This window comes from Melioribacter sulfuriphilus (genome assembly GCF_051488685.1).
Lineage (GTDB): Bacteria > Bacteroidota > Ignavibacteria > Ignavibacteriales > Melioribacteraceae > Melioribacter.
The window spans coordinates 1-54070 of record NZ_JBPSEH010000012.1 but is presented as its reverse complement, the minus strand read 5'-3'; the positions used below and the strand labels follow the sequence as shown (position 1 = coordinate 54070).

General features: G+C 37.5%; 70 protein-coding genes and 3 tRNA genes (1 of these 73 cut by a window edge). 35 read left to right on the top strand and 38 right to left on the bottom strand.

Translation table 11 applies throughout. The features are described 5' to 3' along the window. From ACSSV9_RS13960 to ACSSV9_RS13950, 3 genes are all read left to right on the top strand, one after another. Positions 1 to 432: the final stretch of a PBECR2 nuclease fold domain-containing protein gene (locus tag ACSSV9_RS13960; RefSeq protein WP_437347878.1), read on the top strand. 810 nt of this gene lie to the left of the window's left edge; 432 of the gene's 1242 nt are visible here — the last part of the coding sequence; its start codon lies beyond the left edge, outside the window; it ends in the stop codon at positions 430 to 432. Positions 433 to 618: 186 nt separating this feature from the next. Continuing rightward, positions 619 to 1191 (top strand): phage virion morphogenesis protein, encoded by a 573-nt coding sequence (locus ACSSV9_RS13955; RefSeq protein WP_437347877.1) that lies wholly within the window; start codon positions 619 to 621, stop codon positions 1189 to 1191. Continuing rightward, entirely contained in the window at positions 1188 to 1454 is a 267-nt protein-coding gene (locus tag ACSSV9_RS13950; protein WP_437347876.1) for a hypothetical protein, read from the top strand. The genes ACSSV9_RS13955 and ACSSV9_RS13950 overlap by 4 nt, the downstream gene beginning before the upstream one ends. 44 nt (positions 1455 to 1498) lie before the next feature. Here the strand turns inward: ACSSV9_RS13950 and ACSSV9_RS13945 are convergent, their stop codons facing one another. The 6 genes from ACSSV9_RS13945 to ACSSV9_RS13920 form a co-directional block, all read right to left on the bottom strand. Continuing rightward, positions 1499 to 1735: a hypothetical protein gene (locus ACSSV9_RS13945; protein ID WP_437347875.1), complete on the bottom strand. Its 237-nt coding sequence runs from the start codon at positions 1733 to 1735 to the stop codon at positions 1499 to 1501. 1 nt (position 1736) lies between these two features. Next, the gene (locus ACSSV9_RS13940) at positions 1737 to 2222 is read right to left on the bottom strand and encodes a hypothetical protein (protein WP_437347874.1); all 486 of its coding nucleotides are present in this window, start codon (positions 2220 to 2222) and stop codon (positions 1737 to 1739) included. Beyond that, positions 2212 to 3060 (bottom strand): DUF4747 family protein, encoded by an 849-nt coding sequence (locus tag ACSSV9_RS13935; RefSeq protein WP_437347873.1) that lies wholly within the window; start codon positions 3058 to 3060, stop codon positions 2212 to 2214. The genes ACSSV9_RS13940 and ACSSV9_RS13935 overlap by 11 nt, the downstream gene beginning before the upstream one ends. 118 nt (positions 3061 to 3178) lie before the next feature. Then, positions 3179 to 3562, bottom strand: coding sequence for a hypothetical protein (locus tag ACSSV9_RS13930; protein ID WP_437347872.1), 384 nt, complete (start codon positions 3560 to 3562; stop codon positions 3179 to 3181). Between the two features lie 45 nt (positions 3563 to 3607). Next, a complete protein-coding gene (locus ACSSV9_RS13925; protein WP_437347871.1) occupies positions 3608 to 4147 on the bottom strand; it encodes a hypothetical protein in 540 nt (179 codons plus the stop codon). Positions 4148 to 4168: 21 nt separating this feature from the next. Then, complete coding sequence (locus tag ACSSV9_RS13920; protein ID WP_437347870.1) at positions 4169 to 4612, bottom strand: helix-turn-helix domain-containing protein; 444 nt, start codon at positions 4610 to 4612, stop codon at positions 4169 to 4171. A 301-nt stretch (positions 4613 to 4913) separates the two neighbouring features. Between ACSSV9_RS13920 and ACSSV9_RS13915 the strand changes: the two genes are divergently transcribed. From ACSSV9_RS13915 to ACSSV9_RS13805, 23 genes are all read left to right on the top strand, one after another. Next, positions 4914 to 5384 (top strand): phage regulatory CII family protein, encoded by a 471-nt coding sequence (locus ACSSV9_RS13915; protein ID WP_437347869.1) that lies wholly within the window; start codon positions 4914 to 4916, stop codon positions 5382 to 5384. Positions 5385 to 5452: 68 nt separating this feature from the next. After that, positions 5453 to 5656: a hypothetical protein gene (locus ACSSV9_RS13910; RefSeq protein ID WP_437347868.1), complete on the top strand. Its 204-nt coding sequence runs from the start codon at positions 5453 to 5455 to the stop codon at positions 5654 to 5656. A gap of 31 nt (positions 5657 to 5687) precedes the next feature. Further along, entirely contained in the window at positions 5688 to 6344 is a 657-nt protein-coding gene (locus ACSSV9_RS13905; RefSeq protein WP_437347867.1) for a hypothetical protein, read from the top strand. After that, positions 6341 to 8137, top strand: coding sequence for a Mu transposase C-terminal domain-containing protein (locus tag ACSSV9_RS13900; RefSeq protein WP_437347866.1), 1797 nt, complete (start codon positions 6341 to 6343; stop codon positions 8135 to 8137). The genes ACSSV9_RS13905 and ACSSV9_RS13900 overlap by 4 nt, the downstream gene beginning before the upstream one ends. A 2-nt stretch (positions 8138 to 8139) precedes the next feature. After that, positions 8140 to 8574 (top strand): hypothetical protein, encoded by a 435-nt coding sequence (locus tag ACSSV9_RS13895; RefSeq protein WP_437347865.1) that lies wholly within the window; start codon positions 8140 to 8142, stop codon positions 8572 to 8574. A gap of 89 nt (positions 8575 to 8663) precedes the next feature. Further along, positions 8664 to 9623 (top strand): AAA family ATPase, encoded by a 960-nt coding sequence (locus ACSSV9_RS13890; RefSeq protein ID WP_437347864.1) that lies wholly within the window; start codon positions 8664 to 8666, stop codon positions 9621 to 9623. A gap of 11 nt (positions 9624 to 9634) precedes the next feature. Next, positions 9635 to 9925: a hypothetical protein gene (locus ACSSV9_RS13885; protein ID WP_437347863.1), complete on the top strand. Its 291-nt coding sequence runs from the start codon at positions 9635 to 9637 to the stop codon at positions 9923 to 9925. Then, a complete protein-coding gene (locus tag ACSSV9_RS13880; protein WP_437347862.1) occupies positions 9898 to 10119 on the top strand; it encodes a hypothetical protein in 222 nt (73 codons plus the stop codon). The genes ACSSV9_RS13885 and ACSSV9_RS13880 overlap by 28 nt, the downstream gene beginning before the upstream one ends. Then, positions 10116 to 10334, top strand: coding sequence for a hypothetical protein (locus ACSSV9_RS13875; protein WP_437347861.1), 219 nt, complete (start codon positions 10116 to 10118; stop codon positions 10332 to 10334). The genes ACSSV9_RS13880 and ACSSV9_RS13875 overlap by 4 nt, the downstream gene beginning before the upstream one ends. Next, positions 10306 to 10548 carry a hypothetical protein gene (locus tag ACSSV9_RS13870; protein WP_437347860.1) on the top strand — a complete coding sequence of 81 codons (243 nt, stop codon included), beginning with the start codon at positions 10306 to 10308 and terminating at the stop codon, positions 10546 to 10548. The genes ACSSV9_RS13875 and ACSSV9_RS13870 overlap by 29 nt, the downstream gene beginning before the upstream one ends. A 1-nt stretch (position 10549) precedes the next feature. Beyond that, positions 10550 to 10966, top strand: a complete 417-nt coding sequence (locus tag ACSSV9_RS13865) for a hypothetical protein (RefSeq protein WP_437347859.1) — start codon at positions 10550 to 10552, stop codon at positions 10964 to 10966. Then, positions 10963 to 11136, top strand: a complete 174-nt coding sequence (locus ACSSV9_RS13860; protein ID WP_437347858.1) for a hypothetical protein — start codon at positions 10963 to 10965, stop codon at positions 11134 to 11136. Before ACSSV9_RS13865 ends, ACSSV9_RS13860 begins: the two co-directional genes overlap by 4 nt. Further along, on the top strand, positions 11117 to 11620 hold the full coding sequence (locus tag ACSSV9_RS13855) for a host-nuclease inhibitor Gam family protein (RefSeq protein WP_437347857.1): 504 nt from the start codon (positions 11117 to 11119) through the stop codon (positions 11618 to 11620). Before ACSSV9_RS13860 ends, ACSSV9_RS13855 begins: the two co-directional genes overlap by 20 nt. Beyond that, on the top strand, positions 11617 to 12069 hold the full coding sequence (locus tag ACSSV9_RS13850) for a regulatory protein GemA (RefSeq protein WP_437347856.1): 453 nt from the start codon (positions 11617 to 11619) through the stop codon (positions 12067 to 12069). Before ACSSV9_RS13855 ends, ACSSV9_RS13850 begins: the two co-directional genes overlap by 4 nt. After that, positions 12066 to 12242 (top strand): hypothetical protein, encoded by a 177-nt coding sequence (locus ACSSV9_RS13845; RefSeq protein ID WP_437347855.1) that lies wholly within the window; start codon positions 12066 to 12068, stop codon positions 12240 to 12242. The genes ACSSV9_RS13850 and ACSSV9_RS13845 overlap by 4 nt, the downstream gene beginning before the upstream one ends. Beyond that, positions 12235 to 12540: a helix-turn-helix domain-containing protein gene (locus tag ACSSV9_RS13840; protein WP_437347854.1), complete on the top strand. Its 306-nt coding sequence runs from the start codon at positions 12235 to 12237 to the stop codon at positions 12538 to 12540. The genes ACSSV9_RS13845 and ACSSV9_RS13840 overlap by 8 nt, the downstream gene beginning before the upstream one ends. An 8-nt stretch (positions 12541 to 12548) precedes the next feature. Then, positions 12549 to 12902 (top strand): hypothetical protein, encoded by a 354-nt coding sequence (locus ACSSV9_RS13835; protein ID WP_437347853.1) that lies wholly within the window; start codon positions 12549 to 12551, stop codon positions 12900 to 12902. A 186-nt stretch (positions 12903 to 13088) separates the two neighbouring features. After that, on the top strand, positions 13089 to 13310 hold the full coding sequence (locus ACSSV9_RS13830) for a hypothetical protein (RefSeq protein ID WP_437347852.1): 222 nt from the start codon (positions 13089 to 13091) through the stop codon (positions 13308 to 13310). Then, positions 13291 to 13836 (top strand): VVA0879 family protein, encoded by a 546-nt coding sequence (locus ACSSV9_RS13825; protein ID WP_437347851.1) that lies wholly within the window; start codon positions 13291 to 13293, stop codon positions 13834 to 13836. The genes ACSSV9_RS13830 and ACSSV9_RS13825 overlap by 20 nt, the downstream gene beginning before the upstream one ends. Before the next feature lie 578 nt (positions 13837 to 14414). Then, positions 14415 to 15044: a transcriptional repressor LexA gene (lexA, locus tag ACSSV9_RS13820; protein WP_437347850.1), complete on the top strand. Its 630-nt coding sequence runs from the start codon at positions 14415 to 14417 to the stop codon at positions 15042 to 15044. 16 nt (positions 15045 to 15060) lie between these two features. Then, entirely contained in the window at positions 15061 to 15309 is a 249-nt protein-coding gene (locus ACSSV9_RS13815) for a hypothetical protein (RefSeq protein WP_437347849.1), read from the top strand. A 16-nt stretch (positions 15310 to 15325) separates the two neighbouring features. After that, positions 15326 to 15685, top strand: a complete 360-nt coding sequence (locus ACSSV9_RS13810; RefSeq protein WP_437347848.1) for a hypothetical protein — start codon at positions 15326 to 15328, stop codon at positions 15683 to 15685. Positions 15686 to 15729: 44 nt separating this feature from the next. After that, positions 15730 to 17628 carry an SGNH/GDSL hydrolase family protein gene (locus tag ACSSV9_RS13805; protein ID WP_437347847.1) on the top strand — a complete coding sequence of 633 codons (1899 nt, stop codon included), beginning with the start codon at positions 15730 to 15732 and terminating at the stop codon, positions 17626 to 17628. Positions 17629 to 17645: 17 nt separating this feature from the next. Here the strand turns inward: ACSSV9_RS13805 and ACSSV9_RS13800 are convergent. Both ACSSV9_RS13800 and ACSSV9_RS13795 read right to left on the bottom strand, forming a co-directional pair. Then, positions 17646 to 17716 (bottom strand) — tRNA-Gln (locus tag ACSSV9_RS13800). Between the two features lie 76 nt (positions 17717 to 17792). Further along, positions 17793 to 21455 (bottom strand): Ser-Thr-rich GPI-anchored membrane family protein, encoded by a 3663-nt coding sequence (locus tag ACSSV9_RS13795; protein ID WP_437347846.1) that lies wholly within the window; start codon positions 21453 to 21455, stop codon positions 17793 to 17795. Positions 21456 to 21594: 139 nt separating this feature from the next. On the opposite strand from ACSSV9_RS13795, the gene ACSSV9_RS13790 reads away from it, so the two are divergent. Genes ACSSV9_RS13790 through ACSSV9_RS13775 form a run of 4 tightly spaced genes read left to right on the top strand, consistent with a single transcriptional unit; the run spans position 21595 to position 23657 of the window. Next, a complete protein-coding gene (locus ACSSV9_RS13790; protein ID WP_437347845.1) occupies positions 21595 to 22410 on the top strand; it encodes an NHL repeat-containing protein in 816 nt (271 codons plus the stop codon). A gap of 1 nt (position 22411) precedes the next feature. Continuing rightward, the gene (locus ACSSV9_RS13785) at positions 22412 to 22858 is read left to right on the top strand and encodes a DUF2085 domain-containing protein (protein ID WP_437347844.1); all 447 of its coding nucleotides are present in this window, start codon (positions 22412 to 22414) and stop codon (positions 22856 to 22858) included. Then, positions 22855 to 23364, top strand: coding sequence for a hypothetical protein (locus ACSSV9_RS13780; protein ID WP_437347843.1), 510 nt, complete (start codon positions 22855 to 22857; stop codon positions 23362 to 23364). Before ACSSV9_RS13785 ends, ACSSV9_RS13780 begins: the two co-directional genes overlap by 4 nt. Then, positions 23361 to 23657, top strand: coding sequence for a hypothetical protein (locus ACSSV9_RS13775; protein WP_437347842.1), 297 nt, complete (start codon positions 23361 to 23363; stop codon positions 23655 to 23657). The genes ACSSV9_RS13780 and ACSSV9_RS13775 overlap by 4 nt, the downstream gene beginning before the upstream one ends. Here ACSSV9_RS13775 and ACSSV9_RS13770 read toward each other — a convergent pair. From ACSSV9_RS13770 to ACSSV9_RS13720, 11 genes are all read right to left on the bottom strand, one after another. Continuing rightward, positions 23632 to 24306 (bottom strand): energy transducer TonB, encoded by a 675-nt coding sequence (locus tag ACSSV9_RS13770; RefSeq protein WP_437347841.1) that lies wholly within the window; start codon positions 24304 to 24306, stop codon positions 23632 to 23634. The genes ACSSV9_RS13775 and ACSSV9_RS13770 overlap by 26 nt on opposite strands. Then, a complete protein-coding gene (locus ACSSV9_RS13765) occupies positions 24299 to 24706 on the bottom strand; it encodes an ExbD/TolR family protein (RefSeq protein ID WP_437347840.1) in 408 nt (135 codons plus the stop codon). Before ACSSV9_RS13765 ends, ACSSV9_RS13770 begins: the two co-directional genes overlap by 8 nt. An 8-nt stretch (positions 24707 to 24714) precedes the next feature. After that, the gene (locus ACSSV9_RS13760) at positions 24715 to 25365 is read right to left on the bottom strand and encodes a MotA/TolQ/ExbB proton channel family protein (protein ID WP_437347839.1); all 651 of its coding nucleotides are present in this window, start codon (positions 25363 to 25365) and stop codon (positions 24715 to 24717) included. A gap of 17 nt (positions 25366 to 25382) precedes the next feature. Then, positions 25383 to 27416, bottom strand: a complete 2034-nt coding sequence (locus tag ACSSV9_RS13755; protein WP_437347838.1) for an SPOR domain-containing protein — start codon at positions 27414 to 27416, stop codon at positions 25383 to 25385. 13 nt (positions 27417 to 27429) lie between these two features. After that, positions 27430 to 29010: a TonB-dependent receptor gene (locus ACSSV9_RS13750; protein WP_437347837.1), complete on the bottom strand. Its 1581-nt coding sequence runs from the start codon at positions 29008 to 29010 to the stop codon at positions 27430 to 27432. Next, positions 29007 to 31979, bottom strand: coding sequence for a tetratricopeptide repeat protein (locus ACSSV9_RS13745; protein WP_437347836.1), 2973 nt, complete (start codon positions 31977 to 31979; stop codon positions 29007 to 29009). The genes ACSSV9_RS13750 and ACSSV9_RS13745 overlap by 4 nt, the downstream gene beginning before the upstream one ends. 183 nt (positions 31980 to 32162) lie before the next feature. Continuing rightward, positions 32163 to 32921: a tetratricopeptide repeat protein gene (locus tag ACSSV9_RS13740; protein WP_437347835.1), complete on the bottom strand. Its 759-nt coding sequence runs from the start codon at positions 32919 to 32921 to the stop codon at positions 32163 to 32165. 34 nt (positions 32922 to 32955) lie between these two features. Then, positions 32956 to 33039 (bottom strand) — tRNA-Leu (locus ACSSV9_RS13735). 70 nt (positions 33040 to 33109) lie between these two features. Beyond that, on the bottom strand, positions 33110 to 33565 hold the full coding sequence (locus ACSSV9_RS13730; protein WP_437347834.1) for a hypothetical protein: 456 nt from the start codon (positions 33563 to 33565) through the stop codon (positions 33110 to 33112). A gap of 19 nt (positions 33566 to 33584) precedes the next feature. After that, positions 33585 to 34115 (bottom strand): hypothetical protein, encoded by a 531-nt coding sequence (locus tag ACSSV9_RS13725; RefSeq protein ID WP_437347833.1) that lies wholly within the window; start codon positions 34113 to 34115, stop codon positions 33585 to 33587. Further along, positions 34102 to 34656, bottom strand: a complete 555-nt coding sequence (locus ACSSV9_RS13720) for an RNA polymerase sigma factor (RefSeq protein WP_437347832.1) — start codon at positions 34654 to 34656, stop codon at positions 34102 to 34104. Before ACSSV9_RS13720 ends, ACSSV9_RS13725 begins: the two co-directional genes overlap by 14 nt. Positions 34657 to 34772: 116 nt before the next feature. On the opposite strand from ACSSV9_RS13720, the gene ACSSV9_RS13715 reads away from it, so the two are divergent. Then, on the top strand, positions 34773 to 35231 hold the full coding sequence (locus ACSSV9_RS13715) for a Spy/CpxP family protein refolding chaperone (RefSeq protein WP_437347831.1): 459 nt from the start codon (positions 34773 to 34775) through the stop codon (positions 35229 to 35231). A gap of 42 nt (positions 35232 to 35273) precedes the next feature. On the opposite strand, the gene ACSSV9_RS13710 is transcribed toward ACSSV9_RS13715, so the two are convergent. The 13 genes from ACSSV9_RS13710 to ACSSV9_RS13650 form a co-directional block, all read right to left on the bottom strand. Continuing rightward, positions 35274 to 35984, bottom strand: a complete 711-nt coding sequence (locus tag ACSSV9_RS13710) for an SDR family oxidoreductase (RefSeq protein ID WP_437347830.1) — start codon at positions 35982 to 35984, stop codon at positions 35274 to 35276. Then, positions 35981 to 36688, bottom strand: a complete 708-nt coding sequence (locus ACSSV9_RS13705; protein WP_437347829.1) for an SDR family oxidoreductase — start codon at positions 36686 to 36688, stop codon at positions 35981 to 35983. Before ACSSV9_RS13705 ends, ACSSV9_RS13710 begins: the two co-directional genes overlap by 4 nt. Further along, a complete protein-coding gene (gene folE / locus ACSSV9_RS13700; RefSeq protein ID WP_437347828.1) occupies positions 36685 to 37293 on the bottom strand; it encodes a GTP cyclohydrolase I FolE in 609 nt (202 codons plus the stop codon). Before folE ends, ACSSV9_RS13705 begins: the two co-directional genes overlap by 4 nt. Next, a complete protein-coding gene (locus ACSSV9_RS13695; protein ID WP_437347827.1) occupies positions 37253 to 37660 on the bottom strand; it encodes a 6-carboxytetrahydropterin synthase in 408 nt (135 codons plus the stop codon). The genes folE and ACSSV9_RS13695 overlap by 41 nt, the downstream gene beginning before the upstream one ends. Next, a complete protein-coding gene (bcp, locus tag ACSSV9_RS13690; RefSeq protein ID WP_437347826.1) occupies positions 37657 to 38124 on the bottom strand; it encodes a thioredoxin-dependent thiol peroxidase in 468 nt (155 codons plus the stop codon). Before bcp ends, ACSSV9_RS13695 begins: the two co-directional genes overlap by 4 nt. A gap of 16 nt (positions 38125 to 38140) precedes the next feature. Beyond that, positions 38141 to 38620 (bottom strand): peroxiredoxin, encoded by a 480-nt coding sequence (locus ACSSV9_RS13685; RefSeq protein ID WP_437347825.1) that lies wholly within the window; start codon positions 38618 to 38620, stop codon positions 38141 to 38143. 16 nt (positions 38621 to 38636) lie between these two features. Beyond that, positions 38637 to 38834 carry a dodecin family protein gene (locus tag ACSSV9_RS13680; RefSeq protein WP_437347824.1) on the bottom strand — a complete coding sequence of 66 codons (198 nt, stop codon included), beginning with the start codon at positions 38832 to 38834 and terminating at the stop codon, positions 38637 to 38639. Positions 38835 to 38876: 42 nt separating this feature from the next. Next, positions 38877 to 40388, bottom strand: coding sequence for a leucyl aminopeptidase (locus ACSSV9_RS13675; protein ID WP_437347823.1), 1512 nt, complete (start codon positions 40386 to 40388; stop codon positions 38877 to 38879). Continuing rightward, positions 40389 to 41375 carry a DHH family phosphoesterase gene (locus tag ACSSV9_RS13670; RefSeq protein WP_437347822.1) on the bottom strand — a complete coding sequence of 329 codons (987 nt, stop codon included), beginning with the start codon at positions 41373 to 41375 and terminating at the stop codon, positions 40389 to 40391. A 93-nt stretch (positions 41376 to 41468) separates the two neighbouring features. Beyond that, positions 41469 to 42500 (bottom strand): 2-oxoacid:ferredoxin oxidoreductase subunit beta, encoded by a 1032-nt coding sequence (locus ACSSV9_RS13665; RefSeq protein ID WP_437347821.1) that lies wholly within the window; start codon positions 42498 to 42500, stop codon positions 41469 to 41471. Next, a complete protein-coding gene (locus ACSSV9_RS13660) occupies positions 42490 to 44331 on the bottom strand; it encodes a 2-oxoacid:acceptor oxidoreductase subunit alpha (RefSeq protein ID WP_437347820.1) in 1842 nt (613 codons plus the stop codon). Before ACSSV9_RS13660 ends, ACSSV9_RS13665 begins: the two co-directional genes overlap by 11 nt. An 83-nt stretch (positions 44332 to 44414) precedes the next feature. Then, entirely contained in the window at positions 44415 to 46166 is a 1752-nt protein-coding gene (locus ACSSV9_RS13655) for a protein-disulfide reductase DsbD family protein (RefSeq protein ID WP_437347819.1), read from the bottom strand. Between the two features lie 52 nt (positions 46167 to 46218). Beyond that, a complete protein-coding gene (locus tag ACSSV9_RS13650; RefSeq protein WP_437347818.1) occupies positions 46219 to 47859 on the bottom strand; it encodes an NAD+ synthase in 1641 nt (546 codons plus the stop codon). 106 nt (positions 47860 to 47965) lie between these two features. Between ACSSV9_RS13650 and ACSSV9_RS13645 the strand changes: the two genes are divergently transcribed. After that, positions 47966 to 48379 carry a PspC domain-containing protein gene (locus ACSSV9_RS13645; RefSeq protein ID WP_437347817.1) on the top strand — a complete coding sequence of 138 codons (414 nt, stop codon included), beginning with the start codon at positions 47966 to 47968 and terminating at the stop codon, positions 48377 to 48379. A gap of 12 nt (positions 48380 to 48391) precedes the next feature. After that, positions 48392 to 49291, top strand: a complete 900-nt coding sequence (locus ACSSV9_RS13640) for a toast rack family protein (protein WP_437347816.1) — start codon at positions 48392 to 48394, stop codon at positions 49289 to 49291. A gap of 2 nt (positions 49292 to 49293) precedes the next feature. On the opposite strand, the gene ACSSV9_RS13635 is transcribed toward ACSSV9_RS13640, so the two are convergent. The 6 genes from ACSSV9_RS13635 to ACSSV9_RS13610 all read right to left on the bottom strand — a co-directional run bounded on the left by ACSSV9_RS13635 (position 49294) and on the right by ACSSV9_RS13610 (position 53098). Continuing rightward, positions 49294 to 49620, bottom strand: coding sequence for an MGMT family protein (locus ACSSV9_RS13635; RefSeq protein ID WP_437347815.1), 327 nt, complete (start codon positions 49618 to 49620; stop codon positions 49294 to 49296). Positions 49621 to 49628: 8 nt separating this feature from the next. Next, positions 49629 to 50042, bottom strand: coding sequence for a secondary thiamine-phosphate synthase enzyme YjbQ (locus tag ACSSV9_RS13630; RefSeq protein ID WP_437347814.1), 414 nt, complete (start codon positions 50040 to 50042; stop codon positions 49629 to 49631). 19 nt (positions 50043 to 50061) lie between these two features. After that, on the bottom strand, positions 50062 to 50391 hold the full coding sequence (locus tag ACSSV9_RS13625; RefSeq protein WP_437347813.1) for a Crp/Fnr family transcriptional regulator: 330 nt from the start codon (positions 50389 to 50391) through the stop codon (positions 50062 to 50064). Continuing rightward, positions 50391 to 51492, bottom strand: a protein-coding gene (prfB, locus tag ACSSV9_RS13620) for a peptide chain release factor 2 (RefSeq protein ID WP_437347812.1) whose coding sequence is annotated in 2 segments (ribosomal slippage) — positions 50391 to 51434 and positions 51436 to 51492 — 1101 coding nt in all. Because the reading frame shifts where the segments join, the coding sequence is not laid out codon by codon here. Before prfB ends, ACSSV9_RS13625 begins: the two co-directional genes overlap by 1 nt. A gap of 59 nt (positions 51493 to 51551) precedes the next feature. After that, entirely contained in the window at positions 51552 to 52469 is a 918-nt protein-coding gene (gene miaA / locus ACSSV9_RS13615) for a tRNA (adenosine(37)-N6)-dimethylallyltransferase MiaA (RefSeq protein ID WP_437347811.1), read from the bottom strand. Further along, complete coding sequence (locus tag ACSSV9_RS13610; RefSeq protein ID WP_437347810.1) at positions 52454 to 53098, bottom strand: protein-L-isoaspartate(D-aspartate) O-methyltransferase; 645 nt, start codon at positions 53096 to 53098, stop codon at positions 52454 to 52456. Before ACSSV9_RS13610 ends, miaA begins: the two co-directional genes overlap by 16 nt. A 44-nt stretch (positions 53099 to 53142) precedes the next feature. On the opposite strand from ACSSV9_RS13610, the gene ACSSV9_RS13605 reads away from it, so the two are divergent. After that, positions 53143 to 53676: a DUF2179 domain-containing protein gene (locus tag ACSSV9_RS13605; RefSeq protein WP_437347809.1), complete on the top strand. Its 534-nt coding sequence runs from the start codon at positions 53143 to 53145 to the stop codon at positions 53674 to 53676. Between the two features lie 134 nt (positions 53677 to 53810). Then, positions 53811 to 53883: transfer RNA gene (locus ACSSV9_RS13600), tRNA-Gly, on the top strand. Positions 53884 to 54070: the final 187 nt, after the last annotated feature.

The window sequence follows — 54070 nt, the reverse complement described above, 5'->3', positions numbered from 1 at the left end:
AAATTTCCCGCTCTCGATGCTGTAGGGATGCAACAGATGATAAATTTAATTAAGCAAGAATTCGAGCTTAAGTTCCGCGACTGGAATCTGATAGATACTTACGATAACGACAAAGCATTGATTACTCTCGATAGGATGATGCATCTGCTCGAAAAAGCTGACGGACGCGAACGATATATTCCATACATAAAAGCAACTCTGCAAAATCCATATGAAATTTATTTAACCGAATATGTTGATAGGAATGATGACGCGAATAAAACATTGCGCAAAACTTATATCGGCTTGTTTAACGACGACGAAACGAAGGAAGATATATTCGTCGTATTGAATATGATGGACGATAGTACCGTTTTCTGGAATGCGTTCCAACGGAAAACTCCGCAAATAGATAAACTGAGAGTGGGCGAGCTGTTATATGGCAGGTTGTGATTAGCTTTCATATTTTTTCTTTGACATATTAAAATCAAGTATATGGCAGATAAAAAACATTGCGTAGCCCTTTTGCAAGTCCCGCGCCTTGGGCTACACCGCTTACGGTTAACGCCGCGGGGCGTGGCTTGAACGCCGCCGTAAGGTCGGTAAACAAAATTATAATTAATAAAAAATAAAATCAACATGGCAGATAACCTCGAACAAATAAATGCCTTAATCGACAGTATCAAAGAACGATTCCTTCCGAACCGCAAATTGATGACTGCAATTGCAGAAGAAATGTATGCCTCTGTTATAAATGAGTTTCGTACTCAAGGTGCTGGCAGCGGCGGCTGGAAAGCTCTCAAACCGGCAACTCTAAAACAGAAACGAAGAAAAGGTTTTGCCGAAGCAATTCTGCAGGCACGCGGCAATCTCTTGCGGTCAATTCAATCTTCAGCTACTGAGTCCACTGCTGTTGTATCAACAAATCTCCGTTATGCAGCTATTCATCACTTCGGAGGAACAATTTCAATTGCAGCAAGAACTCGTACTTTGTTCCATCGAACTGATAAAAAAGGAAATCTGCTTAAACAACAAACCAATAAAAATTTGCTAATCTTTGCTAAGAAAAGTCATAAACAAAAATCTGCTTATACATTTGGACAACATGCATACAACATCTCTATTCCTGCGCGTCCGTTCATGATTTTAACCGAGCCTTATAAAAACAATATTATCAACATAATAAAGAGGCATATAAACGGCGTTAAATGAGGATTAAACTGAATCATATATACCGCTGCAAGCGATGCGGCGCGCGATACGTTATAATGCGCGGACGCGGCTTTAGAAGTTATTTGCCCGTGGAGCTGAAAGACGGGTCGGAAATTTACGACAATCGATTCGACAGATATAAACACACGAGTCATTTAATAAATTGTCCGGGTCTCCAGGCGCAGTGGGAAGAAGTTAAATCGATGATATACGCCCAAGAGAAGGAAGAAGAAAAAAGATTGGCTAAAGAATCCTTAAGATAGCTATTTGGATTCATTATGATAATAGGATTCTGTAGGTTTACCGCTTATTCCCATTCCGGTCGCAGTTTTTCCATAAATTCGAATTCTTCGGCATATTTTTTCTGCTGTTCGATGTTAACGTAAGGATGTTTTGCGGCATGATCTTCCAGCATTTTTTTTGCATTTAAAAGGTCTTCCCGAATATGATTCATGGCGGTGCGATTGTCTCCCGTTGTTTTCTTTTTCTTATCCATGCAGGGTTCTCCCCCTTCCTTTTGTCTGTCAGGGAAATAATTTTGCATATTATCCGCCTTTCTTTTTAATTTTTAAGAACTTTGTTCTGTACTGCGCGTATTTTATGGCGTCGTATGTTGAATTCAAAGTGGCGAATAATCCGTATGAGAACAGCAGCGTGAACAACACAATAAATATTTTGCATTGGTCTTTATCCCCAAGGCTTAACATGTACGAAGTTGACGCCGATAATATAATTGAATAAATCAAAGCGACGAACAGAATCATCAATGAAAATTTGAAGGTTCCTATAATTGCGGTATAATCCCCTTCTTCATCAAGGAACCGGACGAAGTCGTCATCCGACGCGGATATTATTATTGCCATGGCGGCAAAGAATACAGAAAATACGATTGACAATACCGATATGCCTATATCATATAATTTAACGGCAAACTCGTTGGATATAGTCGAAGGGATAAGAGCAAATAATAATACCGACAGAGCTAAGGCGACAATTAAATCCCATGAAAATATTATATTTTTAATCTTCATGCTTAAACCTGCCGAATATTTCCTTTATTTTTGCCATCAATATCTCGAGCGCTTCAGCCGGCTTAAGATTGTCTCCCGGCGCTTTTGCCGTTACAGGATTGTCGCCTGTCTTGACGGTTTTTTTCTCTCCGTCCATTTCTCCTGTAACGGCAGCCTGGCCGTAACCGTCGTCCGCCATTGATATTTTACTGTTTATTTCCTCATCATCAGTTATGTTTAAGTTCCCATCTTCTTGCGCTTCGTAATATTCTTTATATTTTGACGCTCCTAATTTTTTAAGTCTATCGTCTGTTCTTTTCCATATATCGCGGTTATTGGGATTCGATGGATGAAGATATATTTGCAGCTTTAGTACCTTTTTGAATTTTTTAATCGCTTCGAATATTTTTTCTTCTTCATCTATCGATTGTATTTCGGCGCTGACGAACATACCTTCCAACGAATGTTCAAAAAGCTTACAAAAATTTTTCCTAAATATTTCTTTAGATATTATTACACCGACCGGATGATAAGTTATTAGCCCCGAGTTGATATGAAGAAAAAATCTGGATTTAGCAAGAACGTAATTATTTATTTGTTGTTCTTCTAAATTGTGAGTTTCCGGGTTGGCAACCTCTTCATTGTAATTTGGACTGTATTTTACCAAATAGCCGTGTATGAATGAACCATGTTCGCTGTCGATCTCCTCTATATCGAAAAAGCCCCAGTTAGTATCTTTATGTTTCCAGATAATATTAGACTTAAGCGCTTTTAGTAAGAATTCTCTTTTATTTTCATAATGGGCTATAAGGTTTAATCTTCCAAAATAATATGTTATATCTCTTATATTCGGAGGCATTGCCAAACCATAGAAGCTTTAATAATTTTGAAATAATATTCTCATACCCGGTGAGTTCATTGCGCCGCATTTTTATATGCGTTAATATACCGCTTATTCCCATTCCCGTCAACAGAAGTCAATCTTTTAACGCTCTGCCCGTTTGTTTGTACAAGCTTATATTCTGCTCTATCACGCGCGCTATGCCAAGGCATATCAGCAATACTATTACGCTCGTTATTACGGACGCAACGCCCATCGAGAATAGCGCCGGGTTCAATATCCGTTCGAAACGTTCGCCGTTGTAGACCCATTCGAACGCTCTGCCTATTAGAACGAATCCGCCAATGAAACTGAGCGCAAAATAGATCCATCCCATCGCTTTAAGCCAGATTGCAATCTCCGAGGAAAAAATTCTTTTTGCCGCCGTTATTTCCCGCCTTTCAGCCGCTCTTGCGCCTTCTAGGCTTTCGCCGCATTTTGCGCAGTCTTCCGCTTCCGCCGCATTTGCAGTTCTGCACACCGGGCATATTATTTTCTTGTCGGTCATGGATTTTAATATGTCCAATTATTTTACATAATCTCTAACAAACATCATAATATTATTAATATGTTTAGAGCTTAATTCCCTTTCTATTGATCTTGCAGCTCCTCTAATTTTTAATTTAACAACTTTTGCATTTGATATTTTCTCAAATAATTCTTTAGAGGCTTCATATATAGCAATCTCCTTTATAACAGGGCCAGTATAACCTTCGACTACCTCTCTATGATTGTTGCTGCCATATCCGTTTAGTTCCACTCTATCGCCGTCAATCAATAATATCAATGATGCTCCTTCGCGAATGAACAACCAATCTTTATCTGTGTATTCCGCATAGAATTGATATTTCTTATTACCATCCCTATCAATGAATATTTGCGGGTTAAACAATAAAGAGCTTGTAGGTATTATAGCATTATCCGGCAAATAATTCCCATGCATCCTTATTATCTTATATCCGTCAAATTCGTCTTCTATTGTATCCACGCCATAAGTGTAATAACTGCCAATCGACGCGCAGGCGCATATTATGATTGTAATGAATATAGATATTATACCCTTCATTTTCCCTCCATATAAATGATTTTATGTAGTCTTTGATTTTTTATAATCAAGAAAAGCGTCCAGTAACTTCTCAAGCTTTTCTATCTCTTCACGCAATTTGAGATTCTCTTCTTTTAATCTTTGATTTTCTTTTATTAGTTCTTTAATTCGTTTCATTATTGGATGGTCATCATTGCTATGGCGTGCTATTATCTTTACCATCTCCTGCGTCGTTTCTGCATATCTCCCAGTAAGTAACCATGAAAGGTCACATCCTAATTCATTCAATTTAAGTAATATATCCGCACCGGGTTTAGATTCATTTCTTAAATAATTATATAGACTTTGTGGCTTCATATTAAGTGATGCAGCTAATTCTTTTATTGCTCCTTTTTTACCCCATTTTTCTATTGCAAATATCCTCAAACGCTCTCCAATATTTTTATTTTCTGCATTCGGTAATTTATTTATTTTTTCTGTTGACATATATTATGAAATTTCCTACTTTTGTTTAGTCACTATATTATGATAAATAAAAATAAGCTTTTATAATGAATAAGCCTATTAAATATCACAACTTATATAACAAAGCTGAAATAGCACGTAGACTTAAAATAGATCGTGCTTTTGTATCACGCGTGATGCGCGGGAAACAGTATAATAAAGCTTTATTAGAGCGCATTAGAAAAATAATAAATGATGCTGCGAAACTATCTTAAATAAATTAACAAAAAATGTCTATTAAAATTTTAACCGGGCATGTAAAAATTTGACGAGGGAAATTATAATGTCAATCCCAAGGTCGTTAAAAGAAGCGCTTTACAACACAATACATCGTAACAAAAAATCCATTAATGAAATTGCAGAAGAATGCAGCTGCAGCGCGTCGGTTCTGTATCGCTATTGCGCAGACGAGGATACGACCAGCTACGCCGACTTTCCGCTGCGCCGGCTCATTCCGCTGCTCAACGCCACAAACGACGATTCAATCTTAGATTATCTCGAAGCCCGCCGCGGAAGAATAGCTTTCCGCATTCCCAAAGTTGCAATAAAAAAGATGGACGAAGGAGTAATTGTGGAAGAATACCAGAAAGCCACGATCGAAGCCGTTGCGGCATTGAGAAAGTTTTTGTCCGAACCAAATAAAAAAAATTTCGACATTGTCGAAGACGCATTGATTAACTGTATGAAGTCAACTGCGTCCTGCAAAAAATATTGCGACAAAAAAATGAGCGGTCAGCTCGAAATGAATTTGTGATATTTCACAAGGGACACAAATGAAAAATGTAAATATTTATTTACAAATGAAAAAAGGAGGATGATGCCATGAATACATTGCTTCCAAATTATTCCGACACACAGCTTTTTCTAGAAATAAATAGTACAAAAGCGGAAATTGATTCAATTGAAAAAGAGCTTTTGGTGTTATGTTCGCTTATTGGCACAAATATAGAAAGACTTAATCTCGCGAAATCAACATTGATCGATCTGGAATCAGAATTAGAACGACGATCTAAAAAGAAAAAATAACTAACAGATCGGGGATTTTTACAAAATGAATATGAATAGTAATATAACTTTAATAAGACGGGAAATGCCCGATAGAAAAGAACGCGCTCTGTCAATTATAAACGCAATCCGTCATAATATATACGATGCTTTTTATCAAATGCAGATCTTAAGGGATGAAGAATTATATAGAGATTTAGGATACAATTCTTTTCAGGAATGCCTTATAAACGAACTTAATGTAAAAAAGACGACATTTTATGATTATCAGAAAATAATCGATAAATTCTTGCCAGAAGCTACAAATTTAAACGATTCCGCCATAGCGGAATCTCATCGGGTACCGATAAAAAAGCTCATTCTTCTTTCCCGACTCCCAAAGCCTCAAACGTTACGTTTGTTTAAAGAAGGAAAAATAAGCATAAGAGGACGGGAATTTACCATAGCCGAAATAAATAAACTGCCGTATGAAAAATTAAAAGTTTTGGTAACGAAGAAACATAAATATATTGACGAACAAGAAGAAATTGCGGTTACGGTTGAAAGCATAAAAAAGATAGAAAAGAATTTAGAGAAGAAATTAAATTCTTTCTTGGCGGCCGTATATGCTTGCAATCTTATTTCAGAGGCATCCCAAGAAATGATACAAAATTTAGCAGACGAAATAAGCAAGATTATTACGAATAATCTTAACGCAAATAAACGATGAAAATTATTAAAAAATTTCCGGAATCAGTGAATTCTTTATTGCGCGCTAATAATAATTCGGTGCGCAGTTCACATTTCGAGGATGATATTAAATCTCACTCCCTTACAGACGAAGAAGAACTACAATGCAGCGCGTATGTGGGAGTAATTAAATTGTATCTTGAATACCTAAATAAAAACGGCAAAGGCAAGGAATCGAGGGAAAAGTTTGTTAATATCTACAACGGCGGGGCGTATCCGGAACTGATGAAATACACCGGAGCAATAGGCAGCTGGAAAACCATCGAACGCTGGAAAGTGGATTATAAACGCTCCGGAAACGACATGCGCATATTCATGAGAAGCAAACGCAAACGAGGGATGCAGGTTACTCCGGAACAATCGGCAATCCTTATCAAGTACGTCCTGAACCCAAACAAACCTATAATTTCCGAAGCGATACGAATGGCAATAGAAGAATTCAAAGCAAAAGATATTACTCCTATTCTGAGCTCCCAGACGTACAGGAGATATTTGGACAAATGGAAAGTTGAACATTACGCCGACTGGGTATTCTACCGCGAAGGCGAACAGGCTCTTGACGACAAAGTTTTGCCCTACCTGGAACGCGATTACGACAGGATAGAAGTCGGCGATATTATAGTAGCCGACGGTCATAAGCTGAATTTTGAGATTATAAATCCCTACACCGGCAAGCCCAAACGCATGATGCTTATACTCTACTTCGACATGAAAAGCTCGATGCCCCTCGGATGGGAAATAGACCCGAGCGAAAACACTCAGGCAATCAAATCCGCTCTGCGACGTTCGATTATACGGCTGGGCAAATATCCCAAAGTAGTTTATATGGACAACGGTCGCGCTTTCAATGCGGATTATTTTACAAAGCCTGTCGAGATGCTGAACATTGTAAGCACATTCGAACGTCTCGGTATAAAAACAATTACCGCGATTCCGTACCACGGGCAATCGAAAACAATCGAGAGATTTTTCCGTACGTTCGGGGAACTGGAACGCCTGGCGCCGACATACGTAGGAGCGTCGATAAGCTCTCAGCCGCCGAGGATGCACCGCGGCGAAAAACTGCACGTTAAGCTATACGAAAAATTAATGAGCGGCACGACCATCGACATCTTTGCGGCGCATAAAGCGATAGCGTGGTGGTTCGATCAATACGCCCACAGAGTTCAACAGAACGGACATCTTAAAGGATTGACGCCGGCGGAAGTGTTCGAAGCGGGCAAAGGACCCGGTGTGGACAAAGAAGAACTCGACTTTTTGATGATGAAAACCAGAATAACAACCGTATACCGGAACGGCATAAGGATGTTCAACGGTCACTACTGGAACGAAGCTTTATTCGGCAAAAAATGGGACGAAGTGCTCGTGCGCTACGACATTCAGAACACCGATTCGATTTACGTTTACGATAAAAACGATAATTTTATATGCAAAGCCGAACGCGTCGAAAAGGTTCATCCGGCGGCGGTAATACTCGGCGACGAAGAAGACGTACGTCGGTTCCGCGAACGAATTGAAATGAAAGCGCGGATGAAAAAACCGATTGTATCGGACGCTCGCGAATTTCTGAAACAAGAGGTTTACCCGGCGGTTAAAGAACAATTCGAAACGAACGTGCTTCAGATTGAAGCCGGCTCGGAACGGCAAAGCGCCGCGGATAACAAACCCGCAAAAATAAAAAAGAAAAAAAGAGATTTGATCGACAGCTGGTCGCTTCCGGAAGACGCAAAGATTAAAAACATAGATTTAATACCTAAAGCAGCGGAGGGCTGAGGATGAAGAAAAAATCCGGAATGGAAAAGTTTTTGGAGCGCGTTAAAAAACAAAAAGCGCTCGGCATCATCTACAACATTCCGAACGTGGACGCGGCGTTGCTGGTTAACCGTCTGCTCGACGAAAAGAAACACATTGTAATCAACGCCCGCGACGCTTACACGTCTGCAATGCTCAAATACCGTCTCGGTTCCAAACTTAAAGTGAAAGGGCTTTCGTTCAACATGCTGCCTGAACTCCTTCAGGGGAAAATTATTACGGTCAACAACGCGGATATGATTAAAGAAAGCTATGCGCGCGTGTTCGACGACTTCCGCCGCTACGGCGTTCCTCTTCTTCTTCTTATGCATTCGGATTCGGCAATGAAAGACTTGCGCAAATGGCCGTCTTATACGCGCGTGATGACCATAGAGGCGGACTTCAAACTGCTGAATTGAATTTTTTAATTAAGCCCGCGGCTGCTGAGCCGGCAAGCATAGCCAGCCGCGGGGATTAACCTCACTTCAGAGAAGGAGGACTTTAAAATATGTCAAATCTCTCAAACGAGCAAATCCGGGCAATCATCGACCGTCTGATTGAATTCCAGAAGAACAATCCCGCTTCAATCTCGTCGGACCGCGCAGTCGGAAACAACACCGGCTACAGCGCGACAACTATTAATCAATTCAAAAACGGGAAATATCCAGCAAGCGGATCGCTCAGCGAAATTGCGCTTAAAGTTGCAAATTATCTCGATAACGTTTCTGCGTCGCAGCAGGATTACCTCAATCGCGGCACGTTAAAATTTGCAATGACCACAGCCGCTTCCCACATTTTCAAAGCGGCTCATTATGCATTAACCCAGGGAACTATTTCCGTAATAACCGGCGTGCCGGGATGCGGCAAAACTCACGCAGTCAAGGAATTCAAACGACGCAACCCGACATCGGTTCTTATCGAAGTTACGCCGTTGGTAACAAGACGCAGTTTAATCGAAGACATCTGCAACGAAATCCGTATTCCCGTTTTCAATTACAAAGGGGACAGACCGGTTCCTGTTTCTTCGAACGAACTTTTCCGTTCGATAGTAAACGTGCTGGGCGGCACGAAACGTCTTCTTATAATTGACGAAGGCGAAAACCTTACGGTTCAATGCCTTGAAGTAATACGCCGCATTCAAGACTTTACAGAAATCGGTATGCTGCTGTCCGGAACAGGCAGACTGCTGGACCGTCTGCGCGGCACGCGCAAGGAATTGCAGCAGCTCTTCAGCCGCGTCGGTTATCAGAAAGAAATAAAAACTCTTGAACTCGACGACGTGCGCGCAATAATTGACGTTAATTATCCGGAAGCAAAAAAATTCGCCGCAACTTTCCTGTCGCTCTCAAAACATAACGGACGCTATTTACAACATCTTATTTCGCTCGTTAAGAAGACCTCTTACGAAACCGGCGAGCCTTTGAGCGACGATCTTATAGACAGCGCGGCAAGTTCGTTATTAACATAAGCGAGAATAAAATGAACATTGAATTCACAGAGCACAGCTGCCAGAGATTCTGCGAAAGGATTAATCCGAATCTGTTAAGTATAACGGATTATAATCAGCGATTAAGAGCGGCTAAACGCTCTCTTAAAACAATATTGAAAACGGCATATTATATAAGCGACAACGAACGCGGAGTTCTTTTGCGCAGCAATCTTTTCGGGTGTGACATTATTATTAAACATAAAAAACTTATTACCGTCTACGCTACTTACAAAAACGGAAAAAGGAGAAAAAAATGTCAGAATTATATGCGGCAGCGTTAAAGCGGCTGCACAATGACATAGAAGAACTACTTTCGCAGCTGAAAAAAGTGAAGAACGATAATTACATGCAGTTATACAAAAGCTTGCAGCTGCAGAGACTAACCGAAGCCGAATACGATCTTATCCGCTGCTCGATAAAGATAAAAGACCTTATAGACCTTGAAGAAAACGAACTGAACGGTGATGCATTATGATGCGCGTCAGCCCGGAAACAATAGAACGCGATTTGAAAGAGCTGCAGGAAGCTCACGGCAGCGATTTTATAAGGACCCTTTGCGCCGCGGTAATATACGAATATTGCTGGTGGAACTGGCGGCAGATGAAAGACGGCATTACTAACGATCCGGATTTCATTGAATTAATTAATAAGAGGAACGGTCATGAAAAAGAACAATCAATTGAAAGTTGAAATAAACGTTTCTGACATTCTAGACGCGGTCTCGCCGGTCGATCTGATAGACAGACTTGCTCAGGCTGTATACAAAAAAATGTATGACGTCCCGTGCGAGAGCGAACGCAAGGAAATAATAGCCGCATACTGCACGCTCAAAAAGCTGCACGGCAAATTGCTCGAAGGCTGCGTTTATAACGACAGACGTATGAGAACAATATCGGTGAATTGAGATGTCTTTTAAGCAAAACATGAGAAAGCTGGAACGCATACAGAGATTCGGCGTAACAGTAGATCTTCCTCTGTTCAATCAGAAGGACGTTCCGGAAAAGAAGAAGCTGCCGGCATGGATATGGGACGGCAAGGGAATAAGCCGCCGCGCTTACGACGCATTCAAATCGCAGTTTGCTCAAAAAGAAATAGAATACCTCCGCGCCGTTCTGGAACTCGGCGGCGAAGCTACTGATAACGAAATTGTAGAGATCCTCGGATGGCCGCCCGGATACGTAAGCGCCAGACGAAACGCTCTTAAAGAGCTCGGAGTTATAGTTTCTTATGGCAAAACAAAACTTGGACCAAGCGGAGTGCGGAACACCGTCTGGTCGATTAACTTTCAAAAACTTTATCTGATAATAGAGGAGGCGGAATGATAATAGCGGCAGCTTTTGCGTTGGGCTCTCTATTCGGTCTCATAATAGGCGGAATGCTCGCATCCGGGAAAGCCGAAGACCTGGTCAGAGAAAATTATATGCTTAAAAGGGAAATAGAAGAATTACATCATAAAAACAAAGAGGAATGCGATGCAACTGAGAAACTTTGACGACGTAAACAACGCTCTGCGAGAAATAGCCGAGTGCGATTCGTTCATTGCCGACCGCGAAATTAAGATGAACGAAAAAATTAACGAGCTGAAAAGCGCATACGAAGAAGAAACCTCCGAAGCGCGCGCGCGCAAACTTGCGCTCGAAAAAGAACTCGAAAAATTCTGCATCAAAAACAAAAACGAGTTCGGAAGCGCGCGAACCAAGAATCTCCTCTTCGGTAAAATATTCTTCCGCACCACGCCGCCTAAAGTGAGTTTTCTTAACCGCAAATACACTGTAGCAACGGCTGTAGAGCTCGCTTCAAAACTCTTTAAGAACAAATACGTGCGCATCAAGAAAGAGCTCGACAAAGACGCAATACTGGCTTCGTATGCCGCTAAGGAAATCGACGACGAACGACTCGCTGCCATAGGCTTGAAGATAGACCAGCAGGAAAAATTCGGGTACGAAATTAATTGGGAAAATCTGAAAGAGTCATGACGGCGGCAGGCAGAAATATCGAACCGGTTACCAGGACGCAAATAATCAAAATTCATATTGCGGCAAAACAATTGAATCTTTCGCGTCAGCAGTACGAAGACATTCTTTCCGGCTTCATCAAGCCGGACGGTTCGCCCTGCACGAGTTCGAAGGATTTGGACCGCAACCAGGCGGAATATCTTCTAAGGATATTCCGCAAACTCGGGTTCAAGGAAACGAAACGCGGCAGAGTTCTTAAATACGAAGAATATTCGCGCCGCGACTATCGCTTTGCCGAGCCGCGCCAAATGCGGCTTATAGACGCGCTCTGGCATACGTCGCCGAAGGTGCGTAACAAAACCGACGCCGCGCTTAATCACTTTATTAAACGAATAGCCGGAGTGGATCACATCGGTTTTCTGCTTAAGAAAGACGTTCAAAAAGTAATTAAAGCCATACGGGAACTATGACAAGAACGATATTAATATCATTCGTATTATCGATATTCTATATGATAATAACGCTTGCGGTAATGCTTGTTATGTTGATGTTTGCAAACGCGCTCAAGACAATAATCTCGAAGCTATACGAATCGATATGCAATGAGATATATAGATTCATTAGCGGAGCCGGCGATGAATAAATACGACTGGATCAAAGAAATCGAAAATTACAAAGACTACTTTACTCCCGATCAGCGCGATCTGATTGATCTGATCGGATTCGATAACTACATGAAAATCCATGAGCATTTTGAAAAGACTAGCATACACATATCTTCCGCGCCGATAATGATGTTGAAAAAAATCTATGCGCAAAAAAAACATTCCATCCCGTATAATATAATTGCTCGAATTCTCGGCGTATCCGAAAAAACCATCTACAACTGGCGCGAAGAAAAAAATTACGACAATTACGATCTGTTCGAAGACAAAGAATAGGAGCCGCGATGCTGTATCTTTTTTGGAAAACATTATGGAATTTATTCGCCAAAGACAAATTTATCGTAAACAAAGGCGGATTGACAATATATCTGTCGTCCAATCTGCCTTTCGGCGCACAGGGAGTTTTTACAGGGTTGAAGGGCGCTTTCGTAAAATTTGTATTCTACAAAAACACAAACATAATAGCCTCGGAATATACCGAGCGCGTAATTAAGCATGAATATACTCATTATCTTCAGCGCAAGCGGCTGGGCTTTGTCGGTTTCTGGGCTACGATTATCTGGGCATACATTTGTTTTTGGAAAACTCACGACGAAAAACCGCTGGAGCGCGAAGCCGAAGAAAACGAATTTAAATAGAGCCGCTAAGATGAGATTTGACAAATACGACATACAGTTAATAATAGCCTTATTCTTCTACGTTTTATATTGTTTCCTTCTGTTCATAGGGATATTATAAAGTTAACCGCGAGGGGCAAAGCGGTCCGCCTTAGCCGCAATGGGACATCCGCCGTCCCCGCCCCTCAATTAAATAAAGGAGTTATTATGAATGATATAAAAGGCATACATGAGAATGACGAAAAGCGATTAAATAAACTGCATAAGATAGATAATTACGAGGGGCTCTTGAATTTTATAATCGAGTATGTGTTTGAAAATCAAATTCACTTGAACGAATATGACGAAGTTACTATCCATTTCTATAAAGAGATAATAAATCAATATTATAGAATCAAGGAGAGTATCAATGAAACAGATGAAAATTAAAGAATATATCGATTTACTGCGCGCGAGGCACGGCGAAAAAATAGAAGATTGGAAAGTAATATGTCCAATATGCAAATGCGAGCAAACAGTTCAGGATTTCCTCGACGCCGGCATAGATATAAAAGACGTATTCAATTACTTCGGGTTCAGCTGCATCGGCAGATTTACCGAAGCGAAAGGATGCGACTATATCTGTAGAGCAGATAGAGTATTCTTAGCCGTAAAACATATTAACGACCATTTTTTTGAAACGCCATGGCAAAAACTACATAATGGTAATAAGCCCGTCCTTGATATTGATACAAATATCTATGGCGGAGGTTATGATGTCGGGAATGCATGGCTAAGAAGTGTTATATATTCAAACATCCTAGGCAAATATATAATGGCTTATGTAGGCGATAGTAATTATTGCTGCATAACAATAACATCCCGATTTGGGATCGTAAACGAGCGAAGAAAAGAGCCCGGAAGGAGAATAATTACGATAAATTTTTCTCCTGGGAACAGATTAATAATAACATAATGAGTCGTTATAACTCTGATTAAAAGCCTTTCCTAAGCATATCCCTACATTAATAAACTGCCATATTGACATAATCACACCGCTAATAATCGCAAATAATTACAAATTTCTGATGGATATGAGAATTTTCATAACTTATTGAAATCCAATTGGTTACATAGATACAATAAAAAATTCAATTTTGTGTGATTTGATTCGATGAAAAACTGTGATAAAACTGCCCTATAAAAGCCTTAGAACCACTTCAGAGAGCCTATTAAACGCGATTATAAGCCATTAAACGCTATTTTTAAATTGTTTTTATAAGCCGTATAATAGCTGATCATTTCTCATTTTATGTGCAAAAAAAGCCTTTTTTGTTGTAAAAAGTGTAGTTTTTCTCATTTTGTAATTTTTAGCGTTTATTTCTGTATCTTGTTTAATTATATGCACTTACATTTATTTTTTCTATCATTTCTATTTCTCATTTTACACTAAACTTTATAATTAGCCGGACTCTTTTTTAAAAGAAAATAAATTTTCTTCTTGACACCTGCACATTTGTTCACTATATTTGAAGTGTACAAACGAGCACTATAATGAAAAAAGAAAATATAACAGAGAGGCAAAAAGAGATTCTCGATTTCATCCAGGATTATGTTGATTTTAACGGATATCCGCCCACATACAGAGAAATCGGGAAACATTTCAACATCGCCAGTACATTTGGGGTCAAACGTCATATCGATGCTTTAATTAAAAAGGGATATTTGAGCAATGAAAGCGGTGCCAGCCGAACGCTATCAATTATAGTAGATAACACACGAGAAAAATTAAATTCGATAATTGATATACCAATTGTGGGTCGTGTAGCTGCCGGAGCCCCGATTCTTGCCGAGGAAAATATCGAGGGCAATTTATCCCTGGATAAGAATCTCGTAGGCAACCGAACTGAATGTTTCGGATTGAAAGTCCGGGGCGACAGTATGATTAATGCCGGAATTCTGGAGGGCGATCTGGTTATAATTCAACCACAGCGAGAAGCTCAAAACGGCGATATTATTGTCGCCTTGCTACACGACGAAGCAACGATGAAACGCTTTCACGTTGAAAACAATAAAATCTACCTGATACCAGAAAACGACAATTATGAACCTATTGTAGTCGATAACCCAGAAGAATTTACAATAATTGGAAAGGTAGTGGGCGTATTTCGCAGCTACCATTAAAAGAGGAGAATTTGATATGAAAACTTTATTGTTTTCTACTGCAATTTACAACAGAAACAAAATTTCATTTTTGTATGGACTTACTCCTTTCACCGTTGAACCGTATTATATTACTCGAAACCGTCGTGGTAAAAAAGTGCTCTACGGAAGGATTAATGGCACAAATGAAATAAGAAGTTTTGAATACGAAAAGATTTCGAATATAAAAATATTGGGCATGCAAAAATTTTCACCCATAATTCCAATAATTCCTCTGTGCAATTAATATGATAAAGCGAAATATGCATAGGGAACTGGTCGAACTCCTCGTAGACCAGATAAGAAGTCAAGGGTATATGATGATAAGCCGCAAATACGGCAAATACCTACCACCACCCTCTCCTATCGATCATCTTGAAATCGATGCAGTTGCCCGCTATAAAAAGAAAATTGCCATCGGAATTACTTTGACAGATGAAGAACTCGACAGTAAATCGCTGGAATCTAGAATTTCAACTCTTTTAAGAGGCAAAAGGTCGGCTGCACAAATTACACTTTTTATCGGTGTCCCAAAACTTTCGCTACCAAAAGCAAAGATTGCATTCTCAGCTTTGCCCGAAGAAATTAGAAAAAGAATTAGAGTGGTTCCGTTATCCGATTAATTTTTTTATTTTCCTTTCATTCATAATTTTTTTATAGCACCTGTATGAAAAAGAAGAAAGAACCCACAATCAAAAAAGCTCCTTTCTATTTCTGGATAATCATGCTTTCGATACCTATTATCTTTATTCTGCTACTTGAATATACACTTAGAATAACTGACTACGGCTACTCAACCGATATGTGGAGTGAAGTAGAAAAAGACTACTACACACTAAATCCCAACGTAGGCAGAAGGTATTTCACCAATATCAAGATTATACCTACTTCAATAGGAGACGTCTTCAAAAAAGAAAAATCCGATAATTCTTTAAGAATATTCGTACTTGGAGGCAGCAGTGCGGCAGGTTATCCTTACATGCCGATGGGCTCTTTTTCAAGGTATTTGAAACGCAGACTCGAACTGAATTATCCCAACAGCGACATTGAAGTAATAAATCTCAGCTTAACTGCAGTTAATTCGTATACAATCAAAGATTTTATCGAGGGAGTCCTGGAACAGAAGCCCGACTTAATTTTAATCTATGCCGGTCATAATGAATATTACGGAGCACTTGGCGTTGGCTCAGTAGAAAGTATTGGCAGTTCGACAACAGGCGCCGATATAATAATTTTTTTAAACAAATTAAAGATCACTCAGTTAATTCGGAATATTATTCAATACGTTTCAGAATTATTTATCGATAGCAAACCTAAAAGTAGTGGTACACTAATGTCACAAATTGCCAGAGAAAAAGTAATCCCATATAATTCGGACAAATACAAAGCGGGTTTATTGCAGTTTCATAAAAATCTTGAAAGAATAATAAAAGTTGTAAAAGCTAATAAAACTCCTCTTATTTTATCTACCGTAGTTTCGAATCTGAAGGATCAACCACCTTTCATATCAACTGACGAGCAAGGATTACCGAGAGCAGACAGTATTTATAATATTGCTTTTAATTTATTCAAAGAATCAAAATTCGATGAAGCCGATTCTTTATTCAGATTTGCAAAGGATCTGGATGCACTCCGCTTCAGGGCACCCGAGGAAATAAACCGAATCATTAAAAAACTTGCGAAAAAAAATAACGTTCCTTGTGTCGATTCGGATTCATTACTTGCTTCCCTGTCGCCCGGTAAAATAATTGGCAATAATTTAATGACAGACCATCTCCATCCTACTCTTGAAGGACAACAATTAATCGGTAATTTATTTTATGAACGAATAGCTAACTTAAAACTACTCCCAAAAATTCCTCCTAAATATCCCTTTGAAAAGCAGGATAGTATTACACGCTCTAATTTCTTTTTTTCAGAGCTCGATTCAGTAATTGCGAATTACAGAATCAAAATACTCAAAAACGATTGGCCATATAAAAAGACAAAAAAGAAATTGAACTATAAAGAAATATTAAGACCACTTACATTTATTGATTCTATGGCATATCGAGTAGTTGCTAACAAACTTACATGGGCTGAGGCTCAAGATATAACTGCCAGACATTTTTTAAGTACTGGTGATATAAAAAAATTTATCAATCATATTGGTTCTTTAATTTATCAATATCCATACATAAACGACAATTATAAATTACTTGAGGCACTAACAATCGATTTTCTTAAAACAAATCGGTTTGATGATGCTTTAAAAATATTGACTCTTCATTATAATCTGAAACCAAATGCATTTTGCACTAAATGGATTGGGCAAATAAAATTAAGCAATGGAGATATAAAAGAGTCAATTAAATACCTTGAAGAATCGTTTTCGTACGATGCAAACGATCAACAGGTAATTTATAACCTCTCTGGTGCCTATGCATTAAATAAGGAATATAAGAAGGCAATTAAATATGCAGAGATGCTTCTTCGAATTAATCCTGAGTATCCTGGCCTACAAAACTTATATTTCCAATTGATGAACAATCGAAAGTACCTTAAGGCATCATTAAGGAGTGGTTAATTATTGGTTGGAATTTGCTGCCCCGCAAGGATTCGAACCTTGAATTCTTGATCCAGAGTCAAGCGTGTTCCCATTACACCACGGGGCAAAATTAGCATGTCAAATTTATTAATTCGGAGTCTTCTATACAAATAAAATCCCCCGAATAACGGGGGATTTTTATTTTAATTTCCCTGTCCCTGTCGCTTATTCAGCCAGAATGGGACATCACCTACATCCCAAATAGTCTCATCCTCGTGATCTACTATCTTTATCCGACCTAAAGTTGAGAACGGTCCATTAACAGGGTCATATGGATAAAACCATTCGTAAGCTCCAGTTGATTTATAATCTCTTATAAGATTCGTCCACGAGTAACCGTTATCAAGACTGTAGTAGATATCAACAGAAGATACAGCGTAAGACGTCCATCTTATATCCATTGGGTAACGGTCGGGATTGTCCGTTGTAAAGTATTCTGTTTTATCGCTCGGGAATTCAACTCTTATCATTTTATTTTCTCTAATCGAGAAATAACCATCTGTAATATCACTTGCCGTAACGCCTGCATCGGCAGATGAAATCTTTATTTTGCAATTATCCGAACTGTCGGGTCGAGTAGAATCGAGTCTGCCCGGTGCCCAGATAAAACTTCCATCGTTTTCTGTGCTCTCGGCTCCTGGAACCGTATGCCAGGTACCTCCACCATTCGTTGACCATTCAATTCTGACTTTGTTAATATTATTCGCATTCCACCTAATTTCATAAGGATGATAATGCTGAACATCGGTAGTACTTACATGATACTTACTAACAAGCCACTGTTCTCCACCATTGGGCACAAGTACCTTTATTGTCGGTGGTTCTTTTACTTTGAATACACCATCGCAGTAATCAAGCGGCGATCCATCCACTGCATCGCTGATTCTGATAACATAATTATCTGATACAATCGAAAAACTTGCCTCATATGAACGGATACCACCACCTTCATCATATCCTGAGACACTGTCAACAAGAACTTTCCAGTCGAGCTCACTCGTAGTGTTATAAGGATTAAATTCTATCTTCACATATTCAATTCCCTGCGACTTCCATTGTATCTTAAATTTTTGTCCTGATAATATTTCTACTCCAGAAGTTGGATAAATCACTTCGATACTCTGGCTTGGTTGAATAGAAAATGTCCCATTGCTTTCATCGGCAGGAATTCCATCCTGACTATCTTTTATTCTTATTTTACACTGAGTAGAATTTACATTGACTACTGGATTCCATTCATATGAGCCCGAACTGGGATAATTACTTACAATGGTATGCCAGGTTAGTCCATTATTTATTGTATATTCAATGTCTACATTATTTACAGCTTTCGAGTCCCACTGAATATTTTGTGACGTTCCGGCCTGCCATTTTTCCCCGCCATTTGGCAAAATCACACGCATCGTTTGCTCAACTTGATTTGAAATCTGGAAATTATTGTCAGAGATATCAAATGGTACTCCATCCGACGCATCGCTTATTTTAATTCTGCACTGTAACGAATTTGTATTCGGAATACTGTTCCATACATAAGAGCCGATACTTTCGACTGAATTGGCTATCGTTACCCAATCTGCGCCTCCATTTAGCGTATACTGAATTTTAACATATTTTACATTTTCGGATGACCATCTTATTTCTACTGGAGTTCCGTAGAAAAGGCTCTCGCCACCGTTAGGTTCAAGAACTGTTATATTTGGTTCCGGCTCAATATTAAAGAAAGCGTCGCTTTCATCGCTTGGACTGCCGTCAGACGCATCGCTTATACGTATTTTGCAATTTGTGGATGCTGTGTTAGGTATTTTACTCCAGTTAAAAAATCCTGTACTTGGCGTACTTTCCACAATTGTATTCCAGCTTATTCCGTTATTAAACGTATATTCAATTTTTACGTTTTCAATTCCAGCAGCATTCCAGTGGATATTGTAACTGCCACCTGCAGTCAACGATTCGCCGCCATTTGGACTTGTAACCTTAATTAACTGATTTCCTCTATTCGTAATTGAAAATACTTCATCCGAGACATCTGATGGAATTCCATCGTTAGCATCGCTTATTCTGACTTTACACAATAATGAGTTTACATCAGGAATATTTTTCCATGCATAGAATCCCGTACTTGGAGTGCTTTCGACTATCGTCTTCCATGAGGCACCATTGTTAATCGAATATTCGATTTTAACATTTTCGATATTAGTCGATTTCCATAATATATTATCACTTGAACCGGTATACCACTGTTCTCCTCCGTTTGGAGTTAAAACAGTTACACTTGGTTCGGTCAGCACAATAAAAGTACCGTCGCTTTCGTCAATAGGCGAACCTCGGTCGTAATCGAATATTCTAATTTTATATTGATTCGATGGGACCGTAAAACTTGCCGGATATTTACCGCTTGAAGGTGTTTTTTCAACAAGTTTATCCCAGCTAATCCCATTATTAGAGCTATACATAATCGTTACATTTTCAACTCCAATTGAATTCCAGCGAATTGTATCGAGCACCCCGGCAGTCCATGCTTCGCCACCATTTGGATAAACTACTTCGATCTTGGGTTTAGGAACAATTTTAAATACTTTATTACTCTGGTCAACAGGGTTGCCGTCTTCAGCGTCTTTAATCCTAACAAGGCATTGTGTGGAAAGTCTATCAGGTACATTCCATTCGTATGCTCCTGAATTTGGAACATTCTCCGCAATTACATCCCACGTAAGTCCATTATTTGCCGAGAATTCAAGGCTTACTTTTTTAATGCCAACAGAAGACCACGTGATATTCTGAGCTGTTCCAGCCTGCCAGCTTTCACCACCGTTGGGACTTGTAATTTCAATTGCCTGACTGATTTGATTTGTTATCTGGAAGGTACTATCGGATACATCCCACGGTTCTCCATCGAGAGCATCATAAATTCTAATTTTGCATAATTTTGAATTCAGGTCCGGTATATTCTTCCATTCATAAAATCCCGTACTGGGAAGTGAATCCTCAATAGTAATCCATTCATAACCATTATTTACTGTATAAGCAATCTTTACATTCTTAATATTTTCAGAGAGCCATTCGATTTTTTGAGTTGAACCGGCAAGCCATATTTCACCACCATTTGGCTCCAGTACTTTAATTTGAGGTTCGGGTAAAATTGAAAATACATTATCGCTTTCGACGTAAGGAATTCCATCTTCAGCATCTTTAATACGTATTCTCGCTAATGTAGATGGTGTATTCGGCACAGGTTCCCAGAAATAAATTCCAGTATTTTTTCTATCTGTAGAAATATAATTCCAGTGATTTCCGTTATCGGTAGTATATTCGATAATAACCGAATCGATTCCTGTGCTGTACCATTTAATTTCCTTCGAAGTGCCTGCCTCCCATTCTTCGCCACCCACAGGACTAATAAGTTTAAGACTTTCGTTGCTGCTTCTAATTATACTAAAAGTAGTATCGCTTTCATCAAAAGCCGTTTCTTCTATATTTGTAATGCGAACTTTACATTGACTTGATACCAGACCTGGTACAGGAAACCAGATGTAGATGCCCGTATTCTGAATACTGTCGGCAATCATAGTCCATTTGTTGCCGTTATCTATTGAATAATAGAGGCTAATCAATGAAGAAGTAGTTCCGCTCCATTTGATTTCGTACGATGTACCCTCTACAATGACTTCCCCTCCGTTTGGGGCAATGATTTTCAAATTTTCTGAAACACTGCCTCCACCGGGACCTGTAATGTCAGATTCTTCTTTTAATTTACATGAGGAAAACACCAATAAAATTACAATTAAAATAAAAAATGATTTTTGCATTTTTTCCTCGGTAAGATAAATAATTATTACTGGTTTAATTTACTAAATTCATTTATTTTTATTAAGTAAAAACTCACATAATCCGTGCCTTTAAAAAATGTTAAATTCGGGCTTAAAAAATTGTTTAGTACATTTTTACATGTCATTTTTACTTTTCAATATTACCTTTATAAAAGCCCAGACCCCAGTTTTCAGTCATACAATTGGAAATTTTACATCTGCACGTTCATTTTCAATTGACCATGCCGGTTCAATTTACGTTGTAGACATTTCAACAAATGAATTGCTTAAAATCGATTCTGTCGGTACAATAATAAAAGTTGTCGGTGGATACGGCTGGGACAATTATACATTCGATTTCCCCGCAGATGTACATTCGACTCTATTGAACGTGTATGTTGCCGATAAATACAACGACAGGATTCAAATTTTCGATAAGGATTTGAATTACATCACAACTTTATCAACATATTCATCCGAGCCTTTCAGGCATCCAATCTCAGTAAGTGTATCGAATCAAGGTGATGTATTTCTCATCGATTCCGACAATAGTCGTCTCCTTAAATTTACATCCGACGGCCAGTACCTTCTGGAAGTTGGTGGAATTTTAGCAGGAAATTCAGTACTCGAAAATCCGGAAGCCTTCTCGATTATCGACAATAAAATCTTTGTACTCGATACACAAAGCCTTTTTATATTCGACCTGTGGGGAAATAACATCGCCCGAAAGGACTTCGACTTCGACCCGATAAATATTAATGCTACCCCAACCGGATTAACAATTAACACCTCAAAGAACATTTATTATGCTTTTAACAACCGGGATTTACTAAATCTAGAATTCAAAAATTTTTCCCCTAATATAAGTGAGCCCATTACCGACTCGATATTATTTGACCAAAAATTATATATTCTCACACCGAAAACAATTTATGTCTATAAGTTAGTAAAATAGCGTGAAATTAATCTATCGTTTAATATTAACTCTCAGCCTTTTTATCTGGTTTCTCTTATTATTATCGGAATTTTGGATTTATAATTTACCTGAGTTTATATACCTATTACCTTTCGTAAAAAAAACATTTTCGGTTGTTTGTCACCAAAATCCTGATAGAACTATAATCTTTGAAGGTCATTCTATATTGGTCTGCGCTCGATGCAGTGGTATTTATGCAGGAGCTTTAATTTCCTCGCTTGCGACTCTTTTATACGGAAAGATCTTACTAAAATCAAATAAACCGTTATATATTTTTTCTCTCCCAATTATAATTGACTGGTTACTGGTATTACTTGGCGTAAAAGCATACTCCAGAACTGTGGCGGTCATTACCGGCTTTCTTTTTGGTTCGGTAATATTTTTATATTTTTACAGCTCATTAAACAAGAAAAACAGTGATACATGAGAAAACATCTACCCGCAATAGTCAGCGGATTTGGCGCCGGGGTGCTTTCGATAGTTCCTCTTGCCAAAGGATTGACATGCTGTGTTATAATTCCTGTTGCGTCATACTTAGCACTCGTTCTTGACAGAAAATCCACCAGAGATAGAGGTAGGATACCAGCTTCAAGAGGATTTATAATCGGAATTATGACTGGAGTTTTTGCTGCCATTTTTGGTTCAGCATTCGACTTAATGATTACATTTATTACACGTAGTAACGATATTGTAGCCTCGTTTCCTGAATTTCAAAAAATGATCAATTCTTTTCCTGTGAGTGAAGACATACGAAAAGAGATTACTCGGATGTTTCAAAATTTACGCAATGATATAGTTACAACCGGCTTCTCATTTGTTTATACTATTTCGGTTCTTATAAATAATTTTGTGATAAATACATTGTTCGGAGCTATAGGTGGACTTACCGGAGCACAAATTATCAACAACAGAATAGGGAATATAGAGGAATGATAGCTGCATTATTAATGACACTCCATTTAATTTTTGTAACCTATATTTTCGTAATGAAATATCAGGAGGAGTCTCTCGGCTCGGCTTTTCTGAATGTTGCTTTGATAATCATATTATTTACTGTTGGCTGGTCGATATCTAGTAGCATTGTCAAAATATTTTTTAATAGTGAAGGGATAAGTCTGGAATTAAATGCCGACACACTCTCGTTAATTTTATTGACAATAGGTGAATACTTTTTTTATCGATTTTACTACGGCCATAAGTCTACTGCAACCGATAGGGAAATGTAATTATTGCCGTTTGTTCTGTTTGTTTTGCATTCTGGGGTAGGGGTTCAAAACGCCACTGACGGAGGGAGTTGATTGCCGCCATTTCAAGTTTAGCATCGGCTTTTATAAGTGGAATAATTTTACCAACAGTACCGTCGGGCAAAATTGTAAATTTCAGTTTCACGTCGATTTCTTTTGAAACGCCTTCGGGATAATCTGGTAAAATGTAGCTATAAATTTTCCTGATTCCTTTGCCGCCGAAGTCGAGTTCAAAACCAAAGCCTCCTACTCCCTCGCCCGTAACTTCGGTTCCACTGTATTTATTTTCCTCTGTAACTTTGCCATCGTTCTCAATCTCTTTCGTTTTTTCTTCGTTCTTTTTATCCGCTCGTTTCACAATATTATCTTTATCTTCAGTGCTCGATTTGGGCAGCTCAACTTTCTTCTCATCTTTTTTTGATTCTACCTTCTGCTCTTTTGACTCTTCATTGACTTCGTTTTTTGTAACTGGACCTCTGCTACCTGCAAAAGTACCCGTACCAAATCCAACTGTTATGTAATCTTCCTCTTCAAGATTAACAGGCAAATGAATAAAAGCAAAGAGAACAATTAAAACTACATGGAGCAAAAAGGAAGCTAAAAAGGAATTTTGACGTAATTTATCATTCATACTCTGCTTTCTCTGTCTCGATTGTAAATTTATCGATGCCAACACCTTTAGCTGCATCGATTATACTAATAATAATGTCAATATTTACTGATTTATCGGCTCTTATAATAAGATTACTTTCGTTAGTTTCTCTTCTCAGAATATCAAGACGACCTGCAATTCTTTCAATTGAAATTTCTTCGTTTCCGAGAAATATTTGATTACCTTCCGTGATGGTAACAATTAATTTGGCCGGGGCAACCTGTTCGTTATTTTTTGCTGATGGTAATTTAATTTTCACTCCGGTTTGAATGACGAACTGCGAGGTCAACAGGAAGAATATCAAAAGAAGCATAACAATATCTGTAAGCGAGGAATAGGCAAATATACTCAACGGTTTATTATTGGTTTCGAATTTCATGGTTAGCCTCAGAGATTAATTTCTTCGTCGTCATCAACAATTCCTTTTCCAGTATCTTCGAGAATATCGATGACGTCAGTAGTAACGAGTTCAATGTCCATAACTAATTTGCTAATAGCGCTTACGAAATAGTTATAAAAAGCGAGTGCCGGAATGCCCACAATAAGACCAAAAGCTGTTGTGATTAACGCTTCCCAGATACCGCCTGCAAGGTCGGCAGGATTAGCTGAACCCTGCAATTCCTGAATCTTCATAAATGCTGTAATCATACCGGTAACCGTACCCAAAAATCCGAGTAAAGGCGCAATGCCCGATATCGACGCCAATATCGGTAATCCTTTTTCAAGTTTAGCTATCTCCTGCCTTCCAGCGCTTTCGATTGCTTCGACAACACGTTGATGACCGTGTCTGTACTTTTTTAATCCTTTTTTGACGATATTCGACACCGGAGTTCTTTCCGCAATACAAATTGCTATTGCACCTTCTATATCTTTCTTTTTTAACATCGTCCTTATTTTAACCAAGAATGCCGGGACATTTACTTTAGCTTTTTTTAGGACGATAAATTTTTCAATTATAATTGCAACTGCAATCAACGAGCAAGCTAGGATTAAATACATTACCCAGCCACCTTTTAGAAAAATTGAGAGTAAATCCATAATTTCCTTCCGTTATATTATTGAAAATTTTGCTCGTAAAATTTACGCGCTTCGGCTTCACTATTAAAAGGGCCGACTCGCACCCGAAACCATAACCCTCCCTTTTCTGGAATATTTACTTTCATAATAAAGGAACTATATCCTTTGCGCTTCCAATTTCCTACTTCGTCTATTGCTTTAGATTCGTTCCTCCAGGAAGAGGTCTGAACATAATATTTTGCTCCATCCGAGAAAATAGTTTTATATACATGGATATCATTTTCAGGACTTATATATAAAGCATCATCATCTACAGTCTGGCTTGTTGGGGTACTTGTTTTTTTGTTTAATTTATCTTCCAGTTTAGCAACCCGCGGAAAATCGTCCTCAACTACAGACAGATTTTCATCGCTTATATTTTCGTTCTGTTCTTTTTCAAGCGATGCAATTTCATTTTTATCCTGATTTTGCGTAATCGAAGCACTCTGTTGTTCGACAGGAGTTTCCAGATTTGATTCCTTGTTACCTTGAAAAAATAAATAAACTACACCGACAAACATTACCAAAATAAACAAACCAAGTATTCCATATTTAAAATATCCATGTTTCTCTTCATCCTCAATTTCCTGTTCGTGATCATACGTATCCTTAGCTGGAGTGCTTTTGTAACTTTCTTCTTTTTGCTCAATGAATTCATACTTTGTAGAAACTTTTGCTTCCTGCAGTTCCTCTTTAATTGTTGTTTCGAGTTTTTTAAACAGATCTTCAGAAACTGGCCGAGTCGATTTCAGGATATCTTCCTCCTTAACATCTTCCATTTCTTCATCAAATTTAGAGTCGTCGTAATTTTCCAATTCGTCTCTTAGCTCATCTCCCCAGTTCCATTCTGTATTTTCCTGAATTCTTTTTCTAAGCCCAAGAAATTCTTCCTCTTCTTCATCGACCTCTACATCAAGTATCTCCTCAGTGTTTTCAATTTCAATTCGTTCTTCCAGATTTTTATAACGATGTTTACCCAATTCAATTTCAATTTCGGTCGTAGAATCTTTCTCGTCATTTTCCGTCGACTCAATTTCTAATTCATCTTTCGATTCTTGCTCTTCGTTGTCCTCTTCCTGTTTTTCTTTCTCATCCTCTGGATTTATTCCCTCATCCTCTTCTTCCAGCTGATTACCAACTATTTTCTCCAGTTCTATATTATCATCAATCTGTTTTTTTTCGCCCTCAATCAATTCTTCTAAGTTTTTGGTAGTATCATCAATTTTGTCCTTTCCATTTAGTTGCGACTCGCTTTCTGGTTCAATATTTCCTTCAGGTATTTCAGTACTTAGATTTTCGAGCAGATATTCCAGACCGAACGCATCTTCTTTTTCATCGTCGGTTTCAGTCGAAATATTATTTTCTGAAACGTTAAATGAATCATAGTCTTCCAGTAATTTGCTCGGTGTTAAATCGCTATCTTCAAAATTTTCGGGGTTTGTATCCTTATCTTTATAATCGATAATGTTATTAACTACTTCTTGTGTAAAATGTTCTTCATCAAAATTAAGGTCGGCAGTAAGTTCCGATAATTCAGTTTTGATATCGCTATTTGTTCCAGATATTTCACTTTTGTAATATTCATCCCAAATATTTATATCAGGTATACGTTCCGATTCAGATAGGAGATCGTTGATGCGCTCTCCTATTAATTTTTTGAATACGATATATGAAGCATCGGCATCCTGCCCCGCATCTTCACCAATTGGGATTATTGGCTTGCCTACACCAATGCTAAACGTTTCCGTATCCTCGTTTGATTCATCGTAAAAATCCATAGGGATATCGATAGAAAGAAATATAACTTTATCTGAAATACTTTCTCTCAATGGGGAAAATAGAATTTCCTCAAATTTATCGACCGTTTCGTTATTCTTCAGCTGGAAGAATCCCAAACCGGGTATTTTAATGGTTAATCCGGGTGCAAGCTGCTCACCAAGTTTCTTGATAAAAATCGTAAAAGCAAGTTCTCTTTCACTCGAGGAAACACCAAGCAAAGTAGATATTTTCTTTTTCAGTTCGTCAATTGTCATAATAAATTCGTTCTTACCATCTATAAGTTGCACCCCCGATCAAATCAAACGGCTTTTCACGATAATTCGGATACACAAAATTACTTTTATTCAGGATGTTTTGAAAATCGATCCAGAGATATAAATTATCAAACAATTCGTAATCTATCTTAATTGACAAATTATGATAATCGGGAAGAATATTATTATTGTCAATATCAGTAAAAGCTCCCTTCATAAATAGATATGACAGAAAAATATTTAAATTGCCGATAATTTCTTTGATGTATGTGGCGCTTAATTTTAGCTTTGGCTGGAATGGAATTTCCATATCGGCTGAATTGGTAATTTTATAGTAACCCACTTTAAGATTGATATATCCAGGGAGCCTGGAATTTAAGATAAATTCGGCTCCTCCTGAAAAAGTATTAACGTCGTTCTCGGTTATAAGATCATAAAAGCCAGTTTGCGTTCTATCGAGAAAGTAATAGAAATTATCTGACGACTTAAATTCCGTCCAAAGACCCGCCGTAAAAATATTCTCGATCCCATAATTGAGTCCGGCCTTAAATGCAAACTTGTTGTCAAGAAAGATATTATTGGTTGAGATATTCTTTAAATACGGATTCTGTTTATAAAGGGAGTGAAGATCAATAAATTCGGCTTGCGGTTTATATTCGGCAAATGCTGACATTCTTTCATTCAGTTTGTAATTCAAAATCACAAACGGATAGAGTACAGAATTATCTTTATCGGATGTGTATGTAATTCCTCCTGTTAAAATCAGGTTGGAAAGAGAATATAATTTTATAAAACCTGTAAAGGAATAAAAATTTTCGCGATAATTTAGATTTGTATGGTCTGCCAGTTGTCTCTTTAGAACGGCACTACCACCTAAAGAAAAAAGGGAAAAGTTAACAGACATTTCAGCTTTGCCAGAAAATAACTTTTCGTTCAGGTCGTAATTGTTATGTCTGAATTGTTGACCATTAAAATCAAAGTCGAAATTAATATTTCGAATAAATTTGTTTTTAATGCTCAAGTCGAATTTTATTAAATCGTTTTTGCTTAAAGAATCTGGCGTAACGGCTCCGAAATATTTATACGAAAATCGTTCATATAATCCACCGAGTCTGAGAGATGTTCCTGGTAAAAATTCGGAATTCGGACTCACGAAGAAATCATTTTTCAGAGAGATGCCGGAAGTATTGTAATATGCATAATCAGTATATTCTTTGATATTTTTACCCCACACGTCGAGTCCAAACAAATAATTGTCAAAAGGAGCCGACAAATTCAATTCACCGGTTGGATAAGTATACAAACCCAGACCTACTTTCAATCTTCCGATATAATAATTATTGGTGTTTATTTGGGGTACTTTTTTAACAGGAACGGTTTCAATAAGTACGGGTATAAATTCGGGTGAATAATTAGGCAATAGAAAATCTTTAGTGATAATTGGAATTAATTCCGGTTTGGCTTTTTCAGCTTTTGGTATTTGAATTGATTGACTTCCGGTAATTACAAAGTCTGGCAATTCGATACTCTTTTGCTCTTCCTGAGCCATTAAAAAAGTCGATATAACAAATAATAAGAAAATAATACGTTTCATAGCAGCTTCAATTTTTTATTTGCTTCGTCCGCATAATCTCCGGAGTTGTGTCTTCTTAAAACCGCTCTGTACATTTCTCTGGCTAATTTTTTATCGTTTAATTTGAGATAGCAGTCCCCAAGTCGGAGCAAAGACTTTGTAAACCACTCGTCATAAGCAGCAAACACAGACCTGATGCGAACAAAAGCAGTTATTGCCTCATTAAACTCTCCTTGCTCCATATAAGCTAATCCCAGCTGATATTGAGCTTCAGCCCCAATATCGTCTAATCGTTTTTCCGCAACCTCCTTTAATAAAGGTATTGCGTTTGCATATCTTTTTTGTTTCAGTTCCAGCTTTGCCACTTCTACTTTAGCTTTGTCAGCAAAGAGCGTACCATCATAATAATTTATCACCTTCTCAAATGTCTGGTACGCTTTATCCAGAGAATTGCTCTTTGCTTCGATTAATGCTAGAGTAAAAAGCAATTCGGGCATTCTTTTCGATTCGCCAGCATTAGTAATTACTTTGTTCAACACTTCAATAGCTTTATTGAATTGATTCCGTGTTGAATAAAGGTTCGACAATTCTAAAGCTGCCGAGATTGAAATGTCCGATGTCAGAGATAAGTTAAGCACCTGGTTGAAAGCGTCTATGGCGAGTGTATCATTTTTTGTATTAACAGCGCTTTTACCCAGCCAGTAATATGCGTTTTTTAAAATGTTGCTCTTCTGGTATTTATTTATAAAGTCGTAGTATGCATTAATGGCTTTGTTGTAATCGCCTATGCTGTAATAAATATCACCCTTCTTCAAATAAAACTGGTCGCTATATTTTTGATCCGGGTATTGTTTTATAAAATCATCAATTACTTTTATGGCTTTTTCTATTTCGTTTTTGGCGATGTAAGCATATTGTATGCCATTGACTGCGTCGATTATGTATGACGTATTGGGGTACTTGTTGAGTACTTTGCCATAATAAACCAGTGCCGAGTCATACTGCCCCATATTGTAGTACGAGTCGCCTATTGAATAATAAGCAATCGGGATCAGTGTTGAGTTTGGATATTCCTTAATAAGCCTCAAATAATTATCGATTGCCCAGTCGTACTGGTTCTGCTGGAAATAAATCCATCCGATAACATATTGAGCGTCGTCGTTATAATTTGAATGTGGAAATAATTTTTGCAGGTTGGAAAATTCGATTATAGCTTGAGCTGTTTTGCCCGCCTTATAGAGTGCCTGGCAATATTGATAATAATTTTGAGCATTAGTAATGACATTTTCTTTTTTGAATAAGTCCTCGTATATCTCACTGGCTTTTGTAAAATTCTTCATACCGAAATAGCTATCGGCCAGTCTCAGTTTAACTTCTCTGCTTATTTTTTCGTTGCCGTATCTTTTTAAATAGTTATTAAAATAATAGACAGAATTGGGAAAATCCTTTTTGTTGAAATAAGCGTAGGCTTTACCTATCATTACTTGCTTATGTAACAATGGATCGTCGCTTGATACAAGATTATAATGTTTGATAGCTTGTTCGTAATCACCCAGAGACATATAAATTTCGGCTATGTAAAAGTTTACTTTGTCCTTCTCGAAATCTCTAAATTTATTATACAAAAAAATGATGTCGTCAAGGGCTTCGCGGTATTTATTTAAATAAAATTCAGAAATGCCTTTTCCCAGTTTAGCGCGTTTATATGAATCGTTGTGGTTATTGTTAATTCTCAATGTCTCGCTGAAATAATTTCTTGCATCGTTATATTTTTTTTCATTCAACTTAAGTTCGCCGAGCATAGTTAGCGCGCGGCTTTTAGTTTCGATGTCGTTTGACGCTGCCGCATTTATTAATACCGATTCGGCATCTTTTTGTGTTGCGAATTCAAATAATAAAGCTCCTTTACTCAAATTTACTTTTGAAGCCAGAGGATGATTCGGATAATTTTCAATAAACTCTCGATAGAGCTGTTCGGCTGATTCCCTGTCGTTCATATATCTTTTAGATTCGGCACTCCAGAACAAGGAAAAAACGGAAATTGTATCATTGCCTGTTTTATTTAAATTGTTGAATATCTCATAGGCGCCTTTATAGTCTTTGGTTTGAAATTTTATCCATCCGATGTTATAAAAAATTTTTCGTTTTGTCTCTTCCGAAATATCAGTAGCAATTAAGCTCGACATTATTTTTTCTGCTTTATCGTATTCACCCAATCTCATAAAAGCATTGGAGAGATAATAATCTTTTTCAACTTTCAATTGGTCGCTTAAATTACCGAGGAGAGGATTAGTCAATTCGAGAGTGGCGGTGGAATAATCGCCTATCTTAAAATAACAGATACCGATACGTAATTGTGCCAGTGGAGCCAGTTCGCTATTATTGTAGTACGACAATAGTTCGTCGTAATTGGAAATGGCTTCCTGATAATCGCCCAATTTTTCGTAGACTGTGCCCAACGAATAGATGGCATTCACGAGATGTTTGTTTGTCTGGGCATTCGATATGCTTAAGTTGAAGTGCTCTACTGCTTCATAGAATTTATTTTCTGCAGCATATGATTCGCCAAGCCAGAAATAGGCTGTACCCTTATGACTGCTTTCAGGATACTTTTCGATGAAATAAAAAAGTCGTTCCCTGCATTTTCGATAGGCTCCAGTATGATAGTAGATTTCACCAAGACGTAGAAGTGAGAGTTCATGATAATTTGAGAATGGGTAATCGGAAATAAGAGTTTCAAATTGAGTTGCAGCCGCCGCGTAATCAGATGTTTTTATTAAACTTTCTCCAGCATAGTATAAAGCTACCGCTTTTAATCTGTCGTTTGCTCCTTCAGAATGGATGATTAATGAGTAGTAGCGATATGAGTCGGAATAATTTTTTTGATTGTAAAGCTCTGTTGCTCTATCAAGAATTTCTTCTAACGACTGTGCCTTAACAGTTGCGAGGCAAAACGTCAATAAAGATAATAATATTATTTTTTGTTTCATTTAATCCGAACTTTTTATAAGAACTATTAAATATGCCTCGAGAAAATTAATCACAATTGTATAAAAAATAATGATAATATGCTTATAATTTAGTTTCTTATACAAACTCCTGTTAGCTACGTTCCTGATTTAAATAAAAAAAAGCCGGCTCAAGGAGCCGACTTTTTATTAGTTTATTTTCAATTATCTCAGGAACTTCAATTCGTATTCGGCGAGTTTTTTGTATTGCGGGTCTTTTTTAGCTAGTTCAAAATATTCTTTAGCTTTTTCTGTATCCTGCTTTTGTTTTAAGGCAAGACCTTTGTAGTAATAAGCTGCGCCTTTGAGTTTGGAATTCATTGAAATTACTTTATCGGCAGCTTTGATTGCCTCGTCGTAATCACCGTTTTCGTATAATGTATTAGCCAGTAATACGTAAGCAGCATCGAATTCATTAAACTTAATTGCTTCTCGAAGCTGCTCGATAGCTTTCTGATAATTACCGTCTTTTTTGGATGTTTCGGCTAATTTTACATATGCTCTTGCAATATTTTCATTAGCCTGATCCTTAAGAGATTTTTTATTTGTAAGTTCTGCAAACTTTTTGAATGCTTCGACGGCTTCCTGATATTTTCCTTCGAGAAAATATGTACCGCCTAATCCGTTATAAGCGAGATTGAATTCGGAATTACTTTTGATGGAATTTTTGAATGCCTCTTCTGCTTCGGATAATTTATTTTGTTTTTTATAAGCAACTCCTAACTGATAGAATATTCTGTAATCTTTAGAGAATTGAAGAGCTTCATGGTATTTTTTTATAGCATTTTCGTAATTGCCGGCTTTAAGAAATTGATTTCCTTCGTTGTAAGCCTTAGCTGCTTCCTTTGGCATCTCCTGAGCATAAAGTGAAAAAGCAATTAAAACTAATGCCAGTGACAAAACAAAAGAGCGGGTTTTTTTCATGATGTCATCCTCATCTTATTATAAAAAGAGCTTGTGCGGAAGGCGGGACTCGAACCCGCACGCCCTAACGGGCACTACCCCCTCAAAGTAGCGTGTATACCAATTTCACCACTTCCGCATATTAACGGGTCAAAAAATAATTTCATATTATCAAAAATGCAACCCAATTTTAAAAGAACTGGAAATTTTTATCTACCCCGCTTCATCAGTTTTCGAGCCATATCTCGCCGAAACGTGTATTCAAAAACAATCAATCTGGCAATTTCTTCTGCGTCAAGAATTTCTTCCAGACTACGGTAAAATTTTTGTTTTTCCTCGTTGATTTTCACATCAATAGAATTAATTTCGGCGACAGCTTTTTTGTAATAGTTTTTATCCTGATTCTTTTTTTCGAGATTAGTTTCCAAATCCTGAACCAAGTCGTTTCTTTTTTCCAGTAGTTTTCTAACCTCATTTCTATATTCATTCCTCTTTGCAAAAAATCGGACAGACTCTTCCTCGTTCAGATCGAGAATTTCGATGATCTTAGCTTTTTCGAACTGATCAAATTTTTTATACTCTTCCCACCCTTTGCGCTGTTGCCATTCGTCTTGTGCATATAAAGCAAAGCTTGTAAGTATGATAAGCATAATGATTTTTTTCATGATTTCACCTTTTGTTTTATCATTGTTCATTAAGCAGCAAATCAGTATCAATATAAAGTTCTGTAATCAAATTATCGTCCGACAAAAGATAATCAACCAGCTGGTTGTCTTCAACATCTACTGTTTGAATATCTATCGTATAATCATCTGTAAAATTATCTACAGTTAGATAATCAGTTACCAAGTTTCTTATGATTTCTTCCTGCTCTAAAGAATAGTTCATTTCAGTGTTCAATGGGGCGTTGAGAAATGAAATAATTAATGTGAATGCTACAAATACGGAGATAGAAAGAGCATATGCAATTTTTTCGAAAACAACTCGCCCCTTACGTATATTAAGCCTTTCTCTTACCCTGGGAAGAAGATTAATAAAATAGCTTTCGTCCACCTCAATATTGGAGCAATCCCTTAAGCGTTCTATTAATTTTCCGGCTTTATCGAACTCCTCTTTCATACTGGGGAGATCGGATATTTTTTTCTCCAGCAATTTCTTTTCTTCTTCGGTCATTAAATCCGAATAATACCTTAATATTTCTTCACTTATTTTCATTGTTCATCAGCTCCATTATTTTTTTTATTGCATGGAAATATGTTGCTTTCAGTCCACCTACGCTCGTTCCTGTTATCTGTGAAATTTCTTCATAAGAAAGTTCATCAAAATTGCGCATAACAAAAACCTGCTTTTGTTTTGGTGGTAATTTTTTTATTACTTTTTGAAGACGTTCCAATTTTTGTTTATTGTCGACATCTTTAACAATATCAACCTCCGATTTTAAATCGAAATCTATGTTGTCGTCATCTATCGAGAAAAATCTTTTTATATTTTTTCTTTTCAAAAGATTGAGACTTCTTGTAGTAACAATTCTGTATATCCACGTAAAGAGCGACGATTGAAAGTTGAAAGTATTTAACTTTTCATATATCACAATCAGCACTTGTTGTGTCACTTCGTCGGCATCGAGATGATCTCCCAGCATTTGTCGTGCATGCCAGTAAATCCTTTTCTGGTACTTTCTGACAATTTCATTGAAAGCAGTTTCATCCCCTGCCTTAAATCTATTTACCAGTTCAAAATCGTTATCTTTATTCATAGCATAAGTATTGACTATTTAATAGACATTTTAGCCGTCATTAAGGTTTAATTAAACCTACCGAAAGAAGCTGATGTCAAATGATCGAATTCAAAATTAATCAAGGAGACAACAAAATGAAAAAATTATTTTCACTCGTATTGGTACTTTTGCTTGTAGTGCCGGCCTTAAACATTGCCCAGCCTTTTGATGGAAAAGGTCGAATGCCCCTTTGCGATAAATTGAATCTGACAGAAGAACAACAAAAACGGATTGACGAATTAAGATACGAATTAAGAGAAAAACTAATCGATCTTAAAGCCGAACTCCAAAAGAATCGTCTTGAATTGAGAAAAATGAAATCTCAAAGTCAGATTGACGAAAAACAATATATGCAGCTTGTCGAAAAGTCCAATACTTTACGTTCAAATATAAGAACCGAAACCGCAAAGCACTGGCTGGCTGTTTATAATTTACTCGACGACAACCAGAAAGAATTATGGGCAAAATACAGAAACGATTATTACGGGTTTGGTAAAAGATTCAACAATAATTATTGCGAAGGCCAACCGCGCTTCAATAGATGGCGCAGATAATCGTGAGCATAAAAGGTACCCTTTAAGAGAAGGGTACCTTTTTCATTTCAGTTTAGTGGGTCTAATTTCAATTTCACTTACGAGAGCATTTCCAGGTAAGTTGATAATCAAAGCTACTGTTTCTGCCACTTCTTCGGGTTTTAAAGCTCTAAAAATCTCCTTAGGCGCAACAGGCGTATCAATAATCATATCTGTCTGTACAGAGCCTGGACATACAGCAGCAACGCGTATATTAAATTCTCTCAATTCGAGCATTAAGGATTTTGTAAAACCCATTAAGGCATGTTTTGTAGCCGAGTAAGTAGTGCCGTAGACAAATGGATTCTTTCCCGCTAAAGAAGAAATATTAACGATGGTTCCCCTTTTATTCTCTATCATAAAAGGAACTACGAGTTTAGTAAAATTGAAAACTGCATACATATTAACATTCATCTGGAGCATAAAGTCGTCAAAAGAAGTGTCGACAAATTTTTTAAATATTGCTACACCTGCATTATTAATCAAATTGTCCACTTTACCGAATTTATCGATAACGTCTTTCACAGTATATTCAATAAAACTTTTATTCGAAACATCTCCCACATAAGAAACAGCTACTGCTCCCTGATCCGACACAATTTTTACTGTTTCCTCAAGTTTATTTTTATCCCTGCCAATTAAGACCAGTTTACCGCCGTCTTTTGCCAACCTAATTGCAATTGCTCTACCAATTCCCCTTGAGGCACCAGTTACAATAGTAACTTCATCTTTCATTCCAGATCGCCTTCCTTAGGTCTGAGAATTATTTCTTCTGTTACAATATTACTTTTTAATATAGATAGGTCATAAATAAGATTTGCAATTTCCCGGGGAGGCATCATTCTGTGCGAATATTTTTCAAGAATTGAACTGTCCCATATTGGCGTTTTTGTTGCACCCGGAATTACATTAATAATCCTGATGTTATACTTTCTCACTTCTTCGCGGAGAACATTAAGATAGGCATACAATCCACTTTTTGATGCAGAATAAGCACTACTGTTTTTAAAAATTTTCTTAGTAACTACCGAAAGGATGTTGATAATGGTTCCTTCTTTTCTTTGAATCATATCGGGCAATATCGATTTGATTGTATAGATTGATCCGAGCAGATTTACTTCGATAATTTTCTTAATAGTGTCAATCGAATCATTCTCTGCCTTTTCAAAGGAAGTAAGGCCTGCATTGTTTATTAAAACATTGATTTTATAGTTGGAGGAAAATTCCCTGTAAAAATTGTTTACCTCTGTGTAATCCGAAACGTCGAGTTTTGAAGGGACAATTAATGGATTTTCGGAAGTTAGGGCTTCGAGTAAATGAAGCCTTCTGCCAGTAGCAATCACTGTATGATTTTTGCTGGCAAATGTGAGAGCCAATTCTTTCCCGATGCCGGAACTTGCACCGGTAATCCATACAGCTTCTTTTAATTCTTTCATCATATCCTCTTTTGAGCAATGAGATTAAGAAATTCTGAACGAGTGCGAGTATCTTCTGAAAATAATCCGTGCATAGCACTTGTGGTAGTGATAGAATTTTGTTTTTCTACTCCGCGCATCATCATACACATGTGATAAGCTTCAATTACAACGGCTACGCCTGCGGGATTTAGATACTCATCAATTGTATCAGCAATTTGTTGAGTCATTCTCTCCTGAACCTGTAACCTTCTTGCAAAAGCATCTACAATTCTCGGAAGTTTACTCAGCCCTACAATCTTTCCATTAGGAATGTATGCTATATGAACTTTACCGAAGAAAGGAAGCATGTGATGCTCACACATACTGTAAAAGTCGATATCTTTAACAATGACCATCTCATCGTATTTTTCTTCGAAAATGGCACCGTTAAGTATCTCCTCGATTTTTTTGTTGTAACCCTGCATCAGGAATTCATAGGCTTTAGCTACGCGGTGAGGTGTGCGTTTGAGTCCTTCCCGCGAAGGATCTTCACCAATTTCATTTAGTATTGCAAGGACTGCATTTTCCACCACTTTTCTATCCAACTTATTCTCCTCTATATTCAATATAGTTGTTCTCTGTTTCATAAAGTTTAACTGAGTAGAGTTTGCCCTCTGGTATTTTGTCGACAAGCTGTTTCCATATTTCGGACACGATTGTTTCTGAAGTTGGAATTTTATTCTTCAAAAACTCGACATCTAAGTTGAGATTTTTATGGTCGAGCAGGTCGATTACATTTTCACGTATTATCGACTTCAATTTTTTCAGGTCAATTAAATAACCGGTTTTAGGATTTACTTCGCCCGCAATTGTTACTTCGAGAATGTAATTATGTCCGTGTCCGTTTGGATTGCTGCATTTGCCATAAAGACGATAATTTTCTTCGTCACTCAGCTCTGGATTATAAATACGGTGTGAAGCCGAAAATACTTCTCTTCTTGTAATGTAAATCATTTCCCGTAATCTTGAATTGCTTTTAATACTTCTTCCGAATGTCCGTTTACTTTTACTTTCGGAAAGATCTTAATTATTTTTCCGTTTTCATCAATAATTACGGTTGTTCTTTCAACTCCCATATATTTCTTTCCGTAGAGCGACTTTTCCTTCCAGACCCCATACTTTTCAAGTACTTCTTTTTTTTCGTCGCTCAATAGAATAAAGGGGAGTTTATATTTGTCAGCAAACTTTCTGTGGGATTCTACCGAATCTGGACTAATACCAATTACGACAGCGTCTATTTTCTGAAAATCCGGGAAAGCATCCCTGAAGTCGCATGCTTCTTTTGTACAGCCGCTGGTATTATCTTTTGGATAAAAGTAAAGCACTACTTTTTTACCGTTAAAATCTTTCAAGGATATCTTTTTGCCGTTTTGGTCGGGCAGAGTAAAAGCTGGGGCTTTTTTACCTTCCTCAATCATTTTTTACCCTCAATTACTAAATTTTGTTTAATGTTTCTTTTATAGCATTGTAATTCGGTTCTTCGCCTGCATTTTCTAATACTTCGGCGTACTGAATGATGCCGTTTTTATCAATTACAAATGCGGCTCTTTTTGAAACTCCATTCAGGTCGAATTTGCCGGGCAACCATACGTCGTAATAAGCGTCATATAGTTTTGATACTTCTTTATTGAAGTCACTGAGCAGAGGGAAGTTGAACTGGTGTTTATCTGCCCAGAGTTTCTGGGCAAATGGACCATCAACACTTATAGCAAATACCTGTGCGTCAAGACTTTCATAATCTTTCATGCTGTCGCGTGTCGAGCAAAGTTCTTTTTCGCATACCGAAGTGCCGACAGCAGGGAAAAAGAGCAATACGACGTTTTTCTTCCCCTTATATTCTGAAAGTCTGTATGTTGTACCGTCTGCATTTTTTAATGCAAAGTCTGGTGCTCTGTCACCTATATTTAAAGCCATATTTATACCTTTCTTTTTATGATTTACGTCCAATTTTAATTTTCACTTGAAATTCCACATTGCCGTCTGAAGTCATTCTTCCCCTTTGTTCAACTACTTCAAACCAGGCGACGGGCTTTTCTTCATTAGCTTCTTTAAGAACGTTTTTGATTGCGTCGGAAATGCTCTCATTCGAAATTCCGACTCTTTCAATAACTTCAAATGATTTACTCATATAAACTCCCTCATTTTATTTTTAGTTCAAAATTAAGAATAATTATTTGCCGCCATTAATTGTATGTAATAAATAATCAATTATCAACCTTACTCCGAAACCTGTATTGTATTTTTCAGTATATGAACTTGATTTATGTTTTATTGCAGGTCCTGCAATATCGATATGGGCCCATGGGATGTCGGGTTCGACAAATGTTTGCAAGAATTTAGCAGCGGTGATCGCCCCGCCCCAGCGTGGGCCCAGATTTGCTACGTCTGCAATTTCACTTTCAATCATTTTTTCGTATTCACTCCAGAATGGCAACTGCCAGAGTCTTTCAAATGTCGTTTCGGATGCTTTCAATAGTCCACTTGCCAATTCATTGCTTTCAGTAAACAGACCTGCTGCGATTTCACCCAGAGCGACCACGCAGGCACCCGTTAAAGTCGCTAAATCAATTATCTCTTGCGGCTTTAGTTTTGAAGCGTAATAGAGAGCATCTGCAAGAATTATTCTTCCTTCGGCGTCCGTATCTTTAACTTCGATGGTTTTACCAGAAGCAGATTCAATTATATCTCCTGGTTTATATGAATTTCCACCAACCATATTTTCGACAGCGGGAATTATTCCGATTAACTCAACGGGAAGTTTTAATAATGCGGCTGCTTTTATTGCTCCAATTACTGCTGCACCGCCTGCCATGTCAGCTTTCATATCAAGCATACCAGACGTTGGCTTGATCGATAGGCCACCTGAATCGTAAGTTACACCTTTCCCTACCAGCGCAATTTTTTTCTTGATTGTCTTCTCCGGTTTATAATGAATTATAATCATACAGGGGGGATTGCTGCTTCCGCCTCCTACAGCTAAGATTGCATTCATTTTCTTCTTTTCGAGTTCCTTCTTATCCCATACAGCAACTTTTACACCTGGCAGTGCAAGTTCTTTTTTCGTGCGCAAAGCCAGTTCCGACGGCGTTAATTTAATTGCAGGTTCATTAACCAGATCCCGTGCAAGATAAACCGCATTCATTATATAATTCGTTTCATTCAATACCTGTTTGAGTAAATTCTTATCTCGATAATGAAGATTAACTTCAAGCTGTGTAGACTTTTTAGCATTAGTTTTGTAACGATCGAATGAATAATTGCCAAGGTGTAAACCTTCTGCCAGAGTACGAAGAAAGTGTTTTTCTCCGATATAATATTTTTCAAAATCTGTAAATTGTGGAACAATTATAGTAATTGAATCTATCGGTTCATTCTTTAGTTTGGGTATTAAACCTGCAAGATAATCACGAAAAAAATCGGAATTTAATTTTTTGTCCTTTTTTATTTTTTTAAGAATAACAGCCACAGGTTCGTCTTTAGCGGAATGAAAAGTAATTTCGCTGGTTTCTTCCTCGAGAAATTTTTCTTTATAAAGGGGATGAATATTCAAATCCAGAAGTTGAAAGAAACTATTCAGTTGGTTATTCAATCTTGGTGTATCGATAAAGAATTTCAGAAGGAGTGATTTTTTGCCAAATTTAATTTCGTCATCTTTTGCATTGATTTTAAGGTCAAATAACATTTAACCTCCAATATATTTTTGAGCTTTCAGTATAACATCATTTACTACTTTATTCATATCTTTATCGTAAAGTCTGGCACCGGCAGCATTTATATGTCCACCACCTCCGAATTCAGCAGCCAATTTATTTACTTTAATATCTCCTTTAGAACGGAAACTAATTTTAATACCATCGTCCAATTCCAGAAAAAGTAGACCAATTACTACATTTTTAATGGACATACAATATGTAACAAAGCCGTCTACATCGCTCTCATTGACTCCGTACTGATTTAGGTCGTCTTTTGTTATGATCATATATGCCAGACTGCCTTTCAAATTGGTATTTATATTACTAATTGATTTGCCGAGCAAGCGCAAAATATTAAGGTCAGTTTGATTATAAATTTTGTCATAAACTTCGGTAGGATTAACACCTTTTTGAATAAGCTCGCCAGCAATTGTGTGGATCTTTGGTGAAGTCCTTTCGTAACGGAAAGAACCTGTATCGGTCATAATAGCACTGTAGAGCTGTAATGCTATCCGATAGTCGATTTCGGAAATTTTAGTAGATTTAATAAAATCGTATAATATTTCACCAGTGGCAGCGGCATTCGTATCCACCAACAATAAATCAAAAGAATTTTCGGGTTCCTGATGATGATCGATGCATACCTTCCTGGCTTTCGAATTTCGCAAAACGTTTTCCATCCTTTTTGTTCTGCTTATACTATTCAAATCGAGGAACAAAATTACTTCGCAGCTTAAAATGTAATTGTCGTGTTTTTCGGGATCATATTGCTCCACATCCCCGTTTGCATCCAGAAACTTAAGGTTGTTTGGTGTTGGGCTATAATTAATAATTCTAACTCTTTTATTTAATTTTTGTAAAAGGAAGAAGCATGCAAGTTCGGAACAGATTGCATCCGCATCGGGATTAACATGCGAGGTAATTGTAAAAGATTCGTAAGAATCCAGAATATTTTTCAATTCGGTAAAATAGTTCATAACAGAAATTCTTTTAAGAAATAAAAATATTGAAATGGTGAGAAATAAAAAAAGTGGGGGCTGCAAACTCTGCAGCCCCCTATTTTATTTTTGTTAAACTTCCCAGGTGTTCACACTAAACATTAAATTATTGTAGTCGCCTGCGCCTTTTTTTGATTTGACATAATCAACCTGCTTCCAGTATTCCTCATCGTAAGTAGGTTTGTTAATCTGACGGAATACTCCAACGGGAGTTGGCATATTTTCGATATCGATAAATCTTGCCAGTATGAAGCCTCTTGTGGGATTTGTGTCGAATTCGTCGTGTACCCAACAATCGTTAACAGAATGTTTTCCATCATTAAGATTAATAACCACAGGGTTCAGTCCATCCAGCTTAATTCCTTTGTCCTTATTTTTACCGAATACCAACGGTTTCCCGTGTTCGAGATAGAGGACATAGTCTTCTTTAGTATTTTTGTCAGTAAGAGGTGCATAAGCGCCGTCGTTAAAGATCGGGCAATTTTGATAGACTTCAATAAAAGCAAGACCTTTATGCGAGGCAGCTCTTTTCAACATTTCCTGCATATGTTTGGGTTCTCTGTCGATAGTTCTGGCAATAAATGTTGCACCGGCAGCATCAGCAAGTTTAATTGCATTAAATGGAAAATCAACTGTACCATAAGGAGAAGATTTAGTAATCTTTCCTTTTTCAGACGTAGGAGAATACTGCCCTTTTGTCAGTCCGTAAATCTTATTATTAAAAAGGACAATTTTGATATCGATGTTTTTTCTGCAGGCATGTATGAAATGATTTCCACCGATACTCAATGAATCGCCGTCGCCTGTAGCAACCCAGACCTGCAATTTTGGATTAGCCAGTTTTACACCCGTCGCAATTGCAGCAGCTCTGCCATGTATGCCGTGGAAGCCATAAGTATTCATATAATATGGAAAGCGGCTCGAACAGCCGATACCCGAAACCCAAACTATATTTTCTTTCAGTTCACCGAAATCAGGAGCTGTTCTCTGAACCTGTGCTAATATCGAATAATCGCCACAGCCTGGACACCATTTAACATCTACATCAGATGCAAAATCTTTGGCAGTATATTTTGGTTTTATCTCAATATTCTTAGTTTCCATTAGTACCTCCAAGTACTTCATATATTTTACTTTCAATTTCGGCAACTTTGAAAGGACGTCCTTTTATTTTGTTTAATTGAATGACGTCTTTCAAAAAGCGACCTTTAATCAATAATGCAAGGTGGCCTGTATTAAGTTCTGGAATTAGTACCTTGTTATATCTATTGAGTACATCTTTAATATTTCGTGGGAATGGATTCAGATAAGTCAAATGAGCATGAGCTACCTTATAACCTTTTTTACGAACATTACGAATTGCTTCCTTAATAGCTCCGTATGTACTGCCCCAACTAAGGATCAATAAATCGTCAGTTTCGTTACCATCTACTTCAAGTTCAGGAATATCATTTGCGATATTATCAATTTTCTGTTTTCTGATTTTTACCATTTCTTCGTGGTTATCCGGTTCGTAGCTGATTGACCCGTAGATGTTTTGTTTTTCTAAACCACCGATGCGGTGTTCCAGGCCTGGGGTACCTGGTATTGCCCAGGGTCTGCTCAATTTTTCGTCTCTCAGATAAGGATAAAAACCTTCAGGGTCGGTACGGAATTTAACATCGATATTCGGTAATTCATCATATTCCGGAATTCTGAGGGGTTCAGAGCCCAATGCCAGATATCCATCTGTTAAAAGAATAACTGGCGTCATGTATTTAATCGCAATTCTGGAAGCCTCAATTGCAGAGAAGAAACAATCCGCCGGACTTTTTGCTGCTAAGACTGCCACAGGTGCTTCGCCGTGCCTTCCAAAGAATGCCTGTAATAAATCGGCCTGTTCGGTTTTTGTGGGCAAGCCTGTGCTGGGTCCACCTCTTTGAACGTCAACTACAACCAGCGGTAATTCAGTCATGACAGCAAGTCCAAGGGCTTCACTTTTCAAAGAAAAGCCAGGTCCTGAAGTAGTTGTAATACCAAGTGCACCTGCAAAAGAGGCGCCAAGTGCAGAACTAATTCCGGCAATTTCATCTTCAGCCTGGAATGTAATGACATCATAATTTTTGTACTTACTTAATTCATGCAAAATTTCTGAAGCCGGCGTTATTGGATAAGAACCAAGGAATAATTTTAAACCACTTTTTAGTGCAGCCGTGATAAAGCCTAGGGCAGTAGCCTCGTTACCCGAAATATTTCGATATTTTCCTTTAGGTAACTCTGCAGCTTTAACTTCATATCTTGTTGTAAAAATTTCTGTAGTCTCACCGAAATGATACCCAGCCATAAGAACTTTTTTATTGGCTTCCATAATTTCGGGTTTATTCTTGAATTTTGTTTCAAGCCAGTTAAGAGTTACCTCGATGGGTCGATTGTACATCCAATACATTAAACCGAGAGCAAAAAAGTTCTTACACTTCTCCTTATCTTTTACTGAAAGGTCCATATCTTTCAGTGTTTCCATAGTCATCTGTGTCAAGGGGATCTGAATCACATTATAATTACTTAATGATCCGTCTTCGAGAGGATTTGAATTATACTTTGCAAGGCGTAAGTTTTTATCGTCGAATGAATCGATATTAACTATAATAGTGCCGCCTGGTTTTAGATCAGGCAAATTAACTTTAAGCGCAGCTGGATTCATGGCCACAAGGACGTCAGGAGAATCTCCTGGCGTTTGAATATCACTACTACTGAAATGAAGTTGAAATCCACTTACACCCGAAAGCGAGCCTGCAGGTGCTCGGATTTCAGCGGGAAAGTCGGGCAGTGTGCTTAAATCGTTACCTGCTATTGCTGTAGTTTCTGTAAACTGTGTCCCGGTTAATTGCATACCGTCGCCGGAATCACCAGCGAATCGCACTGTTACATCTTCAACTATTTTACTTTCTTTTGCCATTTTTCTTTCTCTTAAATAAGTTAATTTATCTTTTTGTCGATTATTAAAATATGAAAACTATATTCAAAATTAAATGCCTATTTTTATTCAACTAAATTTATAATTTCAAAAAATTCTTCCGGCTCTAAAAAACCTGTCAATCTTTTTATTTCCCTGCCGCTTGAATCGATAATTAATATGGTAGGCATACCAAGAATATTAAATCTGTTCCTGAGTCTTTCAGTTTCGGCAGACATTGTTTGTGTCATATCTACTTTAAAAAGTCTGAATTCTTTCATCTTCTCGGCAACTTTACTATCTGCAAAAGTAATAGCCTCCAATTCTTTGCAGGGGATGCACCAATCGGCATAAAAATCGATGATGATTTTCTCTCTATTATCAAGCGATGCCTGATATTTTTCATCGGAAAAACTTTCCCATGGCAATTCAGGTTTGGAGGAAGGCACCAATGAATAAATCGACACTGCAAGCACAGCCAAAGAAAAAATAACTTTAAAGATTTTAAAACCCCTGATGTTATTTGCAGTCTTATCGAAAACCAATAATATCAATGCCGCCACAATACCAAAAACTGGCAGGAAGTAAGTATTGATATCTTTTGGGAACAAGGGGGCAATAAAATAGACAGCCATTCCGAGGAGCAATAATCCGAATATATGTTTGACACCTTCCATCCAGTCGCCTGCACGTGGTAATTTTTTAATCTTACCAGAAAAGAGTGCCAAGAAGAGATAAGGTAGCCCGAGACCCAGAGCCATTACAAAAAAGAGCCAGAATCCGTATAAAGGGTCGCCTTTTGCTGCAACGTATGTAACCAGTCCCAATACAAAAGGACCAATACACGGAGCCGCAACAATACCCATCGTTAGTCCCATAAAAAATGCCCCGAAAAATCCTGCCTTTGCTCCTCCAGCTTTCATCACCAAAGAATCAGGTAGCTTGAATTCATAGACACCAAACTGGCTCAATGATAGTGCAACGAAAACTAATGCTATCCCAATAATAATTATTGTATTCTGTAAAAGGCTTCCAAACACTGCCCCGCTAAGTGCTGTAATTACACCAATTACTGAATAAGTTATAGCCATACCGAGTACATACAAAACTCCAAGAAGGAACAGCCTTCCTGTTCTGCCTTCGCTCTGACCTCCAAAATAACCAACAGTTATTGGTATTAATGGATAAACACAGGGCGTAAGGTTCAATGCCAATCCTCCCAAAAAAACAAACAAGAGACTCAGCAGTAGACCACTCGATTCCAGTGTAGATGCAATAGTATTCTCATTATTCTGATCTATGTTCGTCTTACCAAAATCGATAGTTCCCATTATCTCCGAATTTAATTCAGTTATAGGCGTATCTTCATTGACAACTTTTATAAGCAAAGTATCGGTCAAACTCGTTGGTGGCAAACAACTTTGGTTATTGCATGCCTGATATGTAATATTTATTGGGATTTGATAATCGCCTTCTTTAAGACCGGCATCTATTCTTAAAAGAACACCGATATATAGAGTGCCGTCGAACACTGAAACAGGTTTTTCTGAAAATTCAAATTTCAGATCTTTTGAAGTGGGATACACAATCTCAGCAAACTGGAATCGTGGATCCACACTTACAAGATTTGTTGGTATAAGAAAATCTTCCTTAGGCTTATCAGAATTGATATGCCATCCTTCGGAAATTTCGAGTTTAACAGCAAATTTATAATTTGAATTAGGATAAGCTATATCCTGACCTTCCACCAATTCCATCTTTACAATATTTTTTTGCAAACCGAATTGTGCTGATATAATGAGTGGAAGGAAAAGAACTAAAAGAAGTTTTATTTTCATAGAGCTACCATTTTTTATGTAAACGATTCGATCAATCTTAAAAGTTCATATATTATTTTCTCCAACCCTGCACGATTGGATACCGCCTACCGTAACCGAATGCTTTGGTTGATACTCTTAATACCGGCGGAGCCTGTTTACGTTTAAATTCATTCAAGTCGACCATTCTCAATACTTTATAGACTGTATCATAATCGTTAATCTCTTCGTTAATTTCATTAATTTCATTTTGTTCTTCCAGATATAGCTGCAGTATACGGTCGAGGATTTCATAGGGTGGGAGTGTATCCTGGTCTTTTTGGTTTGGTCTTAATTCAGCAGAAGGTGCTTTTGAAATTATTTTTTCAGGAATAATTTCCTCATTTCTATTTATATATTTTGCAAGTTTATAGACTTGCGTTTTATAAACATCGCCGATGACTTCTATTGCGCCACACATATCGCCATACAGAGTTGAATATCCCACTGCTAATTCGGATTTATTGCCGGTTGAACAAAGTAGATAACCGAACTTGTTCGCAATCGCCATTAAATAAATTCCTCTAATTCTTGCCTGTATGTTTTCTTCCGTAACATCATACGGTTTGCCTTCGAAGATCACGTTTAGCATTTCCAAAATTTTTTCGTATACAGGCTGAATTGAAATTATGTTGTGTGAGATGCCCAAATTTTCGATTAGTTTCAGAGAATCGTCAATACTGCCGCGACTTGAAAATTGTGAAGGCATAAGTACAACATGAACATTTTCTTTTCCAAAAGACTGAACTGCGATATAGGTCACAAGAGCAGAGTCGATACCTCCGCTTAAACCGACCAGTGCTTTATTAAAACCAGTTTTTTTACCGTACTCGCGCAATCCCATAATCAAGGCATCGAGTATTTCTTTTTCAAATGATGACTCGATTTGAGTAACTTCCTCGTAATTAGCTGTAGTATCGTAGATAAAGTAATCTTCCTCGTAGGTTTTACCCATCATACATAATCGACCAGTAGAGTCAAAACACATGCTAGCGCCGTCGAAAATCAAATCTGTCTGTGCACCCACACAACATACATAAACCAACGGTATTCTGTCGTTTTTTGTCAAGAGATTTAGCATATCATATTTTTGTTTTCTCTTACCATACGCATATGGACTTGCTGAGATATTAATAAGTAAACTGGCACCTAAATCCACCTGTCGTTGTACAGGGTCGATTTCATATCTTCTTTTTTTCCAGTAGTCAGCATCGTTCCATATATCCTCGCAAATGGAAATACCAAGTATTTCATTTTTAAATGGGTGTACCTGAATTTTCTTTGCGGGCTCGAAATATCGAACTTCGTCAAATACATCATAGTTGGGAATCAATGATTTACTCTGGACAAATTGTATTTTCCCTTCGTAGCAGAGTAATGCAGAATTATAAACTCCTGTACCGACTACTTCCTGATAATCTTCCGTTATCGAACCGAAAATTAATCCAGTGCTATTGGTTAATGAAGCAATACTATAAGCGTATTCAGAAACTGCACTTCGAAATTCTTTTTTTTCAACCAGATCGAGCGGAGGATAACCGGGGAGAAATAACTCAGGAAAGACTACAAGGTCAGCGCCATCTTCTGTTGCTTTTTTATATCCTCTTACAATTTTTTCTTTGTTCCCTTGTAAATCTCCAATAATCGGATTAGCTTGAAAAACGGCAATTTTCATAATGTTATCATATTGTTGTACTAAAATTAGTAACTCCTGAATAGAATTCAAACTTTTGGTTAATTCGATCGTCTTAATAATCGAAATTAACCCAAAGGAGGTCGTCATGCGGAAACAATTATATCGCTCCAGAAAACATCGAATCTTTGGAGGTGTAGCCGGCGGTTTGGCAGAATATTTTGAGCTCGATCCGGTTCTCATAAGGGTTATATTTGTTATAGTAGCATTAATTAGCGGATTTGGTTTTCTTTTGTATATCATTCTCTGGATTGTTATTCCCGAAGAACCTTTCGAGTTGACTTACAACATCAACAAAGAAGACGTCGATGCCGAGAACCTGCAGGAAAGTTACCCGCAATCGGGTGGCAAAGGCAGAACAATTCTTGGAATAATTCTTATCATTATCGGTTTACTGCTTCTGGCAGAACAGTATATTGCAGCATTCGATTTCGAAGATTTACTTCCAATTGCTCTGATTGTAATAGGCATATTTCTAATTTGGAATTCTACGCGTAAATAGACGAGGTGAATTATGAAAAGTAGACAATTATTTTGGGGTTTCTTCTTTCTTACAATCGGTGCGCTTACTTTTTCATACAAATACGATTGGATTCAATCAAACTATGATTTTATCTGGAATATCTGGCCATTAATTTTTGTTTTCTGGGGCAGTCTTATAATTTTCAAAGATTCTTTCATACGTCATTTAATTAATCTTCTCTTCGGCATCTTTATGGCTGTGTTATTGTTCGGATTTATTATCAATATTTTCAATGGATGTGAAATTTATACTGACAGTACTGATGATTACACCGAATACAAACAAGATCAATTGCCTGAAGTCAAGTATGCCAGTTTGAATTTTAATTCGGGCGCAGGATATTTTGAAATTGATAACTTAACTGACAAATTTTATGAAACTGAAGTCCAGGGCGCACTTGCAGATTATAACATTCATTCTTATACAGATGACTCGACTGCATATCTCGATATCGAACTGGATGGAGAACATGATATTGTTATTGACGGGAAGAAGTTCAAAAACAATCTACTCCTGCACTTGAACAATAAACCAGTTTGGGATTTCAACCTCAATTTTGGAGCCGCAAAAGGTCGTTTCGATTTAAGGAATCTCAAAACACGTAGTATTAGCATTAAGACAGGAGCTTCGGACGTTGTTGTTAAATTAGGCGATAAATATGAGACTACTTTAATGGATGTCGAAATGGGCGCTGCAAAACTTACCCTATACATTCCTGAAAATTCTGCGTGCAGTATGAAAAGTGATTTATTTCTTGTATCGCGCAATCTCGAAGGAATTGAAAAAGTTAATCCTGGTTACTATAAATCGGCGAATTACGACACTGCAAAGAAAAAAATTGACATCTTTATTAAAGGGGGAATTTCTTCGTTTAATCTAAAAAGGTATTGAAACTATTTATTTTCTTTAGGGTGCCAGAAATATTTCGACATAATTACACAATTGTCCTCGTCGAATTCGACGCCTTCGGAACGGAGTAGGTTTTCCATCAAATTCGGGTCGCCAAAGTGAATTTTACCAGTGAGTGCTCCGAACCTGTTTACAACTCTGTGACAGGGTAAGGAAGAATTTTTTGCACTGTTCAAAGCCCAGCCTACAGTGCGTGCAGATGATTTAATGCCACATGCTTCGGCAATTGCCCCGTAGGTCGTAACTTTGCCTTTGGGTATTTTTTCCACAATAGAATAAACTTTATCGAAAAAATCTTTTTTTCTTTTCACTTGGATTCTTATTCGCCAATTATTTTAATAATTACCCTTTTACGTCTTTGCCCGTCGAACTCGGCATAATAAACCTGCTGCCACGGACCAAAATCAAGACGCCCCTCGGTAACAGGAATAATAACTTCGTGATGAACTAATAAACTTTTCAAATGAGCATCACCATTATCCTCGCCAGTACGATGATGCTTGTAATTGGGGTTATAAGGAGCCAGATGTTCGAGCCACTCGTCGATATCCTGAATCAGTCCACTTTCAGCATCGTTGACGTAAACTCCAGCGGTTATATGCATTGCCGAAACAAGAACCATCCCTTCGCGAATGCCGCTTTTTACAAGAGCTTTTTCTACTTCTGATGTTATGTTGATATACTCCCTTTTTTTACTTGTATTAAACCAGAGGTATTCGGTGTAACTTTTCATTTCCCTTACCAATTTATTGCTAAATATTTTCGGTAGCTTTTGCCAGCCTTTCTGCTAGGCTGACAAGTATTTTTTTTGTAATATCGGGATAGAGTTTTATTATATCGTCGATTTGACCTTCAACAGCCAACAGTTTTGAATCTTCAAGCGCAACAATTGATGCAGTACGTTCTTTTTTTAGTATAAGACTCATTTCGCCTACGACTGTTCCTTCTTTATCGAATTCAGCAACCTTCTTGTTTCCTTTAAATATTCCAATTTTCCCATCGACAAGGATAAAAAGTCCTCGCGGCTTTTCTCCCTCGTGGGCAATTGTTTCTCCTTTCAGATATTTTTTTAATTTTGACATCAATTCTGCGAATACATTAACAAGTACTGCTTAATAAATTCATTAATTTCGCCGTCCATTACAGCTTGCGTATCGGAAGTTTCATAACCAGTACGGTGGTCTTTAACCAGATTATATGGATGAAAAACATAGGAACGAATTTGACTTCCCCATTCGATTTTCATTTTATTTTTTTCAATCTCGTTCATTTCTGCCTGTTGTTTTTCAAGCTCCAGTTGATATAACTTCGCTTTCAACAATTTCATAGCATTTGTTTTATTTTGCAACTGCGATCGTTCTGACTGACAAGCAGCAACAAGACCTGTTGGAATATGCGTAATTCTAACGGCAGTTTCAACTTTATTAACGTTTTGTCCGCCTTTGCCGCCTGATCGATAAGTATCGATGCGAAGATCAGCGGGATTTATTTCGATATCTATTGAATCGTCGACTTCAGGAATGACAAATACAGAAGCAAAAGAAGTATGACGTCTTTTATTTGCATCGAAAGGAGAGATTCTAACAAGGCGATGAACGCCAGTTTCTGCTTTCAGGTAACCGTAAGCGTAGGGTCCTTCTACTTCGATAGTAACACTTTTAATTCCCGCGCCGTCACCTTCGAGAAAATCGATAATCGACATTTTATAACCGTTTTGCTCGCCCCATCTCATATACATACGCATTAGCATTTCTGCCCAATCCTGTGCTTCGGTTCCACCGGCTCCTGAATGTATTGTGAGTATACAATTTTTATCGTCGTCTTTTCCGCTTAACATACTTTTCATTTCAAGTTGACTGTAAAGCTTTTCTGCTTCAGCAAGCTCTTTGTTAATTTCCGGAATAAACGAGTCGTCTTCTTCGGCTTTAACAAGTTCAGTAAATTCCTTGATGTGATCGACTTTTTCTTTTAGCTCGTTCCACATATCGATCCAATTTTGCAAAGATTTACTTTTTTGTAATAATGACTGGGCTCTTTTTTGATCGTTCCAGAAATCTGGGGCTTCGCTTAATTTTTGTATTTCGTCAATTTCCTTTTGTTTTTCTTCTAATTTAAAGATACCCCCTTAGATTCTCGGTCTTCTCCTTTAAATCTCTCACCTGACGTAGTTGTTCATCAACCATTAGTTCTCCTGATATTTATACACAAATTTAATCAACTTATTTTTAGAATGAAATTCTTATCAGATTTTTGATAAGATATAATTCAGGTGATTATCAATATCTTCGCTTTTTTCAACCTTCAGCCATTCGATTCTTTCGTCTTTCCTGAACCAGGTCATCTGTCTTTTGGCATAGCGTCTTGTATTTCTTTTAATTAATCTGATGGCATCTTCAAATGATAATTTATTGTTCAGATAACTGATAATTTCTTTATATCCAACCGTATTTAACGAATTGAGTTCTTCGCTGTATCCCATATTAAGAATTCTTTTGACTTCATTAACCAATCCTCGATTTATCATTTCGTCCACACGTTTTTCGATGTTTTCATATAGAATGCTACGTTCCCAGAGCAATCCAAACTGAAGGAATTCAAAATCTGTTTCCCTTTCGTATTCCTTTTGGAGTTTTACAATCGATTTTCCTGTTATATGGAAAACTTCGAGAGCTCTCATCACTCTTTTCCAGTTCTGAGGTAGCATTTTCCGTGCACTCAGAGGGTCAATCATTTCGAGCATTTTGTATAAATATTCATTTCCAAATCTCGTCCTTATCTCTTTTAGATATGCTCTGTATTCTTCATCTGTATCAGCTGTATCAAAAATTCCATCCACAATTGCCTTGATGTAGAGCCCTGAACCACCGACAACGATGGGAATTTTATTCTTATAAATCAAATTTGTTATTATATGTAAACTTTCCTTTTCATACTTGCTAACATTGTAAGTAGCATCAGGTTCGAGATAATCGATAAAATGATGTCTGATTGATTTCAATTCTTCTTCAGACGGTTTTGCTGTGCCAATATTAAGATACTTGTAAATTTGCCTGCTATCGGCAGAAATTATTTCTGTATTTAGAATTTTTGCAAGTTTCAAACTTAATTTAGTTTTACCAGAGCATGTTGGCCCAACAATTAAAATTACTTTTCCCGCCATCCTTCTTTTCCAATTAAGGGGACAAAAGCAAAGTAAGGGATCTCCTGAACTTCAAACTTGTCTTCTGAAATTTTGTTCAACACATTAAGCACTTGCGAAGTTCTGTCGCCTACAGGTATAACAAGTTTTCCGCCTATTTTTAATTGTTTTTTTAGTTGAGTAGGAACAGAGGGGCTGCCAGCTGTAACTATAATACGGTCATAAGGTGAATATTCTTCCCAACCTAAGGTACCGTCGCTACATCTTGCAGCAATCTTCAGGTTTAGTTCATCAAATATTTTAAGGGCTCTATTATAAAGATTGTGATTTCTTTCTATAGTAAATACTCTTGCACCCAAATAATTTAATATAGCCGCCTGGTAACCCGATCCAGTGCCAATTTCAAGAATTTTCTGAGAAGGTTGGACATCAAGTGTTTCGGTCATAATGGCAACCGTATAAGGTTGGGATATTGTCTGACCGTAACCAATTGGCAAAGCCACATCGTTATAAGCATGAGGTGCTACTATTTCTGGTACAAACCGATGCCGCTCTACATTAAAGATTGCTTCGAGTACCTTTTCGTCTTTTATACCCTTTTTCTTTAAATTTTCTACTAATTCTTTTCTTTCTTCTTCGTACATTACCATTAAAATTTTTTTATACTACAAAAGTAAAATAAAAAAAGATATTTATGGAATTCTCTATTTCTTGGGAAATAATATTTGGAGCAGTAATTATAATGCTAATGCGCATTTGCGACGTCACACTTGGTACATTAAGAACTATGCTCGTTGTTCAAGCTAAAAAATACCACGCCGCAGTAACTGGTTTTTTCGAAGTATTAATCTGGATTTTTGCGATGAGATATATTGTGGCTCATATGGATAACACAGTTAATTTAATCGGATACGCAGCTGGTTTTTCTATCGGTAATATAATGGGCATAACCCTTGAAGAAAAAATTGCAGTTGGTTATGTTCAGATTAATATCATATCTCTGTACTACACCGATAAAATTGCAGATGCATTAAGGAAAGCGAAGTTTGGTGTAACTATTTTACCCGCAGAAGGTAGTTCGGGCGGCGTTTCAATATTAATAGCAATTATTAAAAGAAAACAACTAAAACAAATAATGAAAATCGTGGAAACAATTGATAAGCACGCATTCATAACAATTCAACATTCTCGTCCATTCAGAGGATATACTCACGGACCAAGAGTTTAAAAAGCTATTGCGTGATATCAATTAGAGTGTTATATTTACGCACAAAATTTTAGTAAGCTCGTTCTTATAAAAGTTGAGAAAAAGCAGAAATTAAGAGTTATAGCAAATAATGCTTAATCTCTTAATAGCATTTTGCGGGAATAGCTCAGTTGGTAGAGCGCAACCTTGCCAAGGTTGATGTCGCGGGTTCGAGTCCCGTTTCCCGCTCAAGCAAATCCCGATTATATCGGGATTTCTTTTTTATGTAATACAATTTTCAATTTGTTGGCAGCTACTGGTGGTTTAACTAAAATTGTGTAACCCGCCTTAGGCGGGCGAATCCGACCGCCAGTAAATTTGTTCTTCTAATTTTTTTAATTGGGCGGCGTAGCCAAGTGGTCTAAGGCGAAGGTCT

Excerpts from the sequence above, each read along its gene's own strand:
- ACSSV9_RS13955 (WP_437347877.1), top strand. The coding sequence starts at position 619 with ATGGCAGATAACCTCGAACAAATAAATGCCTTAATCGACAGTATCAAA.
- ACSSV9_RS13950 (WP_437347876.1), top strand. The coding sequence starts at position 1,188 with ATGAGGATTAAACTGAATCATATATACCGCTGCAAGCGATGCGGCGCG.
- ACSSV9_RS13945 (WP_437347875.1), bottom strand. The coding sequence starts at position 1,735 with ATGCAAAATTATTTCCCTGACAGACAAAAGGAAGGGGGAGAACCCTGC.
- ACSSV9_RS13940 (WP_437347874.1), bottom strand. The coding sequence starts at position 2,222 with ATGAAGATTAAAAATATAATATTTTCATGGGATTTAATTGTCGCCTTA.
- ACSSV9_RS13935 (WP_437347873.1), bottom strand. The coding sequence starts at position 3,060 with ATGCCTCCGAATATAAGAGATATAACATATTATTTTGGAAGATTAAAC.
- ACSSV9_RS13925 (WP_437347871.1), bottom strand. The coding sequence starts at position 4,147 with ATGAAGGGTATAATATCTATATTCATTACAATCATAATATGCGCCTGC.
- ACSSV9_RS13920 (WP_437347870.1), bottom strand. The coding sequence starts at position 4,612 with ATGTCAACAGAAAAAATAAATAAATTACCGAATGCAGAAAATAAAAAT.
- ACSSV9_RS13915 (WP_437347869.1), top strand. The coding sequence starts at position 4,914 with ATGTCAATCCCAAGGTCGTTAAAAGAAGCGCTTTACAACACAATACAT.
- ACSSV9_RS13910 (WP_437347868.1), top strand. The coding sequence starts at position 5,453 with ATGAATACATTGCTTCCAAATTATTCCGACACACAGCTTTTTCTAGAA.
- ACSSV9_RS13905 (WP_437347867.1), top strand. The coding sequence starts at position 5,688 with ATGAATAGTAATATAACTTTAATAAGACGGGAAATGCCCGATAGAAAA.
- ACSSV9_RS13900 (WP_437347866.1), top strand. The coding sequence starts at position 6,341 with ATGAAAATTATTAAAAAATTTCCGGAATCAGTGAATTCTTTATTGCGC.
- ACSSV9_RS13895 (WP_437347865.1), top strand. The coding sequence starts at position 8,140 with ATGAAGAAAAAATCCGGAATGGAAAAGTTTTTGGAGCGCGTTAAAAAA.
- ACSSV9_RS13890 (WP_437347864.1), top strand. The coding sequence starts at position 8,664 with ATGTCAAATCTCTCAAACGAGCAAATCCGGGCAATCATCGACCGTCTG.
- ACSSV9_RS13885 (WP_437347863.1), top strand. The coding sequence starts at position 9,635 with ATGAACATTGAATTCACAGAGCACAGCTGCCAGAGATTCTGCGAAAGG.
- ACSSV9_RS13880 (WP_437347862.1), top strand. The coding sequence starts at position 9,898 with ATGTCAGAATTATATGCGGCAGCGTTAAAGCGGCTGCACAATGACATA.
- ACSSV9_RS13875 (WP_437347861.1), top strand. The coding sequence starts at position 10,116 with ATGATGCGCGTCAGCCCGGAAACAATAGAACGCGATTTGAAAGAGCTG.
- ACSSV9_RS13870 (WP_437347860.1), top strand. The coding sequence starts at position 10,306 with ATGAAAAAGAACAATCAATTGAAAGTTGAAATAAACGTTTCTGACATT.
- ACSSV9_RS13865 (WP_437347859.1), top strand. The coding sequence starts at position 10,550 with ATGTCTTTTAAGCAAAACATGAGAAAGCTGGAACGCATACAGAGATTC.
- ACSSV9_RS13860 (WP_437347858.1), top strand. The coding sequence starts at position 10,963 with ATGATAATAGCGGCAGCTTTTGCGTTGGGCTCTCTATTCGGTCTCATA.
- ACSSV9_RS13855 (WP_437347857.1), top strand. The coding sequence starts at position 11,117 with ATGCAACTGAGAAACTTTGACGACGTAAACAACGCTCTGCGAGAAATA.
- ACSSV9_RS13850 (WP_437347856.1), top strand. The coding sequence starts at position 11,617 with ATGACGGCGGCAGGCAGAAATATCGAACCGGTTACCAGGACGCAAATA.
- ACSSV9_RS13845 (WP_437347855.1), top strand. The coding sequence starts at position 12,066 with ATGACAAGAACGATATTAATATCATTCGTATTATCGATATTCTATATG.
- ACSSV9_RS13840 (WP_437347854.1), top strand. The coding sequence starts at position 12,235 with ATGAATAAATACGACTGGATCAAAGAAATCGAAAATTACAAAGACTAC.
- ACSSV9_RS13835 (WP_437347853.1), top strand. The coding sequence starts at position 12,549 with ATGCTGTATCTTTTTTGGAAAACATTATGGAATTTATTCGCCAAAGAC.
- ACSSV9_RS13830 (WP_437347852.1), top strand. The coding sequence starts at position 13,089 with ATGAATGATATAAAAGGCATACATGAGAATGACGAAAAGCGATTAAAT.
- ACSSV9_RS13825 (WP_437347851.1), top strand. The coding sequence starts at position 13,291 with ATGAAACAGATGAAAATTAAAGAATATATCGATTTACTGCGCGCGAGG.
- lexA (WP_437347850.1), top strand. The coding sequence starts at position 14,415 with ATGAAAAAAGAAAATATAACAGAGAGGCAAAAAGAGATTCTCGATTTC.
- ACSSV9_RS13815 (WP_437347849.1), top strand. The coding sequence starts at position 15,061 with ATGAAAACTTTATTGTTTTCTACTGCAATTTACAACAGAAACAAAATT.
- ACSSV9_RS13810 (WP_437347848.1), top strand. The coding sequence starts at position 15,326 with ATGCATAGGGAACTGGTCGAACTCCTCGTAGACCAGATAAGAAGTCAA.
- ACSSV9_RS13805 (WP_437347847.1), top strand. The coding sequence starts at position 15,730 with ATGAAAAAGAAGAAAGAACCCACAATCAAAAAAGCTCCTTTCTATTTC.
- ACSSV9_RS13795 (WP_437347846.1), bottom strand. The coding sequence starts at position 21,455 with ATGCAAAAATCATTTTTTATTTTAATTGTAATTTTATTGGTGTTTTCC.
- ACSSV9_RS13790 (WP_437347845.1), top strand. The coding sequence starts at position 21,595 with ATGTCATTTTTACTTTTCAATATTACCTTTATAAAAGCCCAGACCCCA.
- ACSSV9_RS13780 (WP_437347843.1), top strand. The coding sequence starts at position 22,855 with ATGAGAAAACATCTACCCGCAATAGTCAGCGGATTTGGCGCCGGGGTG.
- ACSSV9_RS13775 (WP_437347842.1), top strand. The coding sequence starts at position 23,361 with ATGATAGCTGCATTATTAATGACACTCCATTTAATTTTTGTAACCTAT.
- ACSSV9_RS13770 (WP_437347841.1), bottom strand. The coding sequence starts at position 24,306 with ATGAATGATAAATTACGTCAAAATTCCTTTTTAGCTTCCTTTTTGCTC.
- ACSSV9_RS13765 (WP_437347840.1), bottom strand. The coding sequence starts at position 24,706 with ATGAAATTCGAAACCAATAATAAACCGTTGAGTATATTTGCCTATTCC.
- ACSSV9_RS13760 (WP_437347839.1), bottom strand. The coding sequence starts at position 25,365 with ATGGATTTACTCTCAATTTTTCTAAAAGGTGGCTGGGTAATGTATTTA.
- ACSSV9_RS13755 (WP_437347838.1), bottom strand. The coding sequence starts at position 27,416 with ATGACAATTGACGAACTGAAAAAGAAAATATCTACTTTGCTTGGTGTT.
- ACSSV9_RS13750 (WP_437347837.1), bottom strand. The coding sequence starts at position 29,010 with ATGAAACGTATTATTTTCTTATTATTTGTTATATCGACTTTTTTAATG.
- ACSSV9_RS13745 (WP_437347836.1), bottom strand. The coding sequence starts at position 31,979 with ATGAAACAAAAAATAATATTATTATCTTTATTGACGTTTTGCCTCGCA.
- ACSSV9_RS13740 (WP_437347835.1), bottom strand. The coding sequence starts at position 32,921 with ATGAAAAAAACCCGCTCTTTTGTTTTGTCACTGGCATTAGTTTTAATT.
- ACSSV9_RS13730 (WP_437347834.1), bottom strand. The coding sequence starts at position 33,565 with ATGAAAAAAATCATTATGCTTATCATACTTACAAGCTTTGCTTTATAT.
- ACSSV9_RS13725 (WP_437347833.1), bottom strand. The coding sequence starts at position 34,115 with ATGAAAATAAGTGAAGAAATATTAAGGTATTATTCGGATTTAATGACC.
- ACSSV9_RS13720 (WP_437347832.1), bottom strand. The coding sequence starts at position 34,656 with ATGAATAAAGATAACGATTTTGAACTGGTAAATAGATTTAAGGCAGGG.
- ACSSV9_RS13715 (WP_437347831.1), top strand. The coding sequence starts at position 34,773 with ATGAAAAAATTATTTTCACTCGTATTGGTACTTTTGCTTGTAGTGCCG.
- ACSSV9_RS13710 (WP_437347830.1), bottom strand. The coding sequence starts at position 35,984 with ATGAAAGATGAAGTTACTATTGTAACTGGTGCCTCAAGGGGAATTGGT.
- ACSSV9_RS13705 (WP_437347829.1), bottom strand. The coding sequence starts at position 36,688 with ATGATGAAAGAATTAAAAGAAGCTGTATGGATTACCGGTGCAAGTTCC.
- folE (WP_437347828.1), bottom strand. The coding sequence starts at position 37,293 with ATGAAACAGAGAACAACTATATTGAATATAGAGGAGAATAAGTTGGAT.
- ACSSV9_RS13695 (WP_437347827.1), bottom strand. The coding sequence starts at position 37,660 with ATGATTTACATTACAAGAAGAGAAGTATTTTCGGCTTCACACCGTATT.
- bcp (WP_437347826.1), bottom strand. The coding sequence starts at position 38,124 with ATGATTGAGGAAGGTAAAAAAGCCCCAGCTTTTACTCTGCCCGACCAA.
- ACSSV9_RS13685 (WP_437347825.1), bottom strand. The coding sequence starts at position 38,620 with ATGGCTTTAAATATAGGTGACAGAGCACCAGACTTTGCATTAAAAAAT.
- ACSSV9_RS13680 (WP_437347824.1), bottom strand. The coding sequence starts at position 38,834 with ATGAGTAAATCATTTGAAGTTATTGAAAGAGTCGGAATTTCGAATGAG.
- ACSSV9_RS13675 (WP_437347823.1), bottom strand. The coding sequence starts at position 40,388 with ATGTTATTTGACCTTAAAATCAATGCAAAAGATGACGAAATTAAATTT.
- ACSSV9_RS13670 (WP_437347822.1), bottom strand. The coding sequence starts at position 41,375 with ATGAACTATTTTACCGAATTGAAAAATATTCTGGATTCTTACGAATCT.
- ACSSV9_RS13665 (WP_437347821.1), bottom strand. The coding sequence starts at position 42,500 with ATGGAAACTAAGAATATTGAGATAAAACCAAAATATACTGCCAAAGAT.
- ACSSV9_RS13660 (WP_437347820.1), bottom strand. The coding sequence starts at position 44,331 with ATGGCAAAAGAAAGTAAAATAGTTGAAGATGTAACAGTGCGATTCGCT.
- ACSSV9_RS13655 (WP_437347819.1), bottom strand. The coding sequence starts at position 46,166 with ATGAAAATAAAACTTCTTTTAGTTCTTTTCCTTCCACTCATTATATCA.
- ACSSV9_RS13650 (WP_437347818.1), bottom strand. The coding sequence starts at position 47,859 with ATGAAAATTGCCGTTTTTCAAGCTAATCCGATTATTGGAGATTTACAA.
- ACSSV9_RS13645 (WP_437347817.1), top strand. The coding sequence starts at position 47,966 with ATGCGGAAACAATTATATCGCTCCAGAAAACATCGAATCTTTGGAGGT.
- ACSSV9_RS13640 (WP_437347816.1), top strand. The coding sequence starts at position 48,392 with ATGAAAAGTAGACAATTATTTTGGGGTTTCTTCTTTCTTACAATCGGT.
- ACSSV9_RS13630 (WP_437347814.1), bottom strand. The coding sequence starts at position 50,042 with ATGAAAAGTTACACCGAATACCTCTGGTTTAATACAAGTAAAAAAAGG.
- ACSSV9_RS13625 (WP_437347813.1), bottom strand. The coding sequence starts at position 50,391 with ATGTCAAAATTAAAAAAATATCTGAAAGGAGAAACAATTGCCCACGAG.
- miaA (WP_437347811.1), bottom strand. The coding sequence starts at position 52,469 with ATGGCGGGAAAAGTAATTTTAATTGTTGGGCCAACATGCTCTGGTAAA.
- ACSSV9_RS13610 (WP_437347810.1), bottom strand. The coding sequence starts at position 53,098 with ATGGTAATGTACGAAGAAGAAAGAAAAGAATTAGTAGAAAATTTAAAG.
- ACSSV9_RS13605 (WP_437347809.1), top strand. The coding sequence starts at position 53,143 with ATGGAATTCTCTATTTCTTGGGAAATAATATTTGGAGCAGTAATTATA.